Source organism: Sphingobacterium sp. NPDC055431 (assembly GCF_053644255.1).
Genome location: NZ_JBSHLH010000013.1, coordinates 57,672 through 115,342, shown reverse-complemented (window position 1 = coordinate 115,342; position 57,671 = coordinate 57,672). Strand labels below are relative to the sequence as shown.

Sequence of the window (57,671 nt, the reverse complement as noted above, 5' to 3'; positions counted from 1 at the left end):
TTGGTTCAAAAAGCTGCGATGGCGGGTATTTCCTTTATTGCAGCTATTGGTGCACCATCCAGTCTTGCGATCAAGCTCGCTAAAGAGTTTGATGTTAGTTTGTTGGGTTTCCTAGGTAAAAATAGGTTTAATATCTATCATCAGGGAGCAAATTTGACTATTAATAATTTATCATGAAAATTAGGATAAAAGATAATTCTGTACGGATTCGTTTGACACAATCGGAAGTAAATGCACTATACCAAGATGGGAATATTTCAAGTAGGACGGAATTCTTGGAACAAGCATTTGTTTATGCTGTGGAAAGAGCGGATGTGCCGGAATTATCCGTAGAGTTTGTAGAAAATAAAATCACCTTGAAAATCCCTGCTAATCTGCTTGAACAAATGTATTCGACGGATGTCGTAGGATTTGAGGGCCTGACGGGAAAAGTAAAGTTGTTATTAGAAAAGGATTTTGTGTGTTTGGACAATACTTTGGAAGACCAAAGCGATAATTATCCAAACCCTAACATGAAGTGTTAACCCACTTGAAAATCACATGGCTATGGAAGAACGAGATAAAAAATTGATTGAGCAAGAAATTAAATCAGAACCAAGTGCGGAAAATCCCTTTAGGTTATTGGATTTAAAATTGACTCCAGTTGAGAAAAAAGCGGCTGGTATTCCGGCGGTTTTGGCAGTATTCAGTGATTTATTTGAGGAGAAAGCCGTAGTCCGTGCTGGTCGAGCCTTATTCAAGGTAAATCAGATGGAAGGTTTTGACTGTCCGAGCTGTGCCTGGCCTGATCCAGATGATGAACGTTCGGTGCTTGGTGAATACTGTGAGAATGGAGCAAAAGCAGTGGCAGAAGAAGCCACGAGTAAGCGTGTTACGCCACAGTTTTTTAAGGAAAATTCAGTTGCTGATCTAGCCAAATTGGATGATTACCAAATAGGGAAGATGGGCAGGTTAACCGATCCGATGTATTTACCAGAAGGGGCAACTCATTATCAACCCATCAGCTGGAATGATGCTTTTAAAAAGATTGCATCCCATTTAAATGCATTGGAATCACCCGATCAAGCAGCATTTTATACTTCTGGAAGAACGAGTAACGAGGCTTCCTTTGTCTACCAATTATTTGCCAAGGAATTCGGGACCAATAATATGCCTGACTGTTCCAATATGTGCCATGAAACTTCGGGTTCGGCCTTAAGACCTACTATCGGAATTGGAAAAGGGACAGTGACCTTAGAAGATTTTTATGATACAGATGTTATAGTCATCATCGGTCAAAACCCTGGGACGAATGCACCTCGAATGATGAGTGCCCTTGCCAAAGGGAAAAAGAATGGAGCTAAGATCATTGCCATCAATCCTTTACCTGAAGCCGGTCTGATGGGTTTTGTTGATCCGCAAAGTGTGCTTGGCGTTTTGGAAGGTGGTGTTAAGCTTGCTGATCTTTATTTACCTGTTAAGATCAATGGTGATATGGCTCTCCTAAAGGCCATCGAAATGCTCTTGATAGATTTTGAAAAGAAGAATCCAGGTTCGGTGTTTGATGAACAATTTATTGAAAATAAGACGGTTGGATTTAATGAGTTCCTGCAACAGTTCAATGATCTTGATCTGGATGAGCTAGCTAAAGAAGCTGCTGTCGACAAGGACCTGATCTATGAGGCCGCAGCAATGATTGCCTTCAAGAAACGCATTATTATCAGCTGGGGAATGGGGCTGACCCAACAACCTAATGGGGTAGATATGATTCGTGAGATCCTAAATATCCTGTTGTTGAAAGGAAGCATCGGTATTCCAGGAGCTGGTGTATGTCCGGTACGCGGACACAGTAATGTGCAAGGAAATAGGACCATGTTAATTGATGAAAAACCATCAAATGAACAGTTGGATAGAATTGAGAATTTCTATGGGTTTCAGGTACCTAGAAAACATGGCTATGATGTGGTGCGGGCCATTAAGGCTATGCATGAAGAAAAGATAAAATTTATGTTCTGCATGGGCGGGAATTTTCTATCCGCTACACCTGATACGACATATACGGCCAATGCCTTGCGTAAGCTTAATCTTTTGGTCTGTGTGTCCACCAAGCTCAATAGAGGGCATTTGGTGCATGGAAAAGAAGCCATTATATTGCCAACATATGGTCGAAGCGACAAAGATATAGTGAATGGAGAGCTTCAGATTATTTCTACTGAAAACTCTATGGGGGTTGTTCAACAGTCGAAAGGAATGTTGGATGCGGTCTCGGATAATCTGATCAATGAGACCCAGATCGTATGTAGAATGGCAATGGAGACTTTAGGAGATCGTTCCGTGGTAAATTGGAAAAGATATCATGACAGTTATGATGCGGTCAGGGATGATATAGAACAATGTATTCCGGGTTTTGATAATTACAATGTTCGCGTTCGTGAAAAAGGAGGTTTTTATTTACCTAATGAGGCACGCGATAAACAATATTTCTCGAAGAAATTAGAGGGTAAGGCGCCATTTACTTTAACCGAGGTTCCGGATAATACCTTGGCTGATGATGAGTATATGATGGCAACGACAAGGACCCATGATCAATTCAATACGACAATTTATGGATTAGATGATCGGTATCGTGGCATCAAAAATGAGCGAAGGGTTATTTTTATGAACCAGAAGGATATTGATAAGGCTGGTTTCAAAGCTGGAGATAAAGTGGATCTATATAATTTTGATGATGGAATAGAGCGTGTTTCACCATTATTCATTATTGTTTCCTATCAGGTTCCTGAAAAGAATACGGTAACCTATTTTCCAGAGACCAATGTGCTTGTTTCGGTAAATAATGTGGTTAAAGAGAGTAACATGCCAGCCTCGAAATATGTGAAAATCAAAGTTAAAAAGCATGATCCAACTGTTTTCAAAAAGGTTGATCAAATGTTGTATCAAGGTGCTATTCAAAGGCCTTAGTTGGAGAACATAATAAAAGGCAATAAATTGGACAGAAGCTAAGATTAAGCCTATCTTTGGCAAGTGAGATTCCAGCAAAATCCAAGTGCAAGAATGATTCCCTGTATTTGGAACGCTGATTTAATTCTGCTAAGATTTAAAATAATATGATTATTAGAAAGAAGGAGCATTGGTTCAAGATGCTTTTTGTTTGGCATGGTTCGGTATTACCTGCATTGGTGCCCAGACTATTGCTGCTTTTGGTCTTTTCTGTTTTGGTTGCCTATTTCCATGGAACCGTTCTGGATTTTAAAGTTCCCTTAAATCCAGCCCCATTGACTTTATTTGGTTTTGTTTTGGCCCTTTTTCTGGGATTCCGAAACAATGCCAGCTATGAACGTTTTTGGGAAGGCCGAAAATTATGGGGAGCCTTGTTAAATACTTCACGTTCTTTGGCTAGGCAGATTTTGACCTTAAATAATGGCGAGAAAAACAAGACTTTCGTGGTTGGATTTATCCGTTTGATCAGTGCTTTTGTCTTTGCTTTGAAGCATCAACTTCGAGGGACCGATCCAAGAGAGGATATGGAGAAAAGGTTAGATCCAAAAAGCTTGGAGCTTGTCATGTCCAGTAATTATAAGCCAGTCAGCATAATGCGGATCATGGCTGAGCAACTGCAGCAAGCAAAGTTGGAAGGGAGGATGGATTCTATTCAACAGGCAAGAATGGATGAGAACCTCGATAAGCTTTCTGATATTCTAGGGGGCTGTGAGCGGATTATCTCGACACCTTTGCCCTATAGTTACAGCGTCTTACTTCACCGGACGGTTTATATTTATTGCGCCATGTTACCATTTGGCTTAGTGGACTCATTGGGATGGTTTATGCCATTAATCGTGGTATTTATTGCCTATACTTTTGTGGCATTTGAGGCCATAGCCGATGAAATTGAAGAACCATTTGGTGCGGAAGCGAATGATTTGGCACTCAATAACATGAGTGAAATGATCGAAGAGACCATTGAGGAGCTTGTTGGGCTACCGAATACAAGGAAACCAAAACCGTATCAAGAAATTATTGACTAACTACAAGTCTAATTGACCGTTTTTTAGGGAGTAAACTTTTAAGTCTGGAAAAGCTTTCTTGATTATACGGGCAGCTATTTTACTTCTTTTTCCGGACATACAATACAGAATCACCTTAGAATCGATAGCTGCAAATTCCTTTAGGTGTTGATGCAAATCATTCAATGGAAGGTTTTTGCCACCAATATTAAATTCTTCGTGCTCATCTGGTTCTCTTACATCGAACAGGACGAATTTTTCGGGATGGAGGTTATATTCTTCTAAAGTAATGGTTGGATTGCTTTCCGGTAAAGCCTTGATCTGAATATTCGATTTTTTTAGTTTAATGATCCTTGATCTGCCTGTTGATGTATCCATGATCCATAATTTTCCAGCCAGAATATCCGGCATACCAGTAAGGTATTTTATGGCTTCATTGGCTTGCATACAACCAACAATTCCAGCTAAGCTGGGGATGACACCGCCTTCTCTACAATTTGGCACCACTGTGTTTTCAATATCATGGTAAACATCCCTGTAATTCGTGGAATAGGTTCCATCCTGAAGTTTAACATTCCATATACTTACTTGACCTTCATATTGGTAAATTGCAGCATAAACCAATGGTTTGCCAGCTAATACACAAGCGTCATTGATGAGGCATTTGCTTTCTAGGTTATCGGTTCCTTCCAAGATCAAGTCGTATTCTTTGATGAGGTCCATGATATTATTGGAGGTCAAGCGGATTGGGTAGGAGATAATATTGATCTCAGGGTTCTGCAATTTAAGTCGCTCTGATGCAACTTCTACTTTCCAATTATCGATATCTTGTGGTCCATATAAGACCTGCCGGTGTAGATTGGATAGCGAAATGATATCATCATCAACCAATCCTAAGGTTCCAATACCGGAGGCAGCAAGATATTGGGCTGCAGGGCAACCCAAACCACCCATTCCGACAATAAGGACTTTGGCATTTTGGAGCAATTGCTGCCCTGTATTACCAAATCCTGGTAAAGCTATTTGACATTGATATCTTTCGAAATTAGGTTCCATCTATAGTTTTTTTTTGTTCTTGAAGCGCTTTGTCAGCTATTTCTGCATCCTCAGGACTGTTCACATTCATTAAAGCATCAGGATTGATAGGGTCTAAGATCAAGCAATCCGAATGGATCAGGACTTTCCTAGGGCAGGTAATGCCATTTGCTAGAAAGCTCAACAGTAAGGGATAGCTTTTTGGCTCCCAGATACTTATCAAAGGTTCTGGAAGACCGTCAAATGGGCTTTTATAGGTTGTCGCTAATTTATTAGAGTCGCGTGATTGCATTAGCTTGGTTAGGGAGTCTTTGTCCAACAAAGGCAGGTCACAAGCTACAACCAGCCAAGCTTTGTCGCGATGGGCATGAAATGCTGAAAGGATACCGCCAAAGGGGCCCATATTGAGGAAAGTATCTGTCAATGCCTGGTAATTTGGGTCAAAGTCTTGGGTTTGATCTTGACGGCAGGAAATAAAGACCTGATCACAGAATCCTGCTAGCAGATCAGCAGCATAGTATCTTTGTTCCTTGCCATGCCAATGGATTAGATCTTTTGGTTTTCCCATTCTACGGCTTTTCCCTCCTGCGAGGACCAGACCGTAGATTTCAGCTTCCTTATTCTGACCTTTTGAAGTCATTTTTTCCTCCTGTTTTTTCAATCAGTTTAATTTCTCGAATGATAATATCATGGCTGAGGGCTTTGCACATATCATAAATGGTCAATGCAGCAATGGAAACCGCAGTCATTGCCTCCATTTCAACCCCAGTTTTTGCTTCTACCTCTGCTATGGCATATATGTCAAGAAAGTTACCGTTGAATTTTATTTCAACTTCACAATTCTCCAGACCAATGGGATGACATAATGGAATAAGTTCTCCAGTCTTTTTAGCAGCCATAATTCCCGCAATAATAGCGGTGTGGATAATGGAACCTTTAGCGGTATTGAAGTTCTCTTCGGTCAGTTTCTGCATAACTAATGGAGGAAGTTCAATGCTTGCTTTGGCCGTCGCACGTCTTTGAGATATCTTTTTATCCATGACATTGACGATGCTGGGTTGTTGGTTTTTATTGATATGCGAAAAATCGGTCATTCTATACTATTTATAGGTCCATACTTGATAAACTTCACCCTTATTAAAACTGTTTTTTTCTAAGGGAAGTTCTATAAAGGCATTAGTTTCGGCGAGATGTGAAAAGTCTCCAGAACCATTGCTGTCCACGGATTCTGCCGTTAACTGTCCCAAATTATTCACTTTCAGTTTTACCTGAGCAAAATATTGTAATGCAATTGAAAACTGAATGTCATTTTGTAAGATAGCAAACTGTGGAGTAGATACTTCTATATTCAATGAAGCCTCCAACCAGGGAATCAAATAGCGATTAAGGCACATAAATACAGAAACTGGATTGCCTGGGAATGCAAATAGCAGTTTATCGTTTTTATCCTTTCCGAACCAAAAAGGTTTACCAGGTCGCTGTTTGATTTTGTGGAAGAGTTGTGTTACGCCTAATGCGGAGCAAACTTTTGGTAGAAAATCATATTTTCCCATCGAAACGCCACCAGTCATGACCAGTACATCGTAATGAACGAGGTACTCAGCAAGTTTTGCTTTGATTTCATCGAAATGATCGTTGAGATGGTATGCATCTGCCGAAATCTGATATGTCTTCAATGCAGATTGTATACTGATGCCATTGGACCGTCTCAATTGATATGGGCTTGGAACTGAATCAATGGATACCATTTCGTCACCAGTAGAAATAATGGCGATTCTGGGTAGTTTTTTTACCAAGACTTCAGTTTTTCCGATAGATGCAGCAATTCCCATAATAGCTGCTTCAATAATTTTTCCGGCTTGCACAAGGACTTCACCTTGTGCTTTATCCTTAGCCTTTACATGGATATTTTGTCCTTTTTTAACTTCAATATTGATGACTGCATAGCCATTCTCAATGCTTATATCTTCATAACGGATAATACTGTCCATTGAAGGGTCTAGGGCTGCTCCCGTCATGATCTCAATACAGGAGTCTATGGATGCAATCGAAATAGGATGTTCTCCAGCAGCTTGAACAGCTTGGATTTTAAACTTCTGAACTCCAGCAGAGAAAGCTTTAGTATTGATTGCTATTCCATCAACCGTTGCTCGGTCAAATGGAGGTAAATCGCGATCCGCAGTCAGGTCTTCAGCGAGTACCCTTCCTAAAGCATCCAGTAGAAGGATCGATTCTACTCCAAAATCCCTTTTTTCAGAAAGGATAATCTGTTCAGCTTGCGCAACGGTAATCATTTCCATTTTATCCTCCAATTGTTGCCATTGATTGATGAATAGTATTGGGATCTAAACTAATTTTTTCAGCTTCCCAACCATCTTTAGGTTTATGCTGTACACTTTGTATGATTAATTCTTTTAGTTCCATATCTGTTTTTCCCAATCGCATTTCATCTTTTAAGTTTATTCCCCCACCTTCATATAGACAGGTTTTCAGAACCCCTAATGGGCTAATGCGTCCTCGGTTGCAATCCCCGCAGAAGCTACGGGAATAAGCTGCTATGATTCCAAATTCCCCTTTAAATCCAGGTATTTTATAATTGTAGGAGGTGGAACTTATTGGGTCTTGTAGTTTATTTATTTCTTCAAAGTGTTCTTGGATATGCTGGTATATATTATGCTGGTTCCATTTTAGGGAAATCTCTTTATTATCACCATTGAAAGGCATTTCTTCAATGAATCTGACAGCAATTGGGAGGGTCTTGCCCAGGTTGACCAATGGAATGATGTCTTCAATATTTTGACCGTCCATTACAACGCAATTGATCTTTACTTGAATATTGTTCGAGAGCAGGCTTTCCATGGTTTTCATGACCTGCCAAAATTCATTTCTACGGGTAATTTTGAAGAATCTATTCTCGTCTAAGGTATCTATGCTAAGGTTGACAGATTTGATTCCAGCAGCTTTTAGCTGCGGAATAAAAGGTTCGGTCAAGATACCATTGGTTGTGATGCTTAATTCGTTGAGCTTGTTAATTTGGGAAATTCTATGGATCAGTTCCATGCAGTTTTTCCTTACAAAAGGTTCACCACCGGTAATACGGATCTTATCTACGCCAAGTTGAGTGAAGATGTTGCAAATTCTGATTATTTCATCATCTGTCATCAATTCACTTTGCTTGATCCAGGGAAGGCCATTTTCGGGCATACAGTAGGTGCAACGTAGATTACATCGGTCAACAACAGCAAGCCGTAAATAATTAATAGTTCGCCCAAATTTATCCTTCAACATATCCTTCATAGATGTCCTCTACCAAATATACTTAATGTTTTAATAGGAATTAAGGCAATTTGGGGACAGATTGTGGGAATAAATATCCTATGGTTAATTTTATTTATTAAAAAGTGTGTACAATGGAATATCTACCAATACGGAAACATTGAATCTGGAGACAGAAATATGCTCTTCCGTGATAGCAGCTTCTCCATTGCCGATCTTTATGGTTCTTAGGCTTGGTATATAATTATAATGTACCCCAAAGGTTAGGGGAGAAGATTTATGATTAATATAGAACCCTACACCTGGAGCAAGGAAATGTTCAAATTTTAGGTTTGAATAAAAAGTAGTGTCATTGTTCAAACGAACATTTACTAACGTTCCTAGATCAATAATGCTCGCAAAGAAAGTGATGTAATTTTTAAAACTGACCGATACGCCGATGGGAGCTGCAAGTCCAATATTGGTTTTTGTTTGATTTTCAGAACCATATGCAACCTCTTTTCCTGCTGTTAATCCGACATATCCATTCAAACTGATGTTAAAATTGCTATTTCTTTTGATGGAGCTGCCTCCAATAGGTAGGGCATAGGCTTCCAATAGTTTTTCCATGTCTTTATCTGCTTCGACTTCCGCAAGTTGAACCATAAAGATCAATGATCTTCTATAGGTATTTTCTTTATCGACAGGTAGGAAATCTCTCATTTGGCTTAAAATGCTCACCAGTGCTTTTTGATAATCTCGTCGCACCAAGGAGGAAGCGAAGTCCTGATAATTTGAGAAGAAGGCGAGATATTCTTTGTTTAAATTGAAAACACGTTCTGCAGTGCCTGATTTCAAGAATGTTGAAAATGAGGATTGGAGCATACCTAATAGTGTCAGACCCTGTTCGGTATTGAGGTAATAATTGTTTTTGGCAATAAACTGGCTTGCGGCATTTAGCTCATCAAAATAGAACAGTAATTGTTTTATTGAGTTCTCAAATTGGTTGATGTCATAATTGTTGGAATAGGGTTTAAATTGTTCATTTAGCAGGCCGATAAAATATCTTTTTGTTTTATTGTTGGGGTCAGAGAAATTAAGTCGATTGATGTTGATCCAAGTACTTGTACCTCCAACTGTATCTCGCAAGGCTTCGGATAATAGGTGGTTTATGGCGACTGCTTTAGCAATTTCCTGATCATGGTAGATTTCACTGTTCAATTTTTGAAATATACCTGGGAGTGAAATTCCAGTACCTAAGTCAGCGTGAAGATTGGCAGCAATTTTTAGGATGTCCGCACCTTGAGGAGGGATTCTTGGAAAAACCCGATATGCTTCACTGGCCAGTCTTTTATGGATATTACCCAGGTCATTATCCACCACCTGTCTTAGGAATATCAAATCTGCACTGTAATAACTTTTTTGACCATATAACCTTTTGGTTTCTTGGTAAGTTTCAGGGAGTAAGGCATCGAATATTTCCTCTTCTTTATCTGTGATCCGTTCAAATAGTTTATTTAAACCATAATAAATGACTTCCTGTTTGAATCGATTCGCCATAAATGTAGAAAGACCATTGATTACCGCTGCTTCCCAACCAAATCCTGGAGCTGTACTTAACGCAATAGCTTTAAGATCTAAATCCTTAGCTTTCCCTGGCACATCAGTATCCTCATCAATATCGGTGAAAGCTTTAGAAGAATCCTGAGAAATCGCTTGGTCCACGGAAGGTATAATCTTTATGGCATTTAGTAAATCCTGCAGGAATGGGTTTTGTATTTGATCGGCGTTTCTTTCATTGATATTATACCTTTCTAAGACCGTCTTTATTTCCTCAGAAAAGGAGCGTAAGTTTTCAACTTGTTTAGTTTTGACCAGATTTTCCAATTTGGCGAGATATACTGCATCAGCATAAGTGGGTTGAATATTGGGTTTCACTGGATGCTGTCCTAATGAAAGTATTGGAATGATGAAGAAAAGATAGAGAAGGCTTTTCATAACAAAGAATAATTAGGTGTCGGCAATATTTGATTGCCATTAGTGTAATAGAAAGTAATAACTGATTGCAGGTTTGCTTTACGCAGAATGAATTTTAACCTATTCTAAATTACAGTAATAAATAATGGATGGAAATACCTATTGGTAGGTATTTTTAGGAAATGTCTATGGATTATCCAGCCATTAATGTATAGAGGAATCTACCTAATCCGCCAAAAATAAGAGCTAGACAAAATGATACTATTCCAAGTATGTTTTTATTTTTTTCGATAAGTTTAAGATCGGACTCTTGGTATCCATTGAAGCGCTTGGCTATTTCTACCCCAACAGTACCATCATAAAAGCCAACCATGCCGGATAAAAAAAGTACGGTATTGGCAGAAGCAAACCTGGATAAAAAAAAGCCACTTAGAAAATAGATAGCAAATGAAAAGATGATGAAATAAGCGTAATTGAATTTGAATCTGAAAGCGATAATTGAACCTAAGGTATCAATGATAGATACAGCAAGCAGGGCAAGCACAAAGATGATTACGATTTGGGTACTCATTTTATCAGTTTTGATAATTATAAAACTAAGAAAATCTAAAATGTTATAAAAAGGTTATGAAGAATATTCTAGGCTATAATTGATTTGAGAATATATTTCTTTATAAAATAAGAAAGCAAACAGACCATTTGGCCTGTTTGCTTCTTTGAAACTTTGTTTATTACTATGAGAAGCCTATCCTAGATAGGTTGAATCATACATTGTTTTATCTCCAGATCAGATTTGCACTGCAAGGCACGCCTGCATAATCGGCATCAGGTTGTTTCAGCCAAATTGCTCCACTATCCTTTTTCTCCAGATCATACATTTTTCCATCGGCAGGGATGATTACGATGTATCCATATTTTCCACCGACAGATGCAACCCATGAGCCATCAGCATAGTCATGGTCGCTCCAAGGAGTTCCTCCTTTACTCGCTCCTGTAAAGGCTATGTATTTTCCATCAGGGGAGAAGGTAGGCCGGTGTTCGCCATCGTAGCTGATCACCTCTGATAATTCACTGGTCGTGATCTGCTTCATGTCGCTTCCATCTATATCACACATCCATAGGTGTCTATCCTTACGGAATGCCAGTTTTGTACCTTGCGGATTGACAGTAACAGAACTAATTCCACTTTGGGTAAAGACATTCGGAGCGGTCTTAAAACCATCTGCCGCAGAACTCTTATAAACCGAATTGCCAATCCTGAAAAAGACGGTATTGTCTGCAGTCCAGACAGGAATGCCATAATTCAAGAAACTTACCCCCTTCACATACCAGGAATTTATAAAATTGCCGTTTGCCGCGTCAATGATGGTTATTGGCATATCCGCAAAATGTTGAGCATCTAATACGAGGTATTTTTCATTTGGGGAGATATGGGCATCGGTAATTTCAATATCATCTGCTTCATAGGTGATATCAAAAACATTTTTTCCGTCCTGTAGGGAACTGTAATCCATTTTTGCACCTTTATCCCGAAGGACAAATCTTCTTTCCGTAAAATTAAAGGCACCTTCAACATCCATGGTCAGCAGGGTCTTTTTATTGTCCCAACTAATGTCATAACTATCATACCTAGAATTTCCTGGGCCGATTCCTATCCATTTGTCATTATATTTTCCTGATCCAAAATCCATGTAGCCCACTTCACCTGCAAAATACCAATATATGCTTCCCGGCAGGTTTTTTATTGCTTTGCTATCGCTTCCCATGATGTCATCTTTGCTACAAGCAGTTAAAGAAAGGATAATGGCAATGATGAAAGGGAAGATTGTTTTTATTGTTTTTATAAGCATGGGTCGTCCTTTATTTCGTGTAAACCTGATTGATTTTGCAATTTTCAAAAGCTTAATACAAAGTTAAATCCAGACCATTTTTATAGCAATACTATAAATTGACTAAAACCTTCTACTGGTTTTCCAGTAGTTTTAATTATTAGCGTAACATTTTTGATAAAATCCATGTATCTTAATGCATACTTATGCCTTTCGTTCGCGTTCATATTGCCGTCTTATTTTTGATTCTGCTACATCTTATGGCGAGTGGACAGGAACTTCCTGCATTACAGTCGAATCTCGAGCAGGCCAAAACCAAGGAAGAGAAATTTACTGCTTTGGTAAAACTTTCCGATTACTGGTCTTATCGCGATACAGCAAAAGCTTTTGAGACGCTTAGGCAAGCCCAGCCTTTGGTCGAAGGGAAAGATTACCTGCGAGGAATCTATTTGTTTTATGAAGCTGGGATTTACTATGGCTATGACAATCCAAAAAGTCAGAAGCTCTACATGGAGGCTGAAAAATTCCTCAAGGATATAGATAAGCCTGCTGCTTACGGCTATCGGGCAAGATTGTGGCATAATTACGGTTCGCTAGAGCAGCAGGCAGATAACGATAAATCATTTTTGGACATCACTTTGACCTATTGTATCCCTCTTGCCATAAAATCGGGGGATAATGATCTGTTATTGAGTTATTTTACAGATGTAGGGATGGTATTCTATAACAATAAAGAATACCAGAAGGCTTTAGATTATTTTGAAAAGGCAGTCTCATTGGTTCGGACGCCTGAACAGGAGTCAGGAAACCTATTATTTACCTATCTCAATATGTTTGATTTATTCTACGCGATGGGGGAAATAGAAAAGGGAGACCGTGTTTTGGGTAAAGCAGAGAAATTATTGAATAAGTTGGAGGACAAGAAACTAGCTGCTGCATATTACAAGAATAAGTCGAGGTCCTTGATTCAGCAGAAAAATTATCTGGAGGCCTTGAAAAGTATCGAGAAAGGATTGGAATGGGCTCAGGAATATAATTCCTATTGGGATTTCTATTATTTAAAGTATGAAAAGGTTGTTGTATATAATTTGATTGAAAATTATCAAGCCGCGAAGGTTGAGCTCGAAGAATTATTGCGCGATCCAAGAGGATCAGCCATGACCAAGAACCGATTAGGTCTGATGAGTGACCTTGCGGAAATGGAGGCGAAATTAGGGAATATGGGGGCTGCATATCAAATTATCAGAAAGCATAAACAGCTGAGTGATAGCTTGGGTTCATTGGATTTTAAAAAGCAAATGGCGGAGCTGGAAACTCGTTATCGGACAAAGGAAAAGGAGCAGGAGATCGTTCTGCTCGAAAACCGCAATATCCTGAACAGGGCAATCTTACTGGGAGGGATCCTGTTGACCAGTATTTTTGGCCTCTGGGTCTGGTATGCCTGGAATGCTCGGAAAAAACGGAATATGAAGGATACCCTTTTACTCAAACAACAGCGTGAAATCGATGTGGCAAAGGCATTGGTCGATGGGGAAGAGCAAGAACGAAAACGCTTGGCCAGAGAACTTCATGATGGACTTTTAGGTAGGGTAACGGGATTGAAAATGAATGTGGAACGGATTGCTAGGGATTCGGAACAAAATGACCTACCCACTGTAGTCAATGAGTTGGAGACTGTCATCACCGATTTGCGGCAGACGGCCCAAAATTTAGAGCCTTCGGTATTGAAAAGGAATGGATTGGATGAAGCGATTAGACATTTTTGTCAATCCATGCAATCCGGCAGTAGCCCAATTTCCTATTATGGACAGGGTTTGGAGGGAATAAAGGACAAGAATATTCAACTCTCTATTTATAGGATTGTACAGGAATTGGTCACCAATGCGGTCCGACATGCGCAGGCAACAAAAATATTGCTGCAATGTTCAGTAGAAAATGGTTTCCTGATGATTGAAGCGGAAGACAATGGAAAGGGTTTTAACCCTGAAAGTATACAGCGAAATATGGGTTTGGATAATCTGGAATCCCGATTGAAGAGCATAGGAGGGACATTGAAGATTGATTCCCAACCTGGAGAAGGAACACATATAATAATTGAATGTCAATTGTAAATTATGATTAGAACTGTTATTTGCGATGATCATCCCTTGATTACCCAAGGATTAACAAGTTATCTTGCCGCACACGATACTATTGAAATAATAGGCTCTACATCCTCAGCTAAAGAACTTCGGGATATCATCTCGAAAGTGGAGGCTGATGTACTACTGTTAGATATTCAATTGCCGGATGGGAATGGTATTGATCTTTGTGTTGAATTGAAGCAGGAGCATCCCGATTTACAGATCTTGGCCCTGAGCAATCTGGATGATAGGAACATCATTTTGAGGATGTTAAATGGCGGTGCATCAGGCTATTTGCTTAAGAGTGCGGCAATGGACGAAATCGTTAAGGCGATAAACCATATTTATGAAGGTGGTGTTTACCTGGATTTGAATGCGCAAAAAAGTTTGGGGAGTTCGAAGGTAAACCTATCCGAGGAATTTCCACCCATTACCCGACGAGAAAAGGAGGTGATAAAATACCTTTCTGAAGGTTTGAGTTCAGTGCAGATTGCTGAAATTATGTTTGTCAGTCCATTTACGGTAGACACCCATCGCAGGAATCTGATGCAAAAATTCAATGTTAACAAAACCGTTAATCTCCTGCAGAAGATAAAGGATTTGGGATTGGATGAATGATTTTTATTGGAGAACTTGGCTTGGATTATGGAAAAAACCAGGTGGAATGTTTGTAGTAGGCTGAATCGTCATTCGGATAACCCCTAGGGGGGGAAATCTTTTTCAAATAATCCTCTTTACCGGCATACAAAAAAAGAAAAATAGTTCTCTCATCTTACGATTCGAGATGACAAGGATTCTTAAAAAAATAAAAAATAGATTCTTCGCTGCGCTCTGAATCTCTCTTTTACACATTTCTAATTCTGAACGAATCGTGAAAAAGAAATGAATTTGCAATAATTATTTTTCTGGAAAACATTTTTGGAAACCTAATGTTTTGATTATAAAATTTAATCACAGAATTATTAAAATTTCTTTTCGATTTAAACATTATGTCAATTCCATCTGTTCAAAGAAGCCAAATCGGCACTTACAAATCCGTAGAAATAGAATTAGTTACTTGGGATGCCTCCATGGCTGAGGTTAATTTAAGTTGTGCCTGTTTATTTACCCACGAAATAAACCAAAAGGAACCTGTAGGCGGGCTGTTGCATCTTAATGATGCCATGGACGGATTACTGTTTACTTTAAGGGATCAGAAGGTCTTTACCGGAAATTATCTGGATACCTTATTGATTGACCAAAGCCTTGGGAAGATCAAATCTGAAAGATTGCTCATAATTGGTTTGGGAAGACCGGAAGATTGGTCTGGACAGACGAGTGCCGATGCGGTGAGTGTTGCTACTAGGTTAGCTTATCAACTAAATATGGAAAGTGTAGCGATTGCACCGAGTATATTGGATAGTGGTATTGAGCCCGATGGAGATTTTTCCTTGCAGATGCTTTCCGCTTTAAAGGAACGTATCGATAGGCAAGAACAATTTCACCAACTCGGTTTGGTCAAAGCTCCTTCCATCAAGAAATGGTTTTTTGATGCAGGATATACGGATTTTGATGTTAAGGCGGATAAATTCAGAGGGAATTTTCAAAAGTTAATCAACAATAATTAGATCGTATATGTCCAAGAAAATACTCAAGGCCGAAGAATTGCACATCACAGATGCAGCAGGTGTTTCTAGATTGATCATCTCGGTTGAAAATGGTTTTCCTTCCATAAAACTCCAGAATCCTAATCCTGATTTCCCATCTGCAGTGCTAGAACTGGACAGCAAAGGAACCCATATCAAATTTAGCCATCCGAAAGGAAACAGCAGTTATTTCTTTTTGAATAATGAAGGGGGCTCTGGTTTGGTCATGATCAATGAAAAAGGCGAAAGAACCTATGAGAAGATTGTTGATGATAAAGGATAGGTATTGGGACAATTTGTTTTTGGTAACTAAAAACAGGTGTTTTATTATACCGGTTTGCAGGTATTGAATTTTATTTCTTCGGGTGATAATTTTGATGTATTCAATCAAACTTTCTTCCGAACCAGAAGATTTAATTATTCAATATGAAAAGAGATAAAAATTTAAAAGCTATTTTTTCCATTTGCTTGATGTTTGTGGGCATGACTATGTTGTTTACTAGCTGTTCCAAGGATGAAAAGGAGCCAGAAACTGGTTCAGGCAGTATTGACGAAGTGATCGGAACCTTCAAAGGAACCATTGATATCGTAGGTGGAGAGAAAAAATTTAATGAACTCCTAGAAATTAGCAAAGTAAGTGACAATAAGGTCAAGGTTACTGTAAAAAACAGCAGCTTAAAACTTCCAGTAAAAGAAGTTCAGGTGTACAATAATTCCGGTAGAGGGATATTGACTGAAAGCTCAGAACCTCAGGGAATATTAGTCTATTCCAATTCTAACAAAGCGTTGTCTTTTGTATCAAAGGTAACTGCTGAAGGAGAGGAAATGTACAGTTTCGAGGGATCAAAACAATAAAGACTATTGACCTTAACTTTTCCATATTAAGGCAAAAAATGCGAAGTGAAAACTTCGCATTTTTATCAAATAATAGATATGGATATATAAATAAAGCTGCACTAAATCTCATGGATCTTTTTCATGACTCTCTCCGTAAAAGGATTGCAATAGCAGAGATTAAATTCAAATAGTTCCTCTGGCGAATAAGTTTTTTCGATTTCAGTCCTGAGCATAGCCTTTGCACGATTTAAACGCACTTTTACATTCGCTTCACTGATGTCAAGTAGGGAAGAGGTTTCTGCTACATTCAACCCATTGATTTCACGTAGGGAGAAAACCATCCTGTAGTCCTCAGGAATCCTCAATAGGGACGCTTCGATAATTTTCCCCAGTTCATGGCTAAAGATCTCCTTTTGCGCATCGTTGTTTGAGTTGAACATAGGCATTTCATTTTCGTTGATAATCTCATTGACAGTTTCTTTCTTGAAACTGAACTTATTTTTCTTCCTGTAGCAATTGTTGAGCATGATCCTGATGATCCAAGTCTTGAAGCTTGAACCTTGCTTAAATTGAGCCAAGCACTTAAAGGCATCAATATAAGTGTCCTGCATCAGGTCTTGGGTATCTTCATGGTTGTAGTTATACGATCGTCCAATTTTATATAGGTAGGTATTAAACCGCCTTACAATAATTTCATAAAGCGGTTTGTCGCCATCTAAGACCCGATCGATGATTTCAACCTCTGTTAATTGTTCAAATTGTTCTTTTATCATTGTCCTACGATTTTTGCCAATCTAGCCATGGATAATGCCGCAATGGCCATCACCAAATCCCGAACTGCAACATCTACATAGTTAAATCCGGCCAATAAGGAAAGGGCGATCAACGTAAGCCAAGCCGAAACGATAAATCCTCCTAATTCTGGTTTCTTGAATACGATTAAACCAGCTACTATTTCAATTAACCCCACAATCTTCATAAACAAGGCTGCAGAAAAGGGGAGGAGGTCAGCAATCGATGGGTTGACATACTGTTCCCAATTTGTAAGTAAGTTAGTGAATTTGTCAGCTCCCGCCACTATGGGGACCACGACAAAGACATATTTCAATAAATTGTATGTTGAATTCAGGGTGTGATTTTTGATAGTATTTTCCATGTTTTTACCTTTTTAATTCGTTTGTATTTATTTAGGGTAAATGACATCGAGAAAGGTTACAAGGAATTTTGAAATATTTGAAAAAAGCCCCTTTAATAGGCTGTAAATCTTTCTTCTGAGCTAAGTTTTATTTTATAAATCCTTAATATCGTTTGATGGAATTCAGCTTCCTGTCTTGGAAATAATGACATCATTGCCGTAAAGAATGTAATGGCCTCCTGAAGCATAACTTCCAGAAATTGGTCTGCCTTCATATTGATCGATTTATCATCTATTACCATCCGAATCCTGTCCTTAACGATTTTAATGGAAACCGGCAGCGGCTGGCTCGGAAATGAAAAATTGCTTTCATCCTGTATGATCACCTCCTCCAGGGAATTGATTAAGTAATGCCAAAGATCTACAATATCGTCCCAGAAAGTGAAATCCATAATTGTCTCCCCATTGAATTTCATATACAGAACACCATCTATATAATCTCGGTCTAACTTGTCAGGGTCTAGCTGGGAAATATCTTTAATTGGGATAAATCGGGAGGTATCTATCTTGTTGATATCGCGGATGCTGTATTTCTTTTCTTTTAAGATGAAAGTGGTTAGTTCTAGATTTTCCATTATTCAGGTGTTCACCGTTAAGTTTATTGTAAAGTTAAATCTAAATATTAGTTGTTCTTTATTCGTGAATTATTTCATTATTTAATAGAGAGGGAATTCTTGCCATAGGACAAGTATTTCTCTTTCCGTAAGGGCTAACTTTGATATACACTAATAAATTAATTATCATGGATACAGCAAAATCAGCACAATTGAACATCATTATTCCCGCTTATAGAATGCATACCCAAACCTTTATCAATGTCCTGGACGGTATTTCGGAAGAGAACGCACTCAAGAGAATTGATAATCGGACAAACCATCTGGTTTGGATGGCCGGAAATTATGTGAATGTGCGCTATAGCATGGGAAACATCTTAGGATTAAAAGAAGAGGATCCTTATCAGGACCTATTTTATATGGGAAAGACCTTGGATACACAAAAGGAGTACCCAACATTAGAGCAATTGCTTGATAATTTCTATCAGATTTCACCAAAAGTTTATCAAGCCTTGTTGGAAGCTGATGATGCAACTTTGGCTGAAACGTTCGAGATGGGAATGCAGGTGCCCTTTATTAAGGAGGATAAATTAAACTTTGTAGGCATGTGCATTGGTCGAGAAGACTACTTATGCGGACAGATGGCTTTGATGCGTAGAATCTTGGATTATCCCGGAATGAAATATGATGTGGATAATAGTATTGCTTATTAATAAGAATTATCTTAATTCTGGTAAATCAACTAGCAATATTTTTCAATAGTTAATAAAAGGTTAAGGTTTTGCTAATATGCTCTTTAGGAGTTATATTTAATTAACTAATTATTATGCCATGAAGAATATTGCTATTTTCTTTTTTGTCCTATTCGCCCAGGTGGCTTTTGCGCAAAAATTTCCAATCCATTATAAGATTGTGGAGACGAATGTCAGTAATGACCAATCCACACAAACGACTTTTTATATTTCTGTTCGTGAATCCAAGAATACAGAAAAACAAAAACAACTGGAATTGAGCTTGGATGGCAAGGAAGAAATTGATCTAAAGGATCAATCCGTAAATTTCTCTACGCTAAAAACTGCTGAATTACTTGATGGGCTAGGGAGTTCACGCAATTTTTTAGGATTTGTCCAATCCTATATAAACTATCCTTTAACTTTTGAGAATAAAGTCCTTGTCCAGGATACTGCGGCATTCAACCAAAAATTGACAAATTTAAAGGAGGAATTTAATTTAACACTTTTAAAGGATGAGATTTTTTTAATCAGCAATAGCTATGAAAGCCTTTTTAACGATGTCTATTTCAATGACTTTGCCCATGTTAAACCAGAGCAATTAAAGCAATCTGAATTTCAATTAGGGGCATTTACCTATAAAATAAAAGAAAGAAATAAGAAGGCTTGGGTAGTTGAAAGAACGAATAGCAAAGACAGTCTGAAAACTTCCGAAATCAGGTTTGATCCTAAAACTAAATATATAATAGCAAAAAATGCCAAAGCAGCTGGGACAGCAACTATTGATGGTAATACTTATAAATATAGTCAGCTATCAGTAGTTAATAGAGAGGAGGGGACAAGAGTGGAAAAACTGGATCCACAATTTAGTGCCATGGTCTTAAAAGGTAGTTATAGAAGTAAGCATTTCAGACATAACCAAGAAGTTGATAGCGTCAAATTCGAACAATATATCAGTGATTATGGGCAACAGTTTGGTGCTGATCCCAATTATTTAAAAATAATATTACCTACCTATCAAACCAGGAAAGACTACGTTAATTATAAACGGGTGCTGATGAAAACACCTTCAAGAATCCTTGTCAATACTTACCATCTTATCAATAAGGTTAGAATAGATAGCTTGGCCATGGAAGACTTCCTGGAAACCACTGCTTTGCTAACCGATGATTACCTTTATGATTATTTACAATCGGGTTTATCTCAACACGTCAAATCAAATAACCAAAGTAGCATAGACCGTATGGATGCTATTTTTACGAAATTAACTGATCGAGAAAAGCGCTTCATTGGCCCAATGAAAGTCTGGTCTACATATAAGGGATCTTCAGATAATCAAGCAATTCAAAAGGGTATTGATGAAATGTTTGCATTGAATGATAATGAATGGAAGGATGGAAATGTTGGGCGATATATTATTTTGTTGATTCAAAAACAATTTGTCAATGGCAGAACCGATATTGAGGAGTATAAAAAACTCGAAAAAAGGCTGGCAGTCCTTGCTGAGGATAAAATCAAGGACAAAAGGCTGATCAATAAGGCGCATCTTGCTTTTGTGAATTTTTCGTTTTTTGAGGCAATAAAAGATAAGGATCCAGAATTGGGAGCATTATATTTGAAAAAGGCTTATGATTTATCTTCAAAAGGGAATAATGAATATGAATACCAAAGTTTCTACGACAACGTTTTTACTGGGGCAAAGAAGGACTATTCGGAGGTTTACTTAGCTGAATTGGGTAAGCGTTCTGGGAAGGATTCTGTTCTCAAAGAGTATATTTCAGAATTTGCAAAATCTCCGGCCAAGAGCTTCTCCATGTTGAAGCAATTTTATCATGGGAACTATGATAAAGCTAGCTTTTCAAGTTTTTTGAAATCTGATGTTTTTCCAAAACTTGAAAATGCACCCGCATTCTTGTTGAAAGATCTGTTAGGTCAAGAAGTTGCACCTTCTCATTTTGAAGGCAAATGGACCTTTATCGACTTCTGGGGAACATGGTGTGGGCCATGTGTCGCAGAGCTTCCTGAATTTAACTCGCTCTATGAAAAGAAATATGCCTTGATGGAGGATAAATTAAAGATCTTGACAATCTCTTGTTATGATCAGGAAGGTGATCTTAAAAACTTTATCAGTAAGAATAAATACAGCTTCCCCGTTTTGATCTCAGATGGAAAAGTACAGACTGATTACAAGATTACCGGCTATCCATCAAAGGTGCTGATCAGTCCTGAAGGAAAAATGATTCCAATTGAATTTGGGCAAGATTGGAAAGGCTTAGTTGAGGAATTTGTAAGCCTATAAAGAAATCATATTAGATAATTTAACGGATTGTGAGATTTCGGAAATCTAGATATAGGACGTAATTATTCCAAACGCCTATATCTTTTCCTTTGTATTTCGCAGGAAACCAAGATTCGTGGGTTTTTAGTCTCTTTACGAGCTCAGGTCCTGTTCCGTAGCCCAGGTCTTGAACTATTTTATAGTCCATGGCATTTCCGTTTTCATCTACATAAAATCTTACTTCCACATAGCCCTCAACTTTATGGTCTACTGCATCGTTTGGAAATCGATAGCTATTATTAATTTTTTGGACAAAATCATGAGGCCCAATTGTAGGTACAGCGTTCTTATCCACAGGTTGAAATTTGTTGGTTAAGGATGAATCTTCAATATATTGCCTCATCATCACGCTCTCGATGGCTTGGCTAAAAGATTTTTGAATCCAGGTTTGTCCGAATAGGGGACTGATAGAGCAAATGGACAATATAAGCAGGACAGTATATTTATTTAAAGGATTCATATTGGTTAAATTGTTTTTAGGTTATTAATTCCTTTGGTTGGTTAAAACCTTAAGTTATCGAAATAAGATTAAAATTTTATGTAACTTTCTGTAAAATTTAATCCTAATTAAAGGATTAGGATAAGATAGAGTTGTTATTTAATAATTACGATATCAAAACCATTAGTCTAGCTATATTAATAACCATCCTTAATTAATACCGTTTTATGAAAATATTACTTTCCGTATTTATCCTATTTTTATTTCCTTTTATTAGTCAAGGCCAAATAAAAACCTCCGAATTAACGTATCTAAGGATCGCTGAATTGGAGTATTCCAATGACTCACTTTTTCTATGGCAGCAAATTCGTCCTAATCTAGGTAGGATGGATAGTACAAGTGGTACCTATCATAAATTACCATTATCAGATAAAGAGAAAACAAAGTTTCTCAGGTTAGTTGATAAGACCAAACTTCTAAGTGTTCAATCAAATAATAATCAAAAAACCGGTTATTTCCCTTTTGAAATCACGTATAGAACTGCTGGTCGAAGCCATAAGATCTCCAGTTACGAACCTGGGATGTCTGCGGCAGAATTAGAGAGCTTCCATAAGTATTTAGAAGAGATTGAAACCGTGATAGATCGAAGGAGTGCTCAAGAGCGATTAATCATGACCTTAGCAGATGCTGAATACCAATTGAAGACGCGCCTTAGATACCAACTGAGGATAGGTCCTAGTGGTTGGGATGCTTGGGAAAAAAAGAACGGAGAAATAAAGCGGATAGGTGTTCCATTGCTATTCGTAAATGGAAAAGAAGAGGATTACACCCGTTTTGAAAGAAGCAATCCGAAAAGGATTAAATCTTTCGAAATCCTAAATCAGCAAAAGGCAGACTCACTTTATGGCGTAAGAGCTAAAAATGGAGTAGCAATTATTACTACGAAATAAATAGGTTCTTAATTCATATTTATCAGCTCAAGGGCTTTATCTAAAACTTCATCTTTACCTTCTTTGATTCCTTTAATGGTAGGTTTTACGATTATATCTGGAATAATGCCCACCCTTTGGGTTTCAGTTCCATCAGGGTAATAAACCCCAATCCCAGAAATCGAGGTCCTCAATCCACCAGGCAATAAGATTACTGAAACATTTCCATCAGCTCCGGCCGTGGTACTCCCAACAATCTTTGAATTGCTCACCGCTCTGAAGGCCATTGTCGTAAATTCAGCTTGGCTTTGGGATATTTCATTGACCAAAATGATCAATTTCCCTTTGTAATATAACGGATCGTGATTGATGGTCACAGGATTGGTGAAAGTAAATTCTCCAGGGTTTTTCGGGTTTGCAAAGGTAAATTTTGTAAATGCTGTAGGTTTTGACAGAAAAAATGGTCCCAATGCATATGGAGCAAAACTGGAAGGATAGTTCCTGATATCAATGATAATACCCTTTGTATCCTTAAAAGTTTTTTTGATCATATGGAAGTCTTCATTTTTGATATTTGCTAAGGTGATATAACCAATATTTCCATCTAAGATCTTATATGCTTTTTCATCCTGATTGATCCTGTACATGCCATACATCTTTAGTTTTGCTCTATCAAATAATGGGAGTTCATGCTGAAGGCTTTTGCCATCTGTCACATACTTAATATGCAAGGAACTGTTTGTTGATCTTAGCAGGTCTGCAGAAATATCTCTTAGCATAACGGAATGATTGGATGAAGGATAATACCGTGCTAAACTGTCTACTATAGACCCGATATCCTTTCCGTTGATATGGGTTATGATATCGCCGACCTTTAACTTAGCTTGATCTACGTATTCAGGATTATAATAATCCGTCACAACATATTTGTCCTCGATGAATTCCGCTTTGAAAGGAGCAAAGTTCTTGCCCCTTAATTCCTGTATCTTATCTCCGCCTTCCCTTAAATTGGCATGTGTATCTTTGACGTCAGCAATGATTTGCAAGGCCAGCAGCTCATATTCCAACTCATTTTCAGCATTTAGGAATCCTGGAATATATTCTTTCAATACCGTGTTCCAATCTTTTTCAGTCAGATGTTTGTAGGGATTAAAGTAGTTCATCATATTCCAATACTTGTATAGAGCCAATAATCTAAAGCCAGCATCAGGATAGGGCATATTGCTGTATGGTTTCTCGTTAGTGAAATCAGGATTGTTAACGAATTGATGGAGTTTAATATAATAGTTTTCACCTTGATTCCTGTTGTTGTAGATCTCATTCAGCAAGACTTTAATTTCATTTGATAGGTTTGATTTCTCAATCCAAGATAGGTCAGGCTTTAAAACAGCATTTTCTGGGCTAGGTTTACAGGTCGTGCAAGCTGCTATTTTCCCATATTTTTCAATCCATGTTGTAATAACCTTATCGCGTTCCTGGTTATTTTTTGCATTTACATATGGAGGTAAGATCCTGAACAATTCATAATCCCAATTATACTTTCCTTTTGCAACTTCTGGGTGATGGTATTTCATGAATCCCCAAATTCTACCAAGCAATTCCAGGTTGTTGATGGATTCATTGGTCAAAGTAGGGAAAGTAATATTTGAGCCCTTGTCAAATTCATTATCCTTATCAGCTGGAAGTAAATCACGTTTATATATTTCGATTTCATCTTTCCCAATTATTTTTCCATCGATTGAAACCTGTAAATTATCTAACCACATTTTTCCTTTACCAGTAAGTAATCCTCCAATTAGGATTCTTTCCGTTTTCGCAGGATTTAATTTTAGAGTTATTTCATATTCTTTCCAATCTGAATTGCCTTTTACCCCTCGTTTGTCCATGTTGTCAAAAGCAAGCTGAGGATCTATTCGCATCCAGAGGCCTGCATATCCATCCGTAACGCCTTCGGTTTTGATACTGCCGGTCAGGCGAATGGTTTTGCCCTGATAGTTATTGGGAAGGGTAAATGCCAGAGCTTTAAACACATGGTTGCCTTCAGTACTCTCGATAACGGCAGCATATTTTCCGTTTTTAGCCTGATTGGAATCGATATAGATTTTATAATCACCATCTCCGAAATCTATCCAATCGGTAGGATATCCATTATTGAATTTTTCAAAGTCAAGGTTTAAAGGCTGATCATTGGATCTGTTTAGATTTTGAGAACATCCATAGATTGGAATTAATAGGATAATTAGGAAATTGAGGAGGTGCTTTTTCATAATCGGCTTCTATAAATGATTGGTCAATAGTTAGTAAATTAATCTATGTGCTAATAAATTAAAAATAACTAAATAATATGTGAAGTAATAATATCCGAGATAACTATTCACTAATTAATACAGAAATAATTTTCAACAACCATTATAAGCTCCCCGTAGATGTTGTTTGATGTAGATTCTTTTGATTATTACCTAAACTTTTCATTATAAATCGCTAAATTAAGGTAATTAAGCTTTTGTAAACCACTAAATTTTCTTCTATGCGAACTACTTTTCTTGCTTTAATTATTTGTTTATTCGTCCTACCATCAATTAAAGCCAATGCTCAAAAGAAGGATCAACCAGGTTACAGCAGCATTCAATTTCAATTAAAGGGGAATTATCCGAAAGATTTCGACCTACAATCCTTTGGTAAAGGAGATGCTCTCTCGGGGGAGTGTCTTTTGAAGCTTGAGAAACTCAATGATTCAACTTATTTTGCCAAATTCTTCAATCCCTACCTGACCAGTTATTATTTCATCTTAAACAATAAATATTATTCAACCTTTATTGAATCTAATAGAAACGATACCATAGAATTTGTCTTTGATAAGGAAGATAATTTCGTGATTAATTATTCAGGAGGCTATAAAACAATGTTTCAGAACTCCGATCAGTATGCGGATTTATTCAAGAACTATTTTTTTATTCAAAATGACGTAGATACCTGGACACGGAAAACGTTTGATGTAAAAAATGTGAATGAATTGATGGATTACGTAAAGGAAAGAACCCTAAAGAAGAAGGCCCATTTAAATTCCTCGACGGAAAACACCTTCATTCGAGAAATAGGTTCTGATGTAATCGAAATTACCGAAATATTATATGCATTAAGTACAAAAAAGGAACTGTTGATAGACACTAATCTGGAGAGAAGATTTGAATTTTATCAAGCAGTTTTCCAAGATAAAGCAGCATTATTGGACATGGATCTCCCAATGTCAAATTTCGTATATAAAGAGGTCTTGCGTGATTCTGTCCTTAACCTCCCTGATTTGTTGAAAGTAGGTCCAATTAAATATCAAGACTATCTAAAGCGCATATTTAAAAGTAGCTTGGGTTCAGATGAAAGGGAATTCTATGAACATCTAATTGCAATTGCCTATTTAGAAAAGCTGGCCTCAGGCACTAGTTTAACAACTGCCCAGCAAGATGACATCCTAAATTATTTTAATAATAATATTTACAAGACCAGCCTGCTCCGCCAAAATGAACTCAATACATCCCAAGCTCTTGCTTCCAATATACACTACTTGCCATTCCCTGAAAAAGAAGATGTATTCCAAGATATCATCGCTAAATATAAGGGGAAGGTTGTATTAATAGATTTTTGGGCTACATGGTGTGGTCCTTGCATATCAGCTTTTGAAACCATAAAACCACTCAAGGATAAATATAAAAACAATAAAGATGTTGTTTTCTTGTATCTCACCGATGAAACGTCTGACCTTAATCTATGGCATAATTTTACGGAAAAACTAACAGGTGAGCATTTCTATATTACAAAAGCCCAGCAAAAATTAATTAACGATAGAAATAACATCGATGCAATTCCTCATTATATGTTGATCGATAAGAACGGTGAAATAAAGCATTCTGAAACACTCCCTCAAGACCTTTACAATAAGATTGATAGTTGGATCAAATCAGCCTTATAAGTCGCAAATTGACCCAACTGGCTCAAGGATAAGGAGTTGGTCGATTGCTAATTATTCTACGAGGTTAGCGGTTTCAATTTTCCCTCTAATAGGCTGGGTTAGTATTTCAGTTGAAATATCTTTTGTTCTACTTGCACTCTTTCTTTTTCACTTCGGTCATATTTTCCTCATCAGTTCTTCTATATTTATGCGGTTCATATAGTTGCTATCAATAAACTTATAAGTTATGCTCCCATTTTTGTCTATCACAAAAACCGCTGGCACAGGTAGTTCATTTGTATCGTTGTTATTGTATTCTGACAACTCTATCCCTAAGCTGCTATAAGTCGAGATGGCGTAATTCTGAAGTTCGAAGGCGATACCAAGTTGTTTAGCCAAAGCATTGTTTTTGTCGGTCAATAACTCAAAACCTAAATTATGATTGTTTTTGAGTTCTTCACTATGATTGGAAGATTGAGGTGAAATAGCAATGAGCGTAACATTTTTGTCTTCAATCTTTTTCAAATCATCCTGAAATGCTTTCAATTCAAGATTGCAGTAAGGGCACCAATTGCCACGGAAAAAAGCTATGATCACCTTTCCTTTTTGTAAAAGTTCTTTTAGCACCACAATCTTTTTATTTGTATTCGGTAGAGAAAAATCAGGAAACCGATCGCCTACTTTGATACTTCCATCTTCCATATTTTTAGCTTTCAGGTCTTGGATAGATTTACCGAATACCTCTAAAACTTCGGAGGGGAGTTGTTTTGCTAAATTTTCATTTAATTCGCTAATCTGATGCTCTAAATTTTTCATATCTTGATTTCTGTTTTAGCAAAGATTTAAAACTAATATTAGATCTGCAATACCGCATATTATTATCCCTATGGGATAAAAAAGTCAATTTTATGAAAACAAAGGGTCGGACGATCGAAGAAAAAGTGTGTCCATTGGAATTTGCTGTAAATGCAATCAGTGCTAAATGGAAAGTTCCAATCGTATGGCGTATAAACGAGGGCGAAAAGCGACCGAGTGAAATGCTACGGGGAATCGCAAAAGTGGATAGAAGGGTTCTAAACCAACATTTAAAAGAGCTGGAACAAGATGGGATCTTAACCAAGAAAATCTATAATGAACTACCACCCCGTGTCGAATATTCCCTTACAGAACTCGGAGAAAAATTAGTGGAGGTGTTGTGGAAATTGAATGATTGGGGAAAGGTCTTGGTAGAACAAACAAATAAGAACTAACTACTTGGTTTAGATAGTTTTGCCAACATTGTGGCTGCCGATTATCGCTAATTTCATGGCTAAGGTAATGGATATGTCGAGAGTTAAATGGATTTTATCTGCTATAAATATACCCAAAAGAAAATCTTTATAGGTCGCTTAGCAATGCGACAAGGTTTGAAAAGAAGTGTAATCCGGCTACTCCTAATATTGCGTTTAGTTTTCCTTGAGGCCTTAATTTTAAATAATATAAGGCATAAATAATACCACTGATCGTAGTGGCAATCATATAAAAAATGTGGTAATGGTGAAATAGTCCAAAAAGGATTGCAGAAAAAGAGATGATTAGACCAGGGGGGATCTTTATCTTTCTTAATATTTCGATGACAAGAAACTGATTGATCAATGTTTCAAATATTGGAGCAAATATTAATAATAGAGATGCTCTAAATAATATTCCATAATCATCTGCTGGATTATGAAGTGATGATGGATCGATTAGATAAGCGATTCCACTTGTAATAGCTCCGATAATGAGTTTTAAAATTAAAAACCAGAAAAAGTATTTTAAGTTTTGCTGACTTGGGATTGGTTTTAAATTGAACATTGATTATTATTCTCCAAAGTATAAAAATATAAAAACAATACTTTTTTAGTAATTTTTTATTCTTTCAGTTTTATGGTTACCATTCCGAATAATCTCCCAAAAGAACCATGAAGTACGTCTGAGACCAATGATTTTTTATAGGAGAATTCCTCTAAATTTTCTACCGATAAACCTTTTAGATCAGATGTCATTGATCGTACAGTCTGTGTCGTATACCCCTTGTCGATTATTACATAATATTCTCCAGATTTAAGGCTAGGCAATGAATTGTTATACAAAAGGCTGGCATTGATATAGATTGATTCTACAAACTTTTGTAAGTCCATTCCCTTATTGCTATTTCCATCTTCCATCAATAAGGAAGGAGTAGACACTCTATCTATGCTTAGGCTGTTCTGGCCAAATGAAGGCTTGCCAAAAACCAGTAAAACCAATAAAGTTAAGAGTATTCTCATATAATATAATTTCTATTCGTTTAGTAAATTCTCATCAAATAGACGCTCTGTTAAGTTTGGGTGATACGCTTACTTAATTTTAAAGATAATGAAAAACTTCAAAGGAACATGCTCAGATCCCGTGTTTCTTAAATGAAGAAATCCTAAAATAATGGATCCCGAAGGGCTCAGTATCTGTTCAGAATTCGATAAATATTTGGAAGGAATTCCGCTTTTAAATCCTTTGATTCTGAACGATCATTGAAGAGTCTGAAAGGTTCTTTAATATTTTCCCGTGTCATCCGCAATCGAAGATGGCGGAACTGTACGCCAATACAAAAAATGAAGTTCTAAAATATTAAATTTTGGCTGTTCTCGTAGATGCTTCCATTGTTTTAATAATTCGGGCTTATTGTCTCGATGGGTTTAAGGCTTGCAATGGCGAACAGTTCCTTAACCTTCGGTTAAGGATGACAAGGGGGTAGGGCGAAAAAAACAACAAATTCTTGACGAATTGTTCAGGATCAAAAGGATACAAATTGCAGTTCTTGCTCCTTGGGGTAGTTCTACAATGTTCTTAAAAGTCCAATTGCTAGCTACTCATTGTCCGATAAATGGTTCCTTTAGGCATGTCTATTAAGACTATAGAATCAACTAGAACATCTTCTCTAGTTTTGCTGTTTACCGTTCAATACTGGACAGAACCTTGTCCGATAGTGAACAATGATGAAATAAAGGAATTGTCTATTTCATTGATAATCAGTAATGTGTTGGAATGGCAGACTGATTGTTGGCAAAAATATTAATAGCTTTTAAATATTATTAATCCATAGAAAGAATCTTATAACCTGCTAATCTAAAAATTGTAGAAAGGATGTTTTAAGATTCGAAACACTCTTATGAGATAATAGAGCTAATGCTAGGCATAGATTGCCAAATGATATAAAAACTGAAATAAACGCAAAATATGAAAAAGCTTAATCAAATTATTCGACATCTGTGGCGAAACAAATTTTTTACTAGCCTAAATATAGTTGGGTTGGCAATTGGAATTTCCGTTTGCTGGGTTATTTTCAGATTTGTAAATTATGAATTCAGTTTTGATAAGAATCTATCGGAAAGGGAGGCTGTATATAAGGTAATTTTACAAGAAACTATTGATGGGAACGAATCATTTTCAAATTATGCACCTTTGGGTCTTGCCCCGTTTATTGAAGATTATGTTTCTAATAGCGAATTGTCCGTTCCAATCTATGGTAAATACGTTAAGGAAGTAATCATTGATCATGAAGAAGATGAGTTCTCCATTCATAACTCTCCTGATTATTTAGAAGCAGTTAACAGAAATTATTTTGATCTAGTAAACTATAAATGGCTTTCGGGCAGTAAACAAAAAATCTTCAGCAGTCCATTCGAAGTAATTTTAACCTCGTCAAGGTCAAAATTTTACTTTCCCGAATTGAATCCTGAAGAGGTCATAGGGAAAACTGTCGTTTATGATACTACACAATACACGGTCACCGGAATTGTAGAAGATCTCAATTCAGCGAGTAATTTTTCAGGAAAAGAATTTATTGCCATAGATAAAAATGATTGGAGTAGAACAGGTTTTTTGGGAGGTTCTTCCCAAAACCAATTGTTTATTAAAGTGAGCTCTGAAATAAACAAAACAAACCTTTTAAAGATTATCAACGATAGACTTGAATCAGAACTTTCAAATGGAAAGATATCTGGAAAAATGAAGTTTGTTTTTGTACCATTATCAGAGCTTCACTTCAGTTCTTTTATGGATAATTCGGTTGATAAAAAAACGCTCTATGGAATCATCGGAATTGCAGTTTTTCTATTGGGTTTATCTGTCATCAATTTTATTAATATTTCTACCTCCCAGATTCCGGAAAGAGCAAAGGATATTGGCATTCGTAAAACGATGGGCGAACGTCCAAAACATCTAGCATTGACTTTTGTTTTAGAGACCATTATTATATGTCTGATATCTTTCTTCTTAGCATTCTTTTTAAAGGATTTAATCTTTTCTCAAATTCAAGAATATGTACCGGAAAACTTTCATTTTGTAAATGATATTAAAGAAGTTGCTTTATTCCTAACAATTTTATTGATTATACTGGTAGCTAGTACAAGCATCTATCCGATTTATTTAGCGAATAAAGTTCAGGTCGTGGAAGTCCTGAAACATAAATCCCTAACCCACATTAAATTTGGTAATCTATCTATTAAAAAAGTATTAATCGTTCTACAGTTTGTCGTGGCTCAATTTTTTGTTGTTACTTCTTTACTGATTGGGTTACAGTTAAAATTTATGATGAATAAAGATTTGGGGTTTGAGCACAATGCTATCGTAAACATTCAGCTTCCAAAAACAATTCGTTCTGGATTAAGTAAGGATCCAAATGTACTTGTGGATATCTTAAAATCAAATCCCAAAATACAAGATGTTGCTTTAGGTCGTTTACCATTAGAAAATGGAGTCAGTTCACTATTTATAGAAAGTTTTGAGGGCCAAAAAATCCAGACTTCCAATAAAGGGGTAAATGAAAGATACGGAAGGCTTTTTAATCTTAAACTTCTTGCTGGAAGAGATCTAACAGTTAAGGATTCCATTAGCAATATAGCCATTACTAAAAGAACTGCAGAAATGCTAGGTTTTGATAAACCGAGTTCAGCGATAGGTAAAAGGATTCAAACAAATGAAAGCAAAACAAGAGAAATTGTTGGAGTATATGACGATTTCAATAGTCAAACATTACATTCAGAAATTAGGCCAATTTCGTTTATTGCAACCAACTGGCCACTTTCACTTGGATATATGAACATTAAACTTTCTCAAAATACCAATGACTGGAATGAAGCTTTATCAACTATAGAAAAAGAATGGAAAGCATTTTATAAAGACGGCTCATTTAATCTTCAGTTCTATGATGATAAGATGAAAAACTTGTATGAAAACGAGAGGAAATTTTCAAAAATCATTAATTCATCAGCCGTAATCACCATATTTTTAAGCTGTTTAGGTTTAATTGGATTGATAACCATTTCGACTTTCCAAAGGACTAAAGAAATTGGGATAAGAAAAGTTTTGGGAAGTACGGTCAGTGGAATAGTCAAACTACTCTCAGTAGATTATGTAATATTAATTTTGATTTCCATCTTAATTGCAACACCCATAGCATGGTGGGCTATCAATCATTGGTTGTCGGATTTCAGTTATAAGGTCCCGTTAAAAATATGGATGTTTTTTATTCCGGCCTTAGCAACTTTGTTAATTGCTTTTCTAACAATGGCTTTTCTTTCAATTAAAGCGGCAAGAGCTAATCCAGTAGAAAGTCTAAGGGATGAATAGGTTTGGTTTTATAGTTGGGATTTATTTATGGAATGAAGTTAAGACTTTTTGTGTAATACTGAGAAGGAAATATTTCAGTAAAATTTATTGGAAGGTGATGACAGCAAACTGGAAGGCAAAAAATGTTTTTTTTATTTTAGAGATATAACCCCTTTTGGGGTTCCATTATTTTAGCAGACATGGCACGTTAGCCTGAAAGTCGCGCAACAACGATGTTCGATTAATCGAACATCGTTGTTGCATTAGCCCTATATTGTTCTAAATCATTGCTAAAATAATTCTGCCCTTCCAGGGCATTAGTTCGTCAAAAGAAAAATTCATCAGGAAAACAAATTTAGCCCTAAATACCTAGAAACACAGTTCTAACCAACTTGTCATCGTAAGTTTGATAAAGTAGCTAGTAATGCAAAAGTTCAAGATCAAAAATGTCATGTCTTGTGCTGATTTATAGGTTCTTAATCTTTATTGTAGGAGGGCCATGGAGTAGAGGCAGGAGGCGCATTTGGAAGGAATTCCGCTTTTAATTCTTTTGATTCTGAATGATTATTGAAGAATCTGTACGCTTCTCTAATATTTTCCCGTGTCATCCGCAATCGCAGATTGCGGAACTGTACGCCAATAAAAAAAATGAAATTCTAAAATATTATATGTTCGCTGTTCTCGTAGATGCTTCCGTTGTTTTAATAATAAAAGCTTACAGTCGTGATTGGTTTAAGGCTTGCAATGGCGAACAGTTCCTTAACCTTCGGTTAAGGATGACAAGGGGTTAGGGCGATAAAACAAAAGATTCTTGACGATTTGAAAAATGAAGTTCTAAAATATTATATGTTCGCTGTTCTCGTAGATGCTTCCGTTGTTTTAATAATAAAGCTTACAGTCGTGATTGGTTTAAGGCTTGCAATGGCGAACAGTTCCTTAACCTTCGGTTAAGGATGACAAGGGGTTAGGGCGATAAAACAACAAATTCATGGTGAATTGTTCAGAATCAAAAGGATACAAATTATAGTTCTTGTACCTTGGGATTGTTCCTCTTTGTTTTCCCTTAACTTAATGACATTGCCCGATGGGGTTCTACAATTATAAATTTTATAACCTTTTTGTTTTTCTTTGCCAGAATGTAATGTTCATCTTCAGATAGATTTTATTCCTCCATTTACACTAAAGTGCTGACAATCAAAACAGCACTGATCATCATCAGCCCCCAATAAACATATTTAAAGAATGTACCATCTTTTAATTTATGGTTTAGGTACCTACCTAAAAATATTGCCGGAATGGTTGTGATCAGCGAATAGAGAAAATAAGTATTAACCTCTGTCGTGATCAATCCCTTTGCATAATAACCCACGACACTTAACAGACTGACCGGTAAAAAATACGCCTGTAAGGTGGCCCTAAAATGTTTTGCGCTCCATTGTCTCAAATTTCCGTAAACAACGAGTGGCGGACCATTTAAGCCATACGCTCCACCAAAAACTCCAGATAAAAAACCGCAAACGAAAAGCCAGAACTTACTGTCCTCCTGCAAGGCCTTATTTTTTGTAAAATAGAGGGAATAAAGTGAATACACGATAATGAGTAAGCCAAGCCCTGTCTTAACGATTGTTTCATTTGCATAGGTCAATATAAGGATACCCAAAGGCAGTCCAAGAATAGCATAGAAAATCAACCATTTGGCACTGTGAAAATGGATCTTTTTATGGTCTTGTATCACGACCACAAGCGCAATGACAATGGACAACATTACTGCGAGCGGAACTGCAACATCTACGGGCAAGAATAAAAGGAAAAACGGAACTGCAATTAACGCTTCACCAAAACCTAAAGTCGACCGTACCAAAGAAGCGAAAAAACTAATTATAAGGATTAAAATTATTGTCAAAACAGGATGTAGTTAGTTGTTTTTCAACACTCTAATTTACAAAAATAATATCGGATTGGCTAGGGATAATCGTCATAATTTGGGCGTTCTCCTTATAAATCGTGGAATTATTGAATATCAATTTAGGGGTTCATCAAAGGAGACTTGAATGGATTTCCAAGCAATGTATTATTGCCTCTATCAACAAAAAAATAAGAACCTTCAGAAGTCAATTCAGAGGGTAGGGGATATCATTTATCCTCTTTAGATCAACTAAATAAATTGCGAAGATTAGGGGCTTTGAAACTGATCTTAGCACATCAAAATAAAAAGGAAGATTTTTGAAATCATCAAAAAACTTCCTTTAATACGGAGACTTAGGACTTTGTCCATGGTTTATTGCTCCGTTATTAGATCAAATCTGTGCTTTATCCTTTAATTATCTGGACTGAATGTGCGTCCTGCAAGTCTAAAAACTCTATTTTTATTACTGTCATACCAACAAAAGAATAACTTTTTCTCTTGTCCGTTGTTAGCTTTCAATGTAATTGAATAATCTGTGTTCAGCGTGTATCTTCCAGATGTTTTGGATGTTTGATAGGCAGCATTTGTGCTACTTTCAGTGGAAGATACCTTTTCGGTCGTGTACCAGCCATCTTTTGTGAAACTCATATTGGTATATTTCATAATACCTATCTCTCCTCCAACAGCAATGGTACCTCCTCCAGAGATGGTTTCATATGAACCTGAAAGTGTCTGTCCAGCATTTGGCGGATAACCTACATAATTCGACCAATCATAGGTTTTTTTATTACCCGATTCAAAAGTAACATTAACCTTTCCTCCATTAACCGTCCAAGCACCAACGGCTTCACCTTGCCCAGCAATATATTTTTCCGCATTAATTTCATTTATTGGAATGTATGGAGACCGTATGAAGCGACCATTTTTGAAAAATACAAATGGTGTATGTACCTCATAATAGTAGCCACCATAACCTTCTTCCTGCTCCGGAACTAATAAAACTTTTTCAATATTGCTGTCAATGGGAATTTCATCGTTGTCAGATTTGCTGCAAGCCGAAAATAAAACGGCACTTAAGATAAAAATTAACCCAAAGGTCAATTTACCTGTTCTTGGAAGAGAAAATTTCATAATAAATATAGTAGTGTGTTGATTTTAAGGAACTAAAGTCATGCCAAATATTTATATTTAGCTTTATCACACAACACTTATTGGAAAATAGTACTTCATCAAACAAATCTTTTACTGTTTGAATGGTATCTGGAGAGGATTTTTTTTAAGGGTGTGTGAAATCGAGTCTAAAAATCGTTGTTAAATCGGAACTTCCATCGCTGTCCTCACACAATAGGAAAGAAATCATTTGGGGCTGCAATTCATAGTATGTAATCCCTTCGAATTTTTGATCATTCGAGATTTTTTGACAGTGATCAATTTTCATATTGATTAAATCTAATTTTCCGAATACTGTTCCTCCGATTTCTCCGTCTTCATAAGTAGATAGTCCCTCTTCTGCAGTTGCGATGAAATAAAGTGAATCACCCAGCACAGCAGCACCTGAAAACCCAAATAGCAGACCATCGATCTGTGGTAATTCGATGTCAAAGCAAGTTATCATGAAGTCATTTATTAAATCATCTCCATCGACTTTGAAAATTAAATTCCTTCCAGCTGGGCCATTTCCACGGTTCAGGAATAGCCAGCTGTTTCCATGCATTGCTACCCCTTCGATATTAAAATCAGAAGAGGAAATGTTAGCTGACTTTTTCATGGCGCTGTACAGGTTACTCAGGTCTAGCTCAGTGCTATTCCAGTCGTTTCTGGAAATGGAAAATCCTCGTTCCCGGGCAGCAGTTGAACCAGATCCGAAAGTATATATCCTGTCCTCCCTAAGTACCATTGCTTCCAGATCAAGTTTTTGGGGTTTTGCAATCCTTTCCATCTGAGGGCTTGGTAAAAGGACGTGCCTGTTGAGCAGATTCTCAGTTATTCGGTAGTCATAAAGATAATTGCTATTGTCTGATACGATATAAATTTGACCCTCCAAAAATTCTATTCCAGAGGCTGAACTGATTCCCGGGATATCAAAAAATTCCTTTAAATAAAACTCTTGCATAATCTTAACCTATAATATTTTCGAGAGATCGCTTGTCTAATATATCCTATTTTCATGAAGGAGCAATAAATTTCATATCAATTCTTAATTGAATGTTCAATGGGAGGGGGAGGTCGGGCAATTTGATATTTTTGAAATAATCCGTCAGCAATTATCGAAGGGATTAAACTTTTGAAAGGATTCCTTTCCAAGGGTTTGATTATTAGATGCCTTTACATTCTGAATTACGTATCAGTACCAATCTTCTTTTATTTTATTAATAATCACTAAATTAGCCTTATGAAGAAATCTGATTAGCATAAGACAAATAGATGTTTTTTTACGGCAACCTATAAGTGCCGCTAAATTTTATTTGTCAAATTTTAAACTATGCTAAAATGATTAATTTTTTTGAAAGTCCTTTTAAAGGCAAAATTATTAAAGACCACATTACGAACCCCAATATCACAGCTGGGAAATATTCCTATTATTCTGGCTATTATCATGGACATTCTTTTGATGACTGCGCACGCTATTTATTTCCAGATAGAGATGACGTTGATAAATTGATTATTGGTTCATTCTGTTCCATTGGAAGTGGTGTTAGCTTTATTATGGCGGGCAACCAAGGGCATCGACATAATTGGATATCCAGTTTCCCCTTTTATTATATGCCAGAGATTGAAGCATTCCATAAAGCAAATAATGGATTTGAAAATGCGGGCGATACAGTTGTAGGAAACGATGTTTGGATAGGGAGCGAGGCAATGATCATGTCTGGAGTGAGAATCGGTGAAGGAGCGGTAATCGGTAGCCGGTCATTGGTCACCAAAGATGTTGCGCCATACACGATTGTCGGCGGAAACCCTGCAAAAGTAATTAAATTGAGGTTTAATGAGGAGCATATCAAAATGCTCTTAGAAATCAAATGGTGGGATTGGGATGAACAAAAATTATCAGAGGCAATTCCTATAATCTGTTCTGATAATATAGAATTGTTATTTGAATTTTATCATAAACATATTAAGGAGTAAACTTTTGGGGTCTTTCTAATGGAAGGCCCTAAAACTTAGCTATTATCCTTCTTGGGACTTGCAACAGTTTGATTATGGTACTAGATTAAGTAATGTTGGTTTTCCTCCGCACAATATTGTACAGATCTGTCGGAATGATGGATTAATGGTTCGTATGTTTTATTTTAAATTAATATTAGTAGGTGTCTTTTGGTTAAAAACATTAAGGTATTTGATATAGACGATTGAATCGTGATAAAATACCTTTAGGCAGGGTTTTGTTTTTTGGAAAGAAAGAACATAATGATAAGTATCATCCCAATGATTGCTAATATTGCTCTAAGAGTTAATTGTTCTTTGGGCACAAATACCGCTGTGGAAATAATAATTAATATTCCGAATGTTAAAAATATGTTCTTCTTTTTCATGTTAATTGCTTTTAATAAAAATAGAATAATTTTTTAAAAATCATATGAGTCTATGAGAAAATTGAATATTTATTTTGAATAATATTCCAAATAAAGCCCTGTTCCAAACAATAGTACCCCCTGAAACAATTCGAATCCCAGGCTGGCATAATGCCTTGGAGATTCTCTTGAACTGATCCCGCTAGGGTTGGTTCAACGTATTAAAAAATCAAAAACATATACCAATCTAAACCCAGAAATCTACTTTTACCTACTTTTGATTCTGAACAATCAGTAAAGAATCTGTACGCCAATTAAAAAACTGACTGTCATTCTCTATCGAAAATAGAGGACCTGTTCGCTGATACAATCTATGATTTTTCTGATTTTGATTTTGTGTTTCTCCGAGATGCTTCGGGTAAACCTCAGTATAACAAGACCGTTAGTACTGCGGTTCTACCCATTGATGCCCATATTTATTTACCAGAAGAATATTTTTATCTGCCATAAATTCCCAGCGGGGATGAATTATTTTAGCATGAATGGTTTTGAACTATATAGGGTTAATGCAAAAACGATGTTCGATTAATCGAACATCGTTTTTGCGCGACTTACAGGCTAACGTGCCATGTCTGCTAAAATAATGGAACCCCAAAAGGGGTTCTATATTTAAAAATAAAAGAGCTAATTTATTTTTATTGCCAACTTGCTGCCATCTCTTTCGATAAATTTAGTCCAAATTTTTACTTCTCAGTATGACAAAATAATATTAAGATATTCCGGCGAGCACAATGCCTTGGAGACTCTCTTGGTCTGATCCCGCAGGGCAATGTCATTAAGTTAACGTTTTTTGTACTGAAGTTCACCCGAAGCATCTAAGAGAAATGCGAGCCTCCAAACTCAACGGCGGCAGTTGTTGAATTGACGAACAGTTCTTCAATCGAAGATTGAAGATGACAAAGCCCCTAGAAGGAGAACCGTACATATTCTTCACTAATCGTTCAGAATTGGAAATGAATTCAGTAGGGATTTTCAGAAAAATATTTCACTCACACAGTGGGTTATCCTTTTAACAATCCAATTTTCTACAAAGATGTCACCCCTTTCAGGGGTTCCCAATTTATACAAACAACCATCCTTCCGCAGGAAGTCCTTTAGCAACCGGCTCATTTCCAGTGGCGGAAAAATGGATAGAATGCCGTTGACTTGTGCGATGGGATTGGCCTTGGAATGCTTTCAATAGATCATCCCATTAAAAGGGATGATCTATTGAAAGATATTCCCGCCACAAGGCATTCTATCCATGTGTGGGAGCCCGTGCGAAAAGCCACCTTAAATGGGCCGAAGCGTTACGGATTCGAGTTGTTTTTGGTATCCGTGAGCTCCTTCGTCGGTTTTGGTTACTTTTGGGCTTCAAAAGTAACGAAGAATCTAAATTTTGATTTTTCTTAACTTAATGACATTGCCCGCTGGGAGTGGATCAGCCCCGCAATCCCCAGACACTTACCCTGAACCTTCTCCGGGTCGAACCATAAATGATGCCTGCGGTGCATGTCCGCCATGCCCACAGTCCTTCCCGGAACATGCAATTATTCGAATCCCGAGCGGGCACAATGCCTTGGAGATTCTCTTGGTCTGATCCCGCTGGGAGTGGTTCAGCCCCACAAACCCCAAACACAATCCCTGAACCTTCTCCGGATCGAACCTTAAATGGTGCCTTCGGTGCATGTCAGCCATGCCCACAGCCCTTCCCGGAACATGCAACATTTCGAATCCCAAGCGGGCACAAAAAAAGCCTCACATTTCTGTGAGGCTTTTTTTGTGATCCCGCTGGGATTCGAACCCAGGACCCATACATTAAAAGTGTATTGCTCTACCAGCTGAGCTACGGAATCGTTGTTCTTTTATCGAGAACCCTTCGTTGTTTGAAGTGATGCAAAGGTAGAAAAATCCTTAATATGTGCCAAATCTTTTGAACTTAAATTTGTCCTTAATCAAATAAGTCGCTGTTTTTCAGTTTGAAAAAATGAATAAAAATATTGGCTTAGTTATATACTGAAGTGGTTTCTGTTCAATTTTTACCCAAAAACTTGCAGGAACAACCATTTTGCCGGACAGCGAAAGGAGATCTGTTTTTCCATATTCATTAAAAAATTGAAATAAGTGGGGGCTGAAATTATTAGGGCGTTGCATTCGGGAATTGTTTTACCCATGTTCGGGCCATATTGCGAAATTTCCGAATATGTCTCGAATGAGACCAAAGCCATGTACATCTGAAATCAAAAACGATTGTTAAAATTTTGATCTAAGCTAGGAGAGGAGTTTTGTAGTTCACGAATATTGATGAGCTAATGCTTATGTGCTAAAGATAGAAATCCTTTGGGGAAATACCTTCCAATAAAAAGATAAATAACCTTTGAAAACAGAAGTTAGCCTAAATATACCTTGCCCTGATCATTCTAGGAACTGAATTGATATCATGGAGAATATCAACCTTGGCAAATCCTTTCTTGATCAGAAGTTCCTTGGTTTCTTCGGAAAGGTACTGGTTGATCTCGAAATATAGGGTACCTTCCTTTTTGAGGTGTTTTAGGGCGAATGAAGCGATATGGTCGTAAAACAACAATGGGGCTGAGTCTTCCACAAATAAAGCCGTGTGCGGCTCGAAATTCAGTACATTACGGTGCATATCCCTTTTCTCGTCATGGGTGATATAAGGAGGGTTGCTGACAATGATGTCATAGTGCTCCTGATCAAAGACCAAGTTCCATTCCAAGATGTCCAAGCAACGGAAATCAACAGGGCAACCATTTTGTTGAGCATTCTCCTTGGCAATGGCAATGGCTTCTGGGGAAATGTCCACTGCGCACACATGGGATTTTTCAAGACCTTTTTTCAAGCTGATCGCAATACAGCCCGTCCCTGTGCCGATATCGATTATATCAAGATCGGATTTGCGCTTGTTTTCGGAGATAATCAGCTGTACGAGTTCCTCCGTCTCAGGTCTGGGGATTAAGGTATCCTCCGACACGATAAACTCCATTCCATAAAAAGGAGCCTTTCCAATAATCTGTTGTATAGGTCTGCCGGTCTGAAGCTGTTGCAGGAGCAAATTGAAGTTGGTCTCCTGATCCTCCGAGAGCTTTTCTTGCAACTTCATGCTAAGCTGGATCCTGCTGTAACCCAGCAAATGTTCGGCAGCAATCTGAAACAGGCTCAGTGCCTCATCCTGATCATAAATCGACGATAAATCCGACACAAATTTTTGCCTTAAGCTGCCTATAGAATCCATACAGCAAAGTTAGGAAAAAAACTTCTGGCGAGCTGCTCCTGACAGCTCGCCAAAAGTTTTTTAGACATCAGACAATAGACACAAGACAACAGACCCAGCGGCAAGAATTTCACACAAACTGTTGGGGTGTATCGCATACACCCCAATAGTTTGTTTGAGTTAAGCTGGCGAAATATAGGTTATGATCTTGGCCTATCCTCTCATCTTTTCCATCCTGGTTCATTCCCTGATCTTGGTCTATCCTCTTATCCTTTTAATCCTGGTTCAAACAAGTTGGCATAGACAAGCAGCCCCTACGAACCTGTGAATTATGCTGGCCAAATATAAGATCATGGTCATGGTCCATCCGGAAGGTTTTTCTCAATCCACCAATCTCCATACTCAAATCTATTTCACTACCTTTGAAACATGCATAATCAATACATGAAGCGATGTTTGGAATTGGCTGTCTTGGGGGCAGGCAAGACCAGTCCGAATCCGATGGTAGGGGCAGTGATTGTCCACAATGGAGAAATTATTGGAGAGGGTTATACGTCGCCTTATGGAGGTCCCCATGCGGAGGTGAACGCGGTCCGGTCAGTAATCGATCAGGTCGGAGAGGCGAAGGCAAGGGAGCTGTTTTCGGAGAGCACGATCTATGTGAGCTTGGAGCCCTGTGCGCATTTTGGGAAGACACCGCCCTGTGCGGACATGATCGTGGACATGGGTTTCAAGGAAGCTGTGATCGCTTGTTTGGATCCCTTTGCGAAGGTAAATGGTTTGGGCCTGAAAAAGTTGGAGGATGCGGGGATTAGCACGGAAGTAGGGGTTTTGGAGGATGAGGCTAAGTGGTTGAACCGCAGGTTCTTTACGAAACTGAAAGAGTTCCGTCCTTACGTAATCCTGAAATGGGCAGAAACGGCCAATGGGTATTTTGCACCTGTATCGGGGCAGCGCTGGATCAGCAATTCGGCAAGTAAGCAATTGGTGCATAAATGGCGTTCGGAGGAAGATGCGATCCTGGTCGGCAAAAGAACGGCAGAGCTTGACAATCCAAGCTTGACGGTTCGGGACTGGGAAGGACGGAACCCGAAGCGCATATTGATCGACAAAAATTTGGAACTTCCGGAAAGTCTTTCAGTTTTTGACGATGCAGCAGAAACCATAATTTTCAATGCTCAGAAAACCGATTGGCAGGGTAACCGGAAATATATAGAACTGGAGAATTTTGACCTGTACCTTCCACAGCAAATCCTTTATCAGCTGTATTTAATGGATGTACAGTCCATTATCGTTGAAGGCGGAAGAAAGACGCTTGACCTTTTTATTCAGGCAGGACTTTGGGATGAAGCCCGCATATTTGTAGGAGCCGAATCATGGTCTGAAGGCATCGAGGCTCCAAAATTAATTGGAGACCTGAGGGAAGAAATAAAAGTAGGTTCGGATCTATTGAAAATTTACCTTCCAAAATAAATCGAATCATAATTTTTCCTAGCAAAGCTTGCCCTCAATCTATTGGGAGGCTTAATTCATCATTTCATAAACTTGTTTTTAAAATTAAAATACGTAATTGAAAGTTAAATATATTATATTTAGCTATGCGTATATCCGAGCATATCCTACACTTTATTTGGCGTTATCGACTTTTTGCTCCATTTGATCTTTGTTGTACGAATGGGGATGAGATTGAGGTTGTTCAGGCGGGCAACTATAATACCGATGCTGGACCAGACTTTCTTCTTGCCCATCTTCGGATAAATGGCCAGGACTGGCATGGGCATGTTGAAATCCATGTAGACCCCAATGATTGGAACCAACATGGCCATCAAAAGAACAAGGCCTATAATGCAGTGGTGCTGCATGTAGTCTGGGAAGCCGGCTTGGATTGTTTTCTGGAGGATGGAACGCTCATTCCATGTTTGGAATTGAAGCCTATCGTTGAGGAATCCCTATTACAGAAAATTGAGAAGCTATTGCAGAATAATCATTGGTTGCCCTGTAGCTATGGAATGGATCAGGTGCCAGACTATCAGAAGATCCAGGTCTTGAACCGAATGGGGATTGAGCGATTGGAGCATCGCTATAAGATTGTGGTCCTGATGCTCAATAGCTATAGAGGGGATTGGGAAAGGGTCTGTTTGGGGATGTTGGCAGGTGCTTTTGGAATGAAGGTCAACAAGCAGTCTTTTCAGGACCTGAGCCAGATCCTGTCCTTGAAATTGATCCAAAAGATGAAGAATAACCCTGAGAATATACAGGCCTTGTTTTTTGGACAGTCGGGGTTCTTGAAGTCCTATAAGGGGAATGATCCCTATGTCATAAAGCTTCAGGCCAATTATGGCTATCTGAAGAAAAGCCAGAAGCTAATTGAACTTTCCGCCTTCCAATGGAAGTTTATGCGCATGCGGCCCTATAATTTCCCGACGATTAAATTGGCCCAGCTTGCCGCGATGTACTGTCGCTTTGCCTCTTGGTTTTCCCTGATCGTGGAAGCGAACAGTTTGGATGAATTAAAGGGATATTGCCAGCAATTGGAGATTCCAGAGTTTTGGAATACGCACTTTCATCTGGAGAAAGAATCGGTCAGGCACAATACCCGGATTTCCGAGCAGTTTTTCCATCTCTTGGCGATCAATAGCTTTGTGCCCATTTTATTTTCCTATGGAAAGTACATAGGGAACCAGCAGTATATGGATCGCGCCTTGCAATGGTTGGAGCAGCTGAAGCCGGAGGTCAATTCCGTTTGCCGACGTTATATGGGATTTGGCTTGGACCTGTTCAATGCACTGGAGACCCAGGCCGTGTTACATTTAAGGTCGGCCTATTGCAATTCCAAGCGATGTCTGGAATGTGGTATTGGGGTATCGATTATCCGAAAGGATTAAGCTTTTAGGATCTCAGCAATTTCAGGGAATCCTTTTTCTGCGGCCATATCGGATGCAGTATGCCCGAAATCGTTGCGGATGGCGATATTGGCGCCATGTTCCAATAGAATGATGATCATATCGATATTACCCTGTTGGGCGGCCAAGTGCAGAGGGCTGATCCTGGAGGATTGCAGCACATTGACTTCAGCACCGGCTTCGATCAGCATTTTGGCGATATTGTTCTGCCCGTTACTTAATGCCGAGTGGATAGGGAAGACCTGATATCCATTTTGGGAGGATGAATTGGGATTAGCACCGTTTCGCAATAAGATGCGAACGATATCTTCTTTTCCAAAGTGGGAAGCTATGCCTAGCGGGTAAAAGCCATGGGAGGAGAGTTCGTTGATGACATCAGGTTTTTGGTCAACCATAAACTGTACCTGTTCGGTCAGGCCTGCGGCACAGGCTTCGTGTATGGTGATGCTCTTGATATATTTGAGGATGACCTGCACGATCTGGCTTTTTTGGTAATAACAGGCCAAAAGCAGTGCTGAAATGTCATGGCTGGTGTTTTCCTTGACAAGGTCGGGGTTTTGGCTCAGTAATAAATCTAAATCTTGGTAGTTTCCGGTCTCAATATATTCTTCCAGTACTGTCAAACTCATAGTCCTTATTTTGCGTTACGAAATAAACAAAAAAAAGTTAAAATAAAGTTACTTGGGCCCTAAATTTCTATGTTTTGCTATAAAATATTTTAGGTTAATAAATGTAATCTATACAATTTTTTTTGTTTGGGTACGAACACTATTTAATTTTTGTAGCTGATTGTCTACAAAATAGGAAATCTACCACCTTGTCTTATAACTTTTCTGTTGATTTTTTTACTTTTGTAATGCCCTCCCCAAGGGCATGTTTTTCATAGGTAGATGTAGGGTCGAATTAATCTAATTCGACCCTTTTTTTCTTTAGGGCTCAAATTTAGTTTCCAATTAGGTATTTTTTGACTTAATGGGATTTGTTGAAACGGCTAATTATTAACTATAAAAGGGTTTTGCAGGTACTGTGGAGGAAGTTTCATAGATTTGTAACATGAGCAAAAGAAAAATTGTGGTAGCCATTACCGGCGCATCTGGTTCCATCTATGCGAAAGTGCTGTTAGACAAGCTGCAGCAGCTTTCAGAGCAGATCGAAGCTGTAGGGATCGTTATGTCGGACAACGCCAAGGACGTTTGGAAGTTTGAACTCGACAACGATAGTTACAAAGATTATGATTTTCCAACCTATCAGAAGAGTGATTTTATGGCGCCCTTTGCATCTGGTTCGGCAAAGTACGACTGCATGTTTGTCGTTCCCTGTTCTATGGGGACCATGGCGAGGATAGCACATGGGATTTCCTCGGATCTGACGACCCGAGCGGCCGATGTGATCCTGAAAGAAAGGAGAAAGCTCATTTTGCTGACCCGAGAAACCCCGTTGAGCAGCATCCATATCCAGAATATGGCCCTGATTACCCAGGCAGGTGGAATTATCTGTCCAGCTTCCCCATCGTTTTACAGCCGTCCACAAACCTTTGAAGAATTGGCCGCAACCGTTGTAGACCGTGCCCTGGATATCGCAGGATTTGATCTGAGCGGTCTAAAAACCTTCCGCTGGAGTGAATGAATTCATTGATCCTTTTTTGGATATGGCCAGCAGGTATTTTGCGAATAATGGGATATACAAGGATTCCTAAAAGTTTTTGTAACAGTATTCGTTGAATTTTGTACTTTTGTTTTTTAATGAAACAGCTGTTAATATCTTCGAATAAGGAGTTTTTATACTTGAAGAAGGTTTTTGAAAATGCTCATTGGAAAAGAACCTTTGGATGGCTAGCTGGTTCCCACAACTTAAACAACAGCATTCAGCACAATTTTTTGATTTTCAATTCAATTCATGGCTACAATATTAATTAATTCTGCGACTTTGGTTTCGGCAGGACATCCGCTGCATTTGTCTACTGTAGACGTACTTGTGAAAAATGGCAAGATCGAACAGATTGCCAAGAAGATCAAGTCGGACGACAATAAGCTTCAGGTGATTGACGGGAAGAATTCATTTCTTTCTGTAGGATTTTTTGACCTCAACGTTAATTTCGGTGAACCGGGTTACGAAACGAAGGAGGATCTTCAGACGGGAACTGCAGCTTCGGCAGCAGGAGGATTTACGGCAGTGGCCGTACAGCCGAATACCAATCCGCCAATCCACAGCCGTTCGGAAGTAGCCTTGATCGTCAATGCTGCCAAAGGAAACCTAGTGGACGTTTTTCCGGTAGGGACGGTCAGCAAGAAGCGTGAAGGCAATGAATTGGCTGAACTATATGATATGAAGGTCACTGGTGCCGTAGCTTACAGTGATGGTACGCACAGTATACAGCAGGCGGGTCTGATGTCCCGTGCCTTGCTTTATGCAAAAGGTTTTGATGGATTGATCATGGCATTTCCGGAGGATGACTCCATCGCCGCAGACAGTAAAATGAATGAAGGTGAAGTGAGTACCTACCTTGGCATGAAAGGTATCCCTAACCTAGCGGAATCCGTTATGATCTCTAGGGATCTTTTCCTAGCGGAGTATAATGAGGCGCCAATCCACTTCAGTACCATCTCTACGGAAGAAGCAGTTGACCTGATCAAAAAAGCTAAGAGTAAAGGGATTAAGGTGACCTGTGATGTCGCTGCACATAACTTGGTCTTTACAGATGAGGACGTTAAGGGTTTTGATAGCAATTATAAAGTAAGCCCTCCATTGCGTACCAAGAAAGATGTAAAAGCCCTGATCAAAGGATTGAAAGATGGCGTGATCGATGCGGTGGTATCACAGCATACTCCACAGGAGATCGAATTCAAGCAGGTGGAATTCCAGATTGCGAAAAATGGTATCATTGCGGCACAGACCGTCTTGCCATTGTTACTGAAGGCAGGTTTGTCCGCCGAGCAGATTGTAGAGAAATTAGCGGTTAACCCTAGGAAAATCTTAGGACAGGAAGTTCCTGTTATCGCAGAAGGAGCAGAGGCAAATTTGGTGTTGTTTAGTCCATCGAAAAAATGGATATTTGATAGTAAGACCAATAGATCAAAATCAGCAAACAGCCCGTTGTTCGGTCAAGAATTAACAGGTCAGGTATTAGCTGTAATTAACAATAATAAGTTGCACATCAATTAAATAACATATGGATACTAAAGTAAAGAATGCCTTAGAGGCTGCTGTAAATAATTATGCTAAGGTAGAGCAGATTGATGGACAGGATATCCTTCCGAGCTTAGCTTCCGCATTTGAATTAGATGCTCCATTTATGGATAAGGTAGAGGCCATGGATGCTGTTTTTGATGACAATCAACGCTTTGAAGAACTGCGCGAATATAGTTTTGACCTGTTGATGATCAACTTCTTTGCAGAGGATGTCCAGAAATTGGAAGAGGACTATCTCGATTCAGAAGAATGGGAAGCGATCGAGGAGGAAACTCTTGATCGTGGCTCAGAACTGTTGAATATTCTATTATACCTGAAAGAATGTGAAGATGACGAGGTTGAACCTTCGTTGGATGATTTCTTGAAGGAGTTCCTTTTGGTTGAAGAAGATGAATTTCAGGATGAATACAGGATTTATGAAAAGGTAATTGCCAATCAGATCTTGATCGATAGCGACTATAATGAAATCGCAAAAGTGGCCAAAGGGCTTTCTGAGGATGATGAATTGGTTGATTTATTCTATCCTTTGATTTCTTTCTTCAACGAACAGAAACCAAATGCAGGACAGTTGGAGGAATATGCGCAGGCAGCTCCGAATAAGGCATTAGACCAAGCGCTTCTGCAATTAATCATAAACTACAACTCATAAATTATGGATTCAATCAACGCTACAAATAATGTAAGGAAACAAGCCGTGATCAATGGCGTCATCTTAGGAGTGATATCCTTTGTTCTTTCCATTATTTCCCTTTATTTTTCGAAATCAGCTACATCGATCGTTACTTCTTCGGTCATCAATATTTTCGTTAGTTATGCGGTTTTCCTTGCGATTGCTGTATTCTTTATCCTGAAATTGAGAAAAGCTAACGGTGGGTATTGGGATTTTTCCACGGCCCTGAAGAATATCTTTATTATGTTGGCCATTACGGCTGCCATAGGTCTTATCGGTATCAATATATTCAATATGGTTTATCCAAGCTTACAGGTAGAAGCTATTGAAAACACGCAGAACCTGACCATTGAGATGATGGAAGCCAATAATATGCCTGATGAGCAGATTGATGCTACCTTGGAGATGTTGGATCAGCAGAAGGAAGCCTTAGGTTCCTTGTCGATCGGGCAGATCCTGAAGGGATTGGCGGTTTCCTTATTGCTTTACTTTGTATTGGCCTTGATTTTTGCGGCAATCTTCAAAAAAGAGAAGCCCATGTTCAAACCTGCAAGCAGTTCAGATGAAGCACATCCTTGGCAAAACACAGATAACAACGATAATAACGCTTAACAAACGCTAACGTTTATATGATAAAGGTATCATCCAAAAATGATACCTTTGTTCTTTATTCATTATGGACATTTCAGTAGTAATACCTTTATACAACGAGGAAGAATCACTTCCTGAATTGACGGCTTGGATTAAGCGCGTTATGGATGCCAATAATTTCACTTACGAAATCGTTATGGTTGACGATGGCAGTAAGGATAGTTCTTGGAAGGTGATCAAGAACCTGAAAAAGGAGAATGAGAATGTTATCGGTATACGTTTCAGGAGGAACTATGGGAAATCGGCGGCGCTTAACGTTGGTTTTGCAGCGGCGGAAGGCGATGTGGTCATTACGATGGATGCTGACCTTCAAGATAGTCCTGATGAGATTCCTGAGCTTTATGACCGGATCATGAACCAAGATGCTGACCTGGTTTCAGGTTGGAAGAAAAAGCGGTATGATCCATTGACAAAGACCATTCCTACCAAGTTGTTCAACTCTGCTACGCGCAGTATGTCGGGTATAGACAACCTGCATGATTTCAACTGTGGGCTGAAAGCCTATAAGAAAGATGTGGTAAAGAGCATAGAGGTTTACGGTGAGATGCACCGCTATATTCCTGTACTGGCCAAATGGGCTGGTTTTAGCAATATTCAGGAGCAGGTCGTTCAGCACTATCCCCGGAAATATGGTACGACCAAATTTGGTCCGGGACGCTTTGTAAAGGGATTTCTGGATTTGATGTCCATATTCTTTGTAGGAAAGTTCGCCAAGAGGCCCATGCACTTCTTTGGACCTTTAGGCGTTATCAGTTTCTTACTGGGATTTTTCATTACCATCTGGTTGATCTGTGAAAAGCTGATGAGCATCGCCAATGGTACCGTTTATAGAAATGTGACCGACCAGCCATTGTTCTTTTTGGCATTGGTGGCCATCATCATTGGATCACAATTATTCCTGACTGGATTTGTTGCCGAGCTGGTATCGCGCAATGGTTCCGATAGGAATAAATATCATGTAGACGAAGTCATCTAATATGTTTTTTTCCATCATCGTTCCTCTCTATAACAGACCGGTTGAGATCAAGGAAATGCTCAGTTCTTTGTTGGACCAAACCTACAAGGAATTTGAAGTGATCATTGTGGAGGATGGATCCAAAAATAATTCGGAACATATTGTAGATAAGTTCAAAGACAGACTGGATATACAGTATTTCTTTAAGGAAAATGAAGGTCAGGGATTTGCTCGGAACTATGGTTTTGAAAGAGCAAAAGGAGATTTCTTCATTGTTTTTGATTCTGATATCATTGTTCCAGAAGATTATCTGCTCAAGGTAATCGAAGGGATTGAAAAAGATAAACTGGATGCATTTGGTGGTCCAGATGCAGCACATTCTTCTTTTACGGCCATACAGAAAGCGATCAGCTATTCGATGACCAGTCCGTTTACCACAGGCGGTATCCGTGGCAATAAAAAGCATGTCGGACAGTTTCATCCCAGAAGTTTCAATCTAGGGATCAGCCGTGCCGTTTGGGAGAAAACTGGGGGATTTAAGCTTTCCCGTCGCTCCGAGGATATCGAATTCAGTATCCGGATGATCAATTCCGGCTTTAAGGTTGGTTTGATTCCAGATGCTTTTGTTTACCATAAACGAAGGACGAGCTTTGCTCAATTCTATAAGCAGACCTATAATTTTGGAAAGGGAAGGATCGATATTTACTGTCTGTACCCGAAGGAATTGAAGCCTGTTCATGCCCTGCCTGCCGTATTTGTGTTGGGCTTGGCTTTCTTGCTCATGATCGATGTCATCAACCTGTTGACCATGGACGAGATCTATTTTTTACATATCCTGGGCCTGATAGGCAATTCTTTTCTAGCGATCTATACCATATTACTGTTTCTACATGCCTTGGTCAGTACCAAGAGCCTGAAGGTTGCCTTCTTGTCGGTGATTGCAGCTTATACGCAATTGATAGCGTATGGATCTGGATTCCTGAGCCAATATGCCCAAAAATTTATTACGAATAAAAAGGCTTCAAAGAATTGATAAATTCCTGATGCTTTATTAAATTGTGATGAGGAGATACTATGATTTCATTAACTCAAGGAAGTTTAGATAAATTAGAAACCCTGTTCAGTGATCTTGGCTATAAACTGCGCTATGAGAAGGGATCGTTCCGGACCGGTGCATGTGTTCTGCAGAACGCCAGGGTGGTGGTGGTAAACAAGTTCTCGACCGTGGACATGAAAGTGGTTTCCCTATTGCAAATCTTGGAAACCATGGAAGTGGATGAGAGCTTGATCCAAGAAAAATTAAAGACTTTTTATCAGCAAATAAAAAAGACAAAAATTACGGTTTGAGAGTAACATTTTTAGGTACAGGAACCTCGCAGGGAGTTCCGGTTATTGCATGTCCATGTGAAGTCTGCCATTCGGAGGATAAGCGAGATAATCGCCTACGTTCTTCGATATTGCTGGAATACAATGGCTATTCGGTCATTGTGGATACAGGACCTGACTTTAGGTACCAGATGTTACGCCAGGAAGTCAAGCGCCTGGATGCCGTATTAATGACGCATTCCCATAAAGACCATATTGCAGGTTTGGATGATGTCCGTGCCTTTAATTACCAACAGCAGCAATCCATTCCGATCTATTCCAATAAGGCGACCCATGATGCCTTGAGGAAGGAGTTCTACTATGCCTTCAGTGATTATAAATACCCCGGAGTGCCTCAGCTGGAGCTTGAGGAAATCTTTGCCGGGCAGGCTTTTGAGCTGTACGGAAAATCAATCCTGCCGGTGGAGGTGATGCACTACAAGATGCCGGTTCTGGGATTTAGGATGGATAATTTTGCCTATATCACCGATGCCAAGACTATATCTGAGGAATCCTTTAAATTATTGGAAGGAGTGGAGGTTTTGGTGATCAATGCTTTGCAGCGCGAACCTCATATTTCCCATTTGACTTTGGAGGAGGCTATCGAAGTTTCCAATCGGATACAACCCCAAAAAACCTACCTTACCCATATTTCACATCGTTTTGGAAAGCACGTGGAGATAGAAACCATGTTGCCGGACGGAATTTATGTGTCTTACGATCAGTTAGTTATTGATTTATTGTAAAAAAATATGTCTGTTTAAAACAATTTGTTTGAATGACTTGTTTATCCTAATGAAAATTGAATCATTGAATAAACTATTTTACAAAACACAAATTTTAACTACTATGGGAAATATTTTGTATTTAATCGCGGTTATTCTCGTCATCATTTGGGCAATTAGCTTCTTTGGAGGTTATGCTACTGGCGGTATTATTCACATTTTATTGGTTATTGCCATTATTGTGATCTTATTGAGAATAATCAGAGGCAACGCTTAAATTTTATTAAATAACAGTTGAGCAATGGCTATGTCTTCTTCAAAGGTAATCTTCAGGTTCTGTTGATCTCCGGGGAGCAGGTATAAGTTATTGCTCAACTTTTCTACAACAGATGCGTCATCTGTAAAAAAGCTTTCCTCAGGCTGTTCATAGGCTTCGATCAGTAGTTTGCCCATAAACAGTTGTGGCGTCTGTACCAACCAGACGGTTTGCCTATCCACCGCATGGCTTTGTTCCTGCATCCCCATCCTTACAGAATTTGTACTCTGTACAGCAGGGATTACCGCAGGTCTATCCAAGTTACAGGTCGTATATAACTCATCGATCAATTTGCCGCTCAACAATGGTCTAGCGCCATCGTGAACCCCAATTTTAGATTCTAACCCCAGTTGGGTACTTCCCTTAATAAATTCAATACCATTTTTTACGCTCTGGAATCTCGTGTTTCCACCTTGAGTCACCTGATGCGGGATGTTGAAATCATATTCTCTGCAGAGTTCCTCCCAAAGACCAAACATCTGTTCGGAAAGAACGAGGATAATTTCGGGCTTGGTCTGTGAAGAGGCGAATTTCTCCAGGGTATGCATGAGGATGGGTTTTCCATCCAACAGAAGAAATTGCTTTGGGAGATTTCCTCCAAGCCTAGAGCCTGTTCCAGCAGCAACGATGATGACAAAATGGGTAGACATAGCTTTGATATAGCGTTTAATAAAACAAAGTAAATAAAAAGGAATAAAAAACGCAGGTCATTGACCTGCGTTTTTCTTATTTAAGGAGTAAATTATTAAATAATCAACATAGCGTCTCCATAGCTATAGAAACGGTATTTCTCTTTTACGGCAACTTCGTATGCATTCATTACATTTTCATATCCTGCGAAAGCTGCAATCATAACCAAAAGGGTAGATTGTGGAGTATGGAAATTGGTGATCATCGAGTTGGCGATGCTGAAATCATAAGGAGGATAGATGAACTTGGAAGTCCAATCATTTGCTGCTTTCAAATGTTTGTCGGCAGATACTGAGGATTCGATAGCGCGCATGGATGTTGTACCTACTGCACAGATCTTGCGTTTGTTATCGATACCCTTATTAACGATGCGAGCAGCTTCCTCAGAAATGATATACTGTTCGGAATCCATTTTATGTTTAGTTAAATCTTCTACTTCAACCGTACGGAAAGTACCAAGACCTACGTGAAGGGTTACTTCAGCGAAATCTACGCCCTTAAGTTCTAAGCGTTTCATCAATTCGCGGGAGAAGTGCAATCCAGCGGTTGGCGCTGCAACGGCACCTTCGTTTTTAGCGTAGATAGTTTGGTAGCGGAATTTATCTTCAGGAGTTGCTTTTCTTTTGATGTATTTAGGAAGAGGAGTTTCACCTAAGATCTCGATGTTCTTACGGAACTCTTCGTCAGTACCATCAAAAAGGAAACGGATGGTACGGCCACGGGAAGTGGTATTGTCTACTACTTCGGCAACCAAAAGATCGTCATCTCCGAAATACAATTTGTTACCAACACGGATTTTACGAGCAGGATCAACCAAAACGTCCCAAAGGCGTAATTCTTTGTTCAGTTCCCTCAACAAGAATACTTCGATAGTCGCTCCAGTCTTTTCTTTATTACCATACATACGAGCAGGGAAAACCTTTGTGTTGTTCAAGATCATGACATCTTTATCATCAAAATAATCCAGAACATCTTTGAAGATCTTGTGTTCGATTTTTCCACTATCGCGGTGTAAAACCATTAAACGAGATTCATCTCTTTGTTCTGAAGGCTCAGATGCTAGCAATGACTCTGGAAGATTAAAGTTGAATTGAGATAATTTCATGTTATTCTACTGATGTATTATGCCCTCTAGCCTTACTGGGGCTAGATTTTAAAAAGGCTTACAAAATTACGAAATTAAAAGCTAATTATACCCTTTTTCTTGTATTACAACAATTTAATGATAATATCGGGTAAAACCATGTAGCTATGACTGTACATTTTAGTACATGTTCAACCGAATTTATTTAATAACATTGATTTCTATAAAATATATTGTAATTTAAAACTGACATTTACACTGTCTATTACCTATTTAGATTAATTTTTTATGACAGATACAACAAAGAAGGGCGATTTTGCAAATGATTTAATACCTAACCCTGACACACTAGACGATGGAATCCATCACGTTAATAATCCAGTTCTCGACCTTCCCAATATAGAAAAGCTTTATTTAACTGCTGTTAAAGGCTATACGCAAGACCGAAACGCGTTTTATTTTTCGGATGGGCGATCGAAAGTGGAAGTGAAAGTTTTTTCAGAGGATATCATCCGAGTGCGATTGGCACCTGAAGGTTCTTTCTTGGTCGATTTCTCTTATGCCATCAGTTTCAAGGAAGATAACTACGTGAGTTATGAACTTTTGGAAGATGCCGAATATTACAAAGTAAAAACGAACTCTACGATATGCTTGATCCGTAAATCGGATTTTACCATTTCCTTTGCGGATACGAACGAGAAGGTCTTGAACAAAGACCATTCGCCAATGCACTGGGAAGAGAATGTAGATTTTGGTGGTTATTATGTCTATTGTTCTAAGGAAGTTGCTGCTGATGAAGCTTTCTTTGGACTGGGCGATAAAGCTACCAACCTGAACCTGAGAGGGAGAAGGGTGAAGAACTGGAATTCGGATACCTATTCCTATGCCTTCAATCAGGATCCACTCTATAAGACGATCCCGTTCTATATGGGGGTAACCGAAGGTCAGGCCTATGGAATCTTCTTCGACAATACCTTCAAGACTTATTTTGACTTCGCTGCAGAACATCAGGACCAAACCAGTTTTTGGTCTGAAGGTGGAGAACTGCTATACTATTATATCCAAGGTCCAAAAATGATGGACGTGGTAAAGCGCTATCATAAACTCACCGGCACCCATTATATGCCTCCAATGTGGGGCTTGGGCTACCATCAATGTAGGTGGAGCTATTACCCAGAGAATAAGGTTCGTGAAGTTGCCTATGAATTCAGAAAACGTGAAATTCCTTGTGACGCTATCTATTTGGATATCGACTATATGGATGGATACCGTTGTTTTACTTGGAACAAGCGCTATTTTCCAGATCCTAAAAAGATGATTTCGGACCTCAATGCCAATGGATTTAAAACGGTGGTGATGATCGATCCGGGCATCAAGGTGGATGATAGCTATTGGGTTTTCAAGCAAGGTCAGGAGAACAACTATTTCTGCCGCCGGGGGGATGATTATTTCATGGAAGGGTTTGTATGGCCAGGAAGGTGTCAATTCCCTGATTTCACAAATCCGGAGGTACGGACATGGTGGGGCACACTATACAAAGGTTTGGTCGATGATGGCGTTGCAGGTTTCTGGAACGACATGAATGAGCCCGCTGTATTTGGTAGAGGGACTTTCCCGAATGATGTTAGGCATCAATTTGAAGGACATCGTGGTTCGCACCGTAAAGCGCATAACGTATATGGTATGCAGATGGTCCGCGCGACTTACGACGGCCTGAAGAAATTATATAAAAACAAACGTCCGTTTACCATTACCCGTGCTGCCTATGCCGGTACGCAGCGGTACTCATCGGTATGGACGGGTGACAATATCGCTACTTGGGAGCATTTGCGCATCGGAACCTTACAGTTACAGCGTCTTTCGGTTTCTGGACTTTCTTTCTGTGGAACCGATATCGGTGGATTTACCGGTGAGCCAGATGGTGAACTGTACACGCGTTGGATGCAGTTTGGGGTGTTCTCTCCATTTATGCGGGTCCACTCGGCAGGTGATACCCGCGATCGTGAGCCTTGGAGCTTCGGACCAGAATGGGAAGCGATCTGTAAGAAGTTTATTGAATTGAGATACAAGTTGTTACCCTATATCTATTCAACATTTTGGTTGCAACATAAATATGGTGAACCTATCTTAAGACCGGTTGCCTTGATGGAACAGGAAAAGGCCAAAAATATGGTCCGTGAGGAGGAGTTTGGTTTTGGGAATCAATTGTTGGTTTCGCCAGTCCTTCATCCTGGTCAACAGAACAAAATTGTTTATTTGCCTGAAGGAACCTGGTATTATTATTTTGACAACAGTTTCTATGAAGGTGGTCAGGAATATACCATTGATACGCCATTGGATGAGATGCCATTCTTTGTCCGTGGTGGATCGATTATTCCTGAGTATCCTGTGATGCAGTTTACTGGAGAGCGCAGGGTGGAGTCATTGCGATTGAACCTGTACTATTCCGAAGGTGAACATGCATCTTACCTATATTCCGATCATGGAGAAACCTTTGCCTATGAACAAGGGGTCTATGTGGAGAAGAATTTTATTGCAAGCTGTGATGCCAAGCAGGTCAGCGTGATTCAAGGTGAGGAAGGGTTGTATACTCCATATTACAGCGATTTCCATCTGTACCTGATCGGTTTGCCATTTGAGCCAAAACAGATCACGGTAGACGGGGTCAAAACCGCTTTGCAGAAAGATGAGCAAGGAAACAGTTTTATTAAATTAGAGCGAGATTTTAAAAAAGTAAATATTCAATAACTAGCTAAAACCTACTTAATTATGCCTCAACCAGTTGAAGTACACTCCTTATTGTCCGAATTTGATGTTTTCTTATTCAAGGCAGGACGGCATTATAAGCTTTATGAGAAATTTGGTTCTCATGAACTTCTAATTAATGGGGTAAAGGGAGTATATTTTGCGGTATGGGCACCCAACGCCCAAACAGTGTCGGTAGTCGGAAACTTTAATGGATGGAATCCTCATTCGCATCAATTACAGGTTCGATGGGACAGTTCGGGCATTTGGGAAGGTTTTATTCCTGGATTGGAGAATGGAGAGGTCTATAAATACCATATCCATTCCAATACTGGGGAGCATCTGGAGAAGTCTGATCCATTTGCCCTGCATACCGAGATACCACCGAAGACAGCATCGATTGTTGCTACAACATACTTTGATTGGAATGATTCAGAATGGATGTTCAGTCGTAGGGAGCATAATGCACTGGATAGGCCCATGTCGGTCTATGAAATGCATTTGGGCTCTTGGCTTCGTGATCCTAAAGATCCAGATCGTTTCTTAAGCTATTTAGAAATTGCAGAACAGCTGATACCTTACATTCAGGAAACTGGTTTTACCCATGTGGAATTTATGCCTATCATGGAGCATCCATATTATCCTTCGTGGGGATATCAGATTACCGGTTATTATGCGGCGAGCTCCAGGTTTGGAGGTCCACAGGACTTGATGAAATTGATCGAGCTGTTGCATGAAAGCCATATTGGCGTAATCCTGGACTGGGTGCCTTCGCATTTTCCGGGAGATGCCCATGGGCTCTATAATTTTGATGGAACCCACCTGTATGAACATGCGGATCCTAGAAAGGGTTTCCACCCCGATTGGCAATCCTATATATTCAATTATGGAAGGAATGAGGTTAAATCGTTCTTGATCAGTAATGCCTTTTTCTGGCTGGATCGATATCATATCGATGGATTGCGGGTGGATGCCGTTGCCTCCATGCTTTATCTGGATTATTCAAGGAAAGCTGGTGAATGGGAACCTAATGAGTTGGGCGGAAATGAAAACCTTGAAGCAGTGGCCTTCTTGAAGGAATTCAACGAGGCTGTTTCCAAATATTACCCCAACGTGCAGACCATTGCCGAAGAGTCTACTTCTTGGACGGGGGTGAGCCGTGCCACCTTTAATGGTGGACTTGGGTTTGGAATGAAATGGATGATGGGCTGGATGCACGATACATTAGCCTATTTCAAGGAAGATCCTATCAATCGTTCCTACCATCATGATAAGCTGACCTTTGC

53 protein-coding genes and 1 tRNA gene (2 of these 54 cut by a window edge) are annotated in these 57,671 nt (G+C 38.7%); 29 read left to right on the top strand and 25 right to left on the bottom strand.

The window, feature by feature from the left end; translation table 11 throughout:
- The 4 genes from fdhD to ACWIB3_RS12710 all read left to right on the top strand — a co-directional run.
- Positions 1–177, top strand: the 3' end of a protein-coding gene (gene fdhD / locus ACWIB3_RS12725; protein WP_313258643.1) for a formate dehydrogenase accessory sulfurtransferase FdhD. 705 nt of this gene lie to the left of the window's left edge; 177 of the gene's 882 nt are visible here — the last part of the coding sequence; its start codon lies beyond the left edge, outside the window; its stop codon occupies positions 175–177.
- Positions 174–524 carry a DUF7009 family protein gene (locus ACWIB3_RS12720; RefSeq protein WP_254528551.1) on the top strand — a complete coding sequence of 117 codons (351 nt, stop codon included), beginning with the start codon at positions 174–176 and terminating at the stop codon, positions 522–524. Before fdhD ends, ACWIB3_RS12720 begins: the two co-directional genes overlap by 4 nt.
- Before the next feature lie 22 nt (positions 525–546).
- Entirely contained in the window at positions 547–2,940 is a 2,394-nt protein-coding gene (locus tag ACWIB3_RS12715; RefSeq protein WP_454291782.1) for an FdhF/YdeP family oxidoreductase, read from the top strand.
- Positions 2,941–3,086: 146 nt separating this feature from the next.
- Complete coding sequence (locus ACWIB3_RS12710; protein WP_454291781.1) at positions 3,087–4,004, top strand: bestrophin family protein; 918 nt, start codon at positions 3,087–3,089, stop codon at positions 4,002–4,004.
- Here ACWIB3_RS12710 and ACWIB3_RS12705 read toward each other — a convergent pair whose 3' ends face one another.
- The 8 genes from ACWIB3_RS12705 to ACWIB3_RS12670 all read right to left on the bottom strand — a co-directional run bounded on the left by ACWIB3_RS12705 (position 4,005) and on the right by ACWIB3_RS12670 (position 12,100).
- Complete coding sequence (locus ACWIB3_RS12705; RefSeq protein WP_454291780.1) at positions 4,005–5,039, bottom strand: ThiF family adenylyltransferase; 1,035 nt, start codon at positions 5,037–5,039, stop codon at positions 4,005–4,007.
- Entirely contained in the window at positions 5,029–5,658 is a 630-nt protein-coding gene (locus ACWIB3_RS12700) for an NTP transferase domain-containing protein (RefSeq protein ID WP_454291779.1), read from the bottom strand. The genes ACWIB3_RS12705 and ACWIB3_RS12700 overlap by 11 nt, the downstream gene beginning before the upstream one ends.
- Positions 5,636–6,112, bottom strand: a complete 477-nt coding sequence (gene moaC / locus ACWIB3_RS12695) for a cyclic pyranopterin monophosphate synthase MoaC (RefSeq protein WP_313258630.1) — start codon at positions 6,110–6,112, stop codon at positions 5,636–5,638. The genes ACWIB3_RS12700 and moaC overlap by 23 nt, the downstream gene beginning before the upstream one ends.
- 6 nt (positions 6,113–6,118) lie before the next feature.
- Positions 6,119–7,318, bottom strand: a complete 1,200-nt coding sequence (locus ACWIB3_RS12690) for a molybdopterin molybdotransferase MoeA (protein ID WP_454291778.1) — start codon at positions 7,316–7,318, stop codon at positions 6,119–6,121.
- Position 7,319: 1 nt separating this feature from the next.
- Complete coding sequence (moaA, locus tag ACWIB3_RS12685; protein WP_454291777.1) at positions 7,320–8,306, bottom strand: GTP 3',8-cyclase MoaA; 987 nt, start codon at positions 8,304–8,306, stop codon at positions 7,320–7,322.
- 99 nt (positions 8,307–8,405) lie between these two features.
- The gene (locus ACWIB3_RS12680) at positions 8,406–10,271 is read right to left on the bottom strand and encodes a hypothetical protein (RefSeq protein WP_454291776.1); all 1,866 of its coding nucleotides are present in this window, start codon (positions 10,269–10,271) and stop codon (positions 8,406–8,408) included.
- Positions 10,272–10,443: 172 nt separating this feature from the next.
- Complete coding sequence (locus ACWIB3_RS12675; protein ID WP_454291775.1) at positions 10,444–10,821, bottom strand: hypothetical protein; 378 nt, start codon at positions 10,819–10,821, stop codon at positions 10,444–10,446.
- A gap of 205 nt (positions 10,822–11,026) precedes the next feature.
- Positions 11,027–12,100, bottom strand: a complete 1,074-nt coding sequence (locus ACWIB3_RS12670; protein WP_454291774.1) for a TolB family protein — start codon at positions 12,098–12,100, stop codon at positions 11,027–11,029.
- A 185-nt stretch (positions 12,101–12,285) separates the two neighbouring features.
- Between ACWIB3_RS12670 and ACWIB3_RS12665 the strand changes: the two genes are divergently transcribed.
- The 5 genes from ACWIB3_RS12665 (at position 12,286) to ACWIB3_RS12645 (ending at position 16,682) form a co-directional block, all read left to right on the top strand.
- Complete coding sequence (locus tag ACWIB3_RS12665) at positions 12,286–14,190, top strand: ATP-binding protein (protein ID WP_454291773.1); 1,905 nt, start codon at positions 12,286–12,288, stop codon at positions 14,188–14,190.
- Positions 14,191–14,193: 3 nt separating this feature from the next.
- Positions 14,194–14,820 (top strand): response regulator, encoded by a 627-nt coding sequence (locus ACWIB3_RS12660; protein WP_185217119.1) that lies wholly within the window; start codon positions 14,194–14,196, stop codon positions 14,818–14,820.
- Positions 14,821–15,191: 371 nt separating this feature from the next.
- On the top strand, positions 15,192–15,809 hold the full coding sequence (locus ACWIB3_RS12655) for a M17 family peptidase N-terminal domain-containing protein (protein WP_313258614.1): 618 nt from the start codon (positions 15,192–15,194) through the stop codon (positions 15,807–15,809).
- Positions 15,810–15,816: 7 nt separating this feature from the next.
- Positions 15,817–16,110 carry a hypothetical protein gene (locus ACWIB3_RS12650; RefSeq protein ID WP_185211594.1) on the top strand — a complete coding sequence of 98 codons (294 nt, stop codon included), beginning with the start codon at positions 15,817–15,819 and terminating at the stop codon, positions 16,108–16,110.
- A gap of 143 nt (positions 16,111–16,253) precedes the next feature.
- Positions 16,254–16,682, top strand: coding sequence for a hypothetical protein (locus ACWIB3_RS12645; protein ID WP_254528583.1), 429 nt, complete (start codon positions 16,254–16,256; stop codon positions 16,680–16,682).
- Positions 16,683–16,783: 101 nt separating this feature from the next.
- Here the strand turns inward: ACWIB3_RS12645 and ACWIB3_RS12640 are convergent, their stop codons facing one another.
- From ACWIB3_RS12640 to ACWIB3_RS12630, 3 genes are all read right to left on the bottom strand, one after another.
- Positions 16,784–17,437, bottom strand: a complete 654-nt coding sequence (locus tag ACWIB3_RS12640) for a sigma-70 family RNA polymerase sigma factor (protein ID WP_313258606.1) — start codon at positions 17,435–17,437, stop codon at positions 16,784–16,786.
- Positions 17,434–17,820 carry a hypothetical protein gene (locus ACWIB3_RS12635; RefSeq protein WP_454291772.1) on the bottom strand — a complete coding sequence of 129 codons (387 nt, stop codon included), beginning with the start codon at positions 17,818–17,820 and terminating at the stop codon, positions 17,434–17,436. The genes ACWIB3_RS12640 and ACWIB3_RS12635 overlap by 4 nt, the downstream gene beginning before the upstream one ends.
- 92 nt (positions 17,821–17,912) lie before the next feature.
- The gene (locus ACWIB3_RS12630; protein WP_454291771.1) at positions 17,913–18,434 is read right to left on the bottom strand and encodes a hypothetical protein; all 522 of its coding nucleotides are present in this window, start codon (positions 18,432–18,434) and stop codon (positions 17,913–17,915) included.
- Between the two features lie 167 nt (positions 18,435–18,601).
- On the opposite strand from ACWIB3_RS12630, the gene ACWIB3_RS12625 reads away from it, so the two are divergent.
- Positions 18,602–19,126, top strand: a complete 525-nt coding sequence (locus ACWIB3_RS12625) for a DinB family protein (RefSeq protein WP_313258596.1) — start codon at positions 18,602–18,604, stop codon at positions 19,124–19,126.
- Between the two features lie 118 nt (positions 19,127–19,244).
- A complete protein-coding gene (locus ACWIB3_RS12620) occupies positions 19,245–21,443 on the top strand; it encodes a TlpA family protein disulfide reductase (RefSeq protein WP_454291770.1) in 2,199 nt (732 codons plus the stop codon).
- Between the two features lie 19 nt (positions 21,444–21,462).
- Here ACWIB3_RS12620 and ACWIB3_RS12615 read toward each other — a convergent pair whose 3' ends face one another.
- Positions 21,463–21,942: an energy transducer TonB gene (locus ACWIB3_RS12615; protein WP_454291769.1), complete on the bottom strand. Its 480-nt coding sequence runs from the start codon at positions 21,940–21,942 to the stop codon at positions 21,463–21,465.
- A gap of 206 nt (positions 21,943–22,148) precedes the next feature.
- Between ACWIB3_RS12615 and ACWIB3_RS12610 the strand changes: the two genes are divergently transcribed.
- A complete protein-coding gene (locus ACWIB3_RS12610) occupies positions 22,149–22,871 on the top strand; it encodes a hypothetical protein (RefSeq protein ID WP_454291768.1) in 723 nt (240 codons plus the stop codon).
- Positions 22,872–22,879: 8 nt separating this feature from the next.
- Here the strand turns inward: ACWIB3_RS12610 and ACWIB3_RS12605 are convergent, their stop codons facing one another.
- Entirely contained in the window at positions 22,880–25,117 is a 2,238-nt protein-coding gene (locus ACWIB3_RS12605) for a S41 family peptidase (protein WP_454291767.1), read from the bottom strand.
- A 260-nt stretch (positions 25,118–25,377) separates the two neighbouring features.
- Between ACWIB3_RS12605 and ACWIB3_RS12600 the strand changes: the two genes are divergently transcribed.
- Positions 25,378–26,814: a TlpA family protein disulfide reductase gene (locus tag ACWIB3_RS12600; RefSeq protein WP_454291766.1), complete on the top strand. Its 1,437-nt coding sequence runs from the start codon at positions 25,378–25,380 to the stop codon at positions 26,812–26,814.
- A gap of 156 nt (positions 26,815–26,970) precedes the next feature.
- On the opposite strand, the gene ACWIB3_RS12595 is transcribed toward ACWIB3_RS12600, so the two are convergent.
- Positions 26,971–27,609 carry a peroxiredoxin-like family protein gene (locus ACWIB3_RS12595; RefSeq protein WP_454291765.1) on the bottom strand — a complete coding sequence of 213 codons (639 nt, stop codon included), beginning with the start codon at positions 27,607–27,609 and terminating at the stop codon, positions 26,971–26,973.
- A gap of 92 nt (positions 27,610–27,701) precedes the next feature.
- On the opposite strand from ACWIB3_RS12595, the gene ACWIB3_RS12590 reads away from it, so the two are divergent.
- Positions 27,702–28,043, top strand: coding sequence for a winged helix-turn-helix transcriptional regulator (locus ACWIB3_RS12590; RefSeq protein WP_185217107.1), 342 nt, complete (start codon positions 27,702–27,704; stop codon positions 28,041–28,043).
- A gap of 127 nt (positions 28,044–28,170) precedes the next feature.
- On the opposite strand, the gene ACWIB3_RS12585 is transcribed toward ACWIB3_RS12590, so the two are convergent.
- Both ACWIB3_RS12585 and ACWIB3_RS12580 read right to left on the bottom strand, forming a co-directional pair.
- On the bottom strand, positions 28,171–28,629 hold the full coding sequence (locus ACWIB3_RS12585; protein WP_454291764.1) for a CPBP family glutamic-type intramembrane protease: 459 nt from the start codon (positions 28,627–28,629) through the stop codon (positions 28,171–28,173).
- Between the two features lie 56 nt (positions 28,630–28,685).
- Positions 28,686–29,084, bottom strand: a complete 399-nt coding sequence (locus ACWIB3_RS12580) for a hypothetical protein (protein ID WP_454291763.1) — start codon at positions 29,082–29,084, stop codon at positions 28,686–28,688.
- Between the two features lie 946 nt (positions 29,085–30,030).
- On the opposite strand from ACWIB3_RS12580, the gene ACWIB3_RS12575 reads away from it, so the two are divergent.
- A complete protein-coding gene (locus tag ACWIB3_RS12575) occupies positions 30,031–32,424 on the top strand; it encodes an ABC transporter permease (RefSeq protein ID WP_454291762.1) in 2,394 nt (797 codons plus the stop codon).
- 1,153 nt (positions 32,425–33,577) lie between these two features.
- On the opposite strand, the gene ACWIB3_RS12570 is transcribed toward ACWIB3_RS12575, so the two are convergent.
- From ACWIB3_RS12570 to ACWIB3_RS12560, 3 genes are all read right to left on the bottom strand, one after another.
- Complete coding sequence (locus ACWIB3_RS12570) at positions 33,578–34,306, bottom strand: sulfite exporter TauE/SafE family protein (protein ID WP_454291761.1); 729 nt, start codon at positions 34,304–34,306, stop codon at positions 33,578–33,580.
- Positions 34,307–34,720: 414 nt separating this feature from the next.
- A complete protein-coding gene (locus ACWIB3_RS12565) occupies positions 34,721–35,440 on the bottom strand; it encodes a hypothetical protein (RefSeq protein WP_454291760.1) in 720 nt (239 codons plus the stop codon).
- A 145-nt stretch (positions 35,441–35,585) separates the two neighbouring features.
- Positions 35,586–36,422, bottom strand: a complete 837-nt coding sequence (locus ACWIB3_RS12560) for a DUF6929 family protein (RefSeq protein WP_454291759.1) — start codon at positions 36,420–36,422, stop codon at positions 35,586–35,588.
- Between the two features lie 377 nt (positions 36,423–36,799).
- Here ACWIB3_RS12560 and catB point away from each other — a divergent pair, with 377 nt between their 5' ends.
- Positions 36,800–37,435 carry a type B chloramphenicol O-acetyltransferase gene (catB, locus tag ACWIB3_RS12555; RefSeq protein ID WP_454291758.1) on the top strand — a complete coding sequence of 212 codons (636 nt, stop codon included), beginning with the start codon at positions 36,800–36,802 and terminating at the stop codon, positions 37,433–37,435.
- A 245-nt stretch (positions 37,436–37,680) separates the two neighbouring features.
- On the opposite strand, the gene ACWIB3_RS12550 is transcribed toward catB, so the two are convergent.
- From ACWIB3_RS12550 to prmC, 3 genes are all read right to left on the bottom strand, one after another.
- Positions 37,681–37,842 carry a hypothetical protein gene (locus ACWIB3_RS12550; RefSeq protein ID WP_454291757.1) on the bottom strand — a complete coding sequence of 54 codons (162 nt, stop codon included), beginning with the start codon at positions 37,840–37,842 and terminating at the stop codon, positions 37,681–37,683.
- A gap of 1,801 nt (positions 37,843–39,643) precedes the next feature.
- Positions 39,644–39,716 (bottom strand) — tRNA-Lys (locus ACWIB3_RS12545).
- 539 nt (positions 39,717–40,255) lie between these two features.
- Positions 40,256–41,113: a peptide chain release factor N(5)-glutamine methyltransferase gene (gene prmC, locus ACWIB3_RS12540; protein WP_454291756.1), complete on the bottom strand. Its 858-nt coding sequence runs from the start codon at positions 41,111–41,113 to the stop codon at positions 40,256–40,258.
- A 408-nt stretch (positions 41,114–41,521) separates the two neighbouring features.
- Between prmC and ribD the strand changes: the two genes are divergently transcribed.
- Together ribD and ACWIB3_RS12530 are read left to right on the top strand one after the other, a co-directional pair.
- Positions 41,522–42,565, top strand: a complete 1,044-nt coding sequence (gene ribD / locus ACWIB3_RS12535; RefSeq protein WP_454291755.1) for a bifunctional diaminohydroxyphosphoribosylaminopyrimidine deaminase/5-amino-6-(5-phosphoribosylamino)uracil reductase RibD — start codon at positions 41,522–41,524, stop codon at positions 42,563–42,565.
- Between the two features lie 125 nt (positions 42,566–42,690).
- The gene (locus ACWIB3_RS12530; protein ID WP_454291754.1) at positions 42,691–43,977 is read left to right on the top strand and encodes a DUF2851 family protein; all 1,287 of its coding nucleotides are present in this window, start codon (positions 42,691–42,693) and stop codon (positions 43,975–43,977) included.
- Here the strand turns inward: ACWIB3_RS12530 and ACWIB3_RS12525 are convergent.
- Positions 43,974–44,624, bottom strand: a complete 651-nt coding sequence (locus tag ACWIB3_RS12525) for an ankyrin repeat domain-containing protein (protein ID WP_185217087.1) — start codon at positions 44,622–44,624, stop codon at positions 43,974–43,976. The two genes, ACWIB3_RS12530 and ACWIB3_RS12525, sit on opposite strands and share 4 nt — an antisense overlap.
- Before the next feature lie 424 nt (positions 44,625–45,048).
- Here ACWIB3_RS12525 and ACWIB3_RS12520 point away from each other — a divergent pair, with 424 nt between their 5' ends.
- The 9 genes from ACWIB3_RS12520 (at position 45,049) to ACWIB3_RS12480 (ending at position 51,827) form a co-directional block, all read left to right on the top strand.
- Positions 45,049–45,621 carry a UbiX family flavin prenyltransferase gene (locus ACWIB3_RS12520; RefSeq protein WP_254529117.1) on the top strand — a complete coding sequence of 191 codons (573 nt, stop codon included), beginning with the start codon at positions 45,049–45,051 and terminating at the stop codon, positions 45,619–45,621.
- A 270-nt stretch (positions 45,622–45,891) separates the two neighbouring features.
- Positions 45,892–47,157, top strand: a complete 1,266-nt coding sequence (locus tag ACWIB3_RS12515) for a dihydroorotase (protein ID WP_454291753.1) — start codon at positions 45,892–45,894, stop codon at positions 47,155–47,157.
- Positions 47,158–47,164: 7 nt separating this feature from the next.
- Positions 47,165–47,833 (top strand): hypothetical protein, encoded by a 669-nt coding sequence (locus ACWIB3_RS12510; RefSeq protein ID WP_454291752.1) that lies wholly within the window; start codon positions 47,165–47,167, stop codon positions 47,831–47,833.
- Positions 47,834–47,836: 3 nt separating this feature from the next.
- The gene (locus ACWIB3_RS12505; protein ID WP_185211653.1) at positions 47,837–48,466 is read left to right on the top strand and encodes a DUF4199 domain-containing protein; all 630 of its coding nucleotides are present in this window, start codon (positions 47,837–47,839) and stop codon (positions 48,464–48,466) included.
- Positions 48,467–48,530: 64 nt separating this feature from the next.
- A complete protein-coding gene (locus tag ACWIB3_RS12500; protein ID WP_185217083.1) occupies positions 48,531–49,481 on the top strand; it encodes a glycosyltransferase family 2 protein in 951 nt (316 codons plus the stop codon).
- 1 nt (position 49,482) lies between these two features.
- Positions 49,483–50,493, top strand: coding sequence for a glycosyltransferase (locus ACWIB3_RS12495; protein ID WP_313258526.1), 1,011 nt, complete (start codon positions 49,483–49,485; stop codon positions 50,491–50,493).
- A gap of 41 nt (positions 50,494–50,534) precedes the next feature.
- The gene (locus ACWIB3_RS12490) at positions 50,535–50,807 is read left to right on the top strand and encodes a hypothetical protein (protein WP_185211656.1); all 273 of its coding nucleotides are present in this window, start codon (positions 50,535–50,537) and stop codon (positions 50,805–50,807) included.
- Positions 50,804–51,571 (top strand): MBL fold metallo-hydrolase, encoded by a 768-nt coding sequence (locus ACWIB3_RS12485; protein ID WP_454291751.1) that lies wholly within the window; start codon positions 50,804–50,806, stop codon positions 51,569–51,571. The genes ACWIB3_RS12490 and ACWIB3_RS12485 overlap by 4 nt, the downstream gene beginning before the upstream one ends.
- Before the next feature lie 103 nt (positions 51,572–51,674).
- Complete coding sequence (locus ACWIB3_RS12480; RefSeq protein ID WP_139185413.1) at positions 51,675–51,827, top strand: lmo0937 family membrane protein; 153 nt, start codon at positions 51,675–51,677, stop codon at positions 51,825–51,827.
- Here ACWIB3_RS12480 and ACWIB3_RS12475 read toward each other — a convergent pair.
- Positions 51,824–52,516: a 2-C-methyl-D-erythritol 4-phosphate cytidylyltransferase gene (locus ACWIB3_RS12475; protein ID WP_454291750.1), complete on the bottom strand. Its 693-nt coding sequence runs from the start codon at positions 52,514–52,516 to the stop codon at positions 51,824–51,826. The two genes, ACWIB3_RS12480 and ACWIB3_RS12475, sit on opposite strands and share 4 nt — an antisense overlap.
- Positions 52,517–52,611: 95 nt before the next feature.
- On the bottom strand, positions 52,612–53,661 hold the full coding sequence (queA, locus tag ACWIB3_RS12470) for a tRNA preQ1(34) S-adenosylmethionine ribosyltransferase-isomerase QueA (RefSeq protein WP_185211659.1): 1,050 nt from the start codon (positions 53,659–53,661) through the stop codon (positions 52,612–52,614).
- A 267-nt stretch (positions 53,662–53,928) separates the two neighbouring features.
- Between queA and ACWIB3_RS12465 the strand changes: the two genes are divergently transcribed.
- Together ACWIB3_RS12465 and glgB are read left to right on the top strand one after the other, a co-directional pair.
- Positions 53,929–56,388 carry a glycoside hydrolase family 31 protein gene (locus ACWIB3_RS12465; protein ID WP_454291749.1) on the top strand — a complete coding sequence of 820 codons (2,460 nt, stop codon included), beginning with the start codon at positions 53,929–53,931 and terminating at the stop codon, positions 56,386–56,388.
- A gap of 21 nt (positions 56,389–56,409) precedes the next feature.
- Positions 56,410–57,671: the 5' portion of a 1,4-alpha-glucan branching protein GlgB gene (gene glgB, locus ACWIB3_RS12460; RefSeq protein WP_254529128.1), read on the top strand. 658 nt of this gene lie beyond the right edge of the window; the window shows 1,262 of its 1,920 coding nt (coding positions 1–1,262); it begins with the start codon at positions 56,410–56,412; its stop codon lies off the right edge, out of view.

Coding starts and splice junctions, on each gene's coding strand:
- ACWIB3_RS12720 (WP_254528551.1), top strand. CDS start 174: ATGAAAATTAGGATAAAAGATAATTCTGTACGGATTCGTTTGACACAA.
- ACWIB3_RS12715 (WP_454291782.1), top strand. CDS start 547: ATGGAAGAACGAGATAAAAAATTGATTGAGCAAGAAATTAAATCAGAA.
- ACWIB3_RS12710 (WP_454291781.1), top strand. CDS start 3,087: ATGATTATTAGAAAGAAGGAGCATTGGTTCAAGATGCTTTTTGTTTGG.
- ACWIB3_RS12705 (WP_454291780.1), bottom strand. CDS start 5,039: ATGGAACCTAATTTCGAAAGATATCAATGTCAAATAGCTTTACCAGGA.
- ACWIB3_RS12700 (WP_454291779.1), bottom strand. CDS start 5,658: ATGACTTCAAAAGGTCAGAATAAGGAAGCTGAAATCTACGGTCTGGTC.
- moaC (WP_313258630.1), bottom strand. CDS start 6,112: ATGACCGATTTTTCGCATATCAATAAAAACCAACAACCCAGCATCGTC.
- ACWIB3_RS12690 (WP_454291778.1), bottom strand. CDS start 7,318: ATGGAAATGATTACCGTTGCGCAAGCTGAACAGATTATCCTTTCTGAA.
- moaA (WP_454291777.1), bottom strand. CDS start 8,306: ATGTTGAAGGATAAATTTGGGCGAACTATTAATTATTTACGGCTTGCT.
- ACWIB3_RS12680 (WP_454291776.1), bottom strand. CDS start 10,271: ATGAAAAGCCTTCTCTATCTTTTCTTCATCATTCCAATACTTTCATTA.
- ACWIB3_RS12675 (WP_454291775.1), bottom strand. CDS start 10,821: ATGAGTACCCAAATCGTAATCATCTTTGTGCTTGCCCTGCTTGCTGTA.
- ACWIB3_RS12670 (WP_454291774.1), bottom strand. CDS start 12,100: ATGCTTATAAAAACAATAAAAACAATCTTCCCTTTCATCATTGCCATT.
- ACWIB3_RS12665 (WP_454291773.1), top strand. CDS start 12,286: ATGCCTTTCGTTCGCGTTCATATTGCCGTCTTATTTTTGATTCTGCTA.
- ACWIB3_RS12660 (WP_185217119.1), top strand. CDS start 14,194: ATGATTAGAACTGTTATTTGCGATGATCATCCCTTGATTACCCAAGGA.
- ACWIB3_RS12655 (WP_313258614.1), top strand. CDS start 15,192: ATGTCAATTCCATCTGTTCAAAGAAGCCAAATCGGCACTTACAAATCC.
- ACWIB3_RS12650 (WP_185211594.1), top strand. CDS start 15,817: ATGTCCAAGAAAATACTCAAGGCCGAAGAATTGCACATCACAGATGCA.
- ACWIB3_RS12645 (WP_254528583.1), top strand. CDS start 16,254: ATGAAAAGAGATAAAAATTTAAAAGCTATTTTTTCCATTTGCTTGATG.
- ACWIB3_RS12640 (WP_313258606.1), bottom strand. CDS start 17,437: ATGATAAAAGAACAATTTGAACAATTAACAGAGGTTGAAATCATCGAT.
- ACWIB3_RS12635 (WP_454291772.1), bottom strand. CDS start 17,820: ATGGAAAATACTATCAAAAATCACACCCTGAATTCAACATACAATTTA.
- ACWIB3_RS12630 (WP_454291771.1), bottom strand. CDS start 18,434: ATGGAAAATCTAGAACTAACCACTTTCATCTTAAAAGAAAAGAAATAC.
- ACWIB3_RS12625 (WP_313258596.1), top strand. CDS start 18,602: ATGGATACAGCAAAATCAGCACAATTGAACATCATTATTCCCGCTTAT.
- ACWIB3_RS12620 (WP_454291770.1), top strand. CDS start 19,245: ATGAAGAATATTGCTATTTTCTTTTTTGTCCTATTCGCCCAGGTGGCT.
- ACWIB3_RS12615 (WP_454291769.1), bottom strand. CDS start 21,942: ATGAATCCTTTAAATAAATATACTGTCCTGCTTATATTGTCCATTTGC.
- ACWIB3_RS12610 (WP_454291768.1), top strand. CDS start 22,149: ATGAAAATATTACTTTCCGTATTTATCCTATTTTTATTTCCTTTTATT.
- ACWIB3_RS12605 (WP_454291767.1), bottom strand. CDS start 25,117: ATGAAAAAGCACCTCCTCAATTTCCTAATTATCCTATTAATTCCAATC.
- ACWIB3_RS12600 (WP_454291766.1), top strand. CDS start 25,378: ATGCGAACTACTTTTCTTGCTTTAATTATTTGTTTATTCGTCCTACCA.
- ACWIB3_RS12595 (WP_454291765.1), bottom strand. CDS start 27,609: ATGAAAAATTTAGAGCATCAGATTAGCGAATTAAATGAAAATTTAGCA.
- ACWIB3_RS12590 (WP_185217107.1), top strand. CDS start 27,702: ATGAAAACAAAGGGTCGGACGATCGAAGAAAAAGTGTGTCCATTGGAA.
- ACWIB3_RS12585 (WP_454291764.1), bottom strand. CDS start 28,629: ATGTTCAATTTAAAACCAATCCCAAGTCAGCAAAACTTAAAATACTTT.
- ACWIB3_RS12580 (WP_454291763.1), bottom strand. CDS start 29,084: ATGAGAATACTCTTAACTTTATTGGTTTTACTGGTTTTTGGCAAGCCT.
- ACWIB3_RS12575 (WP_454291762.1), top strand. CDS start 30,031: ATGAAAAAGCTTAATCAAATTATTCGACATCTGTGGCGAAACAAATTT.
- ACWIB3_RS12565 (WP_454291760.1), bottom strand. CDS start 35,440: ATGAAATTTTCTCTTCCAAGAACAGGTAAATTGACCTTTGGGTTAATT.
- ACWIB3_RS12560 (WP_454291759.1), bottom strand. CDS start 36,422: ATGCAAGAGTTTTATTTAAAGGAATTTTTTGATATCCCGGGAATCAGT.
- catB (WP_454291758.1), top strand. CDS start 36,800: ATGATTAATTTTTTTGAAAGTCCTTTTAAAGGCAAAATTATTAAAGAC.
- ACWIB3_RS12550 (WP_454291757.1), bottom strand. CDS start 37,842: ATGAAAAAGAAGAACATATTTTTAACATTCGGAATATTAATTATTATT.
- prmC (WP_454291756.1), bottom strand. CDS start 41,113: ATGGATTCTATAGGCAGCTTAAGGCAAAAATTTGTGTCGGATTTATCG.
- ribD (WP_454291755.1), top strand. CDS start 41,522: ATGCATAATCAATACATGAAGCGATGTTTGGAATTGGCTGTCTTGGGG.
- ACWIB3_RS12530 (WP_454291754.1), top strand. CDS start 42,691: ATGCGTATATCCGAGCATATCCTACACTTTATTTGGCGTTATCGACTT.
- ACWIB3_RS12525 (WP_185217087.1), bottom strand. CDS start 44,624: ATGAGTTTGACAGTACTGGAAGAATATATTGAGACCGGAAACTACCAA.
- ACWIB3_RS12520 (WP_254529117.1), top strand. CDS start 45,049: ATGAGCAAAAGAAAAATTGTGGTAGCCATTACCGGCGCATCTGGTTCC.
- ACWIB3_RS12515 (WP_454291753.1), top strand. CDS start 45,892: ATGGCTACAATATTAATTAATTCTGCGACTTTGGTTTCGGCAGGACAT.
- ACWIB3_RS12510 (WP_454291752.1), top strand. CDS start 47,165: ATGGATACTAAAGTAAAGAATGCCTTAGAGGCTGCTGTAAATAATTAT.
- ACWIB3_RS12505 (WP_185211653.1), top strand. CDS start 47,837: ATGGATTCAATCAACGCTACAAATAATGTAAGGAAACAAGCCGTGATC.
- ACWIB3_RS12500 (WP_185217083.1), top strand. CDS start 48,531: ATGGACATTTCAGTAGTAATACCTTTATACAACGAGGAAGAATCACTT.
- ACWIB3_RS12495 (WP_313258526.1), top strand. CDS start 49,483: ATGTTTTTTTCCATCATCGTTCCTCTCTATAACAGACCGGTTGAGATC.
- ACWIB3_RS12490 (WP_185211656.1), top strand. CDS start 50,535: ATGATTTCATTAACTCAAGGAAGTTTAGATAAATTAGAAACCCTGTTC.
- ACWIB3_RS12480 (WP_139185413.1), top strand. CDS start 51,675: ATGGGAAATATTTTGTATTTAATCGCGGTTATTCTCGTCATCATTTGG.
- ACWIB3_RS12475 (WP_454291750.1), bottom strand. CDS start 52,516: ATGTCTACCCATTTTGTCATCATCGTTGCTGCTGGAACAGGCTCTAGG.
- queA (WP_185211659.1), bottom strand. CDS start 53,661: ATGAAATTATCTCAATTCAACTTTAATCTTCCAGAGTCATTGCTAGCA.
- ACWIB3_RS12465 (WP_454291749.1), top strand. CDS start 53,929: ATGACAGATACAACAAAGAAGGGCGATTTTGCAAATGATTTAATACCT.